The sequence below is a fragment of the Variovorax sp. 54 genome (assembly GCF_002754375.1).
Classification (GTDB): domain Bacteria; phylum Pseudomonadota; class Gammaproteobacteria; order Burkholderiales; family Burkholderiaceae_C; genus Variovorax.
The window spans coordinates 5868404-5922358 of the sequence record NZ_PEFF01000001.1; the positions used below are offsets into that span (position 1 = coordinate 5868404).

Genomic DNA, 53955 nt, shown 5'->3' on the forward strand with positions numbered 1-53955 from the left:
CCGAGCTGCTGGGTCGCCACCCAGCCGAGCTTCGCCTTCGGCACCGTCACGGCATCGGCGGCGGCGGACACCACCGGCACGGTCGGCTTCGCGTGCCAGAACGACACCGGCCAGACCATGTACATGAACTACTGCGTGTACGTCTCCCAGGGCAACGAGATCGCCGGCTATGCCCCGCGCTACATGACCAACTGGAACGGCTCGCAGATGGCCTACAACATCTACGCCGACGCGGCCCGCAGCGGCATCGTCGGCCCGCCGCCGGGCGGCGGCACCTACAGCAGCGCGGCGGGTTCGTTCGTGCTGCCCGCCGGCGGCGGCAACGTCGCGTTGAACATCTCGCTGTATGGCCGCGTGCCGTCCGGGCAGTCGCTGCCGGCGGGCAGCTACCAGGCCAACATCTACAACTCCCAGGTCGTCTGGGGCATGAAGAGCGGCAATGCCCCCGGCAGCTGCACCGCGAGTTCGGCCAAGTACACCGGGGTGACGAATTTCTACACGCAGGTCACGGCCACCTATTCCAGCGCGTGCGCCGTCAGCGTGACCGCCACCGACCTGGACTTCGGCAGCGCCAGCTCGCTGGCGTCCGCGGTCAACGGCGCGGCGGCCATCACGATGGCCTGCCCGCCCAGCACCGCCTGGAAGGTGGGGCTGAGCAATGGCGCGAACGCTACGGGGACACAGCGGCGCATGGCGGGCGGTGCGGGCGACTACATCCAGTACGAGCTGTACCGCGATGCCGCGCGCTCGCTGCGCTGGGGCAATGCCGCCGGCACCGACACGGTCGACGGCAGCGGCAACCCCGGCAGCGCCATCCCGGTCTATGGGCGGGTGCCGGCCCAGACCAATGTGACGCCGGGCAGCTACAGCGACACGATCACCGTCACGGTGACCTACTAGCGCCTGTCAGGCCTCGTTGCGAAGCGGCGCGTGGCGCTTTTCCGCATAGGCCTTCAATGACTGCATGGTCCGGGGAAGCCCCGTGCGAAGTTGCTTGGCAACGCCGGGCCCGAACAGGAAGGCGAGGCCACCGGTGAACCACACGCGGTGCAGTACTTCCGAGCCGCCGTCGACCGGCGACACCGTGTGCTCGAAGTGCATGCGGAACAGGGGAATGTGGCCTTCCACGGTGAACGAGCGGCCTTCGGTGCGCTCCGTGACAGCCATCGGCACGCCCATGCCCTTGCTGGGAACGATCCGGCCCTTGGTTCCCACGGCGAAGGGGCCGTTGAGTCGTGCTTGCTTGGTGTCCGGGTCCCACAGATGCCATCGGTCGACCTCGCTCCAGATGTGGTCGATGACCGTGGGTGGGACTGCGATGTGGATGCGTTCTTCGATGTGCATGAGGAAGGAGGGCCCAGAGTTGGCGCGGAGCCTAATGCAGTGCATCCGCAGAACCCCCGAAACCGCCTGGGCGATGAGGGACATTCCGGCCCCGCTCACCCAGCGCATCACACCGGCGCGTAAGCCCCCGTGCCACCCGGCCAGGCCGTCAGCACCTCGTACCCGTCGGCCGTCACCGCCACCATGTGCTCCCACTGCGCGGACAGCGAGCGGTCCTTCGTCACGACGGTCCACCCGTCTGCGAGCTGCTTCGTTTCGGCGTGGCCTGCATTGAGCATCGGCTCGATCGTGAAGACCATCCCCGGCTCCAGCACGAGGCCCGCCCCGCGCCGCCCGAAGTGCAGCACCTGTGGTTCATCGTGGTAGATGCGGCCGATGCCGTGTCCGCAGTACTCGCGCACCACGCTGAAATGCTCGCGCTGGGCGACCGACTGGATGGCGTGGCCCACATCGCCCAGCGTGGCGCCGGGCTTCACCTGCCGGATGCCGGCGCACAGGGCTTCGTAGGTCGTCTCCACCAGCCGACGGGCCAGCACGCTGGGCTCGCCGACGAAGAACATGCGGCTGGTGTCGCCGAACCAGCCGTCCTTGTTGACGGCGACGTCGATGTTGACGATGTCGCCCTTCTTCAGGATCTTGTCGGGCGAGGGGATGCCGTGGCACACCACCTGGTTGACCGAGGTGAGGATGGTCTTCGGATAGCCCAGGTAGCCCACGTTGGCCGGGATGTTGCCTTGCACCTTCACGATGTGGTCGTGGCAGAGGCGGTCGAGCGCTTCGGTGCTTACGCCCGGCATGACGTGGGGCTCGATCATCGCCAGGACCTCCGCGGCCAGCTGGGCGGCCCGCCGCGCCATCACCAGTTCTTCGGCCGACCGGAGGGGAACGTCGTGTGCCATCGTCAGTGCTGCTTGCCGTTCGCGGGAGCGCGAGGTTTGCCGGGCGGGGCGGCAATGTCCAGGCCGCCCGAAAGCTCGGCCTGGATCAGCAGCTGGCAGACCTCCCGGTAGTCGAGGTCGGGGTGCATCTCGGTCAGCATGCCGACCCGCATCCAGTGCTCTGCCTGCGCATTGATCGACCGGCTGAGGGCGTTGCCCGCCACGCGCAGGTTCTCGTGCATCAGGTCCGAAATTTTGACAATGCCCATGGGCGACCTCTGTATGAAACGTATATGGATTGTATGCGTTTCATATGGTCTGGTGTTTAGAGCGGATTACGCGCTCTTGTCCCGTGCGACCAGCAGGTTGCGGGCTTCCGCCAGCAGCGGCTTCACGGTCTCGAAGGTCGCGGTGCTCGGGTTGATCACGCTGACCCAGTACATCTTTGCGTACACCGGGTGCGGCATCAGCCGGTCGAGCGCGGTGTAGTCGATGCCCGACGGCTCGGCGTCGCCGAACAGCGCGCGAAAGGTCTCCTTGCCCACGCCGATGTTCAGGCGAAACACGCCGGGGCGGTTCAGGTTCGAGGCGCTGTCGAACGCGTTGTCCTTCGTGACGATCGTGGCAAAGGGAAATTTGTTGTCCGCGCCGTGAAAGAAAAAGGTGTTGTCGTCGGCCACTTCGAAATGGCCGCCGCCGAGCGTGTCGATCAGGTGTTGGGTGATGTCGTCTTCGGTCATGGAGATCAATTGGAGGTCAAGGCTTCCAGCGTCGCAGGCCGAGCTCGTCGGCGAGCGCCTGGTAGGCCTTGATGCGCGCCTGCACGTAGTCGTCGAGCGCGGCGCCGGTGAGCGCGAAAGGATAAAGGCCGTGCCGTTCGCGCAGCGCCGCATAGCCCGGCGCGGCCGTGGCCTCGGCGAAGGCGGTGGTCCAGGCGCGCACGGCGGCGTCGGGCACGTTGGCGCTGAGGTACACGCCGCGCACGGTCGGCCAGACGATGTCCACGCCTTGCTCGCGCGCGGTCGGCACGCCGGTTAGCGCACCGCCCAGCCGCGTTTCCGACAGCACTGCGAGCAGGCGCACGGCCGCGCCACCGGCGATGGCCTGCAGCGCCTCGGCGGCGTCGCCCGGGAACGCGTCGACGTGCTTGCCCTGCAGCGCACCCAGCGCGTCGCCGCCACCCTCGAAGGACACGAAGCGCATCGCCTTCGGTGCGCCGCCGGCCGCGCGCACCAGCAGCGCGGCCTTCACCCAGTCCTGGCTGCCGACCGTGCCGCCCGCGCCGAAGACCACGCGCGACGGGTCCTGGCGCAGCACGGCGATCAGGTCCTGCAAGCGTCGGTAGGGCGAGTCGCGGTGCACGGCGACCACGCCGTAGTCGGTGCCGAGCGTGGCGATCCAGCGCACGGCCGAGGGTGGGTGCGGCCCGAAGCGGCCCTGTGCAAGGTTGAGCAGTGAGCCGCTCGAGAACGCGACCAGCGTGCCCGGCCCGCCGAGCTGGCCGCTGGCGATGCGATCGAAGGCGACGGCGCCGATGCCGCCCGGCAGGTAGCGCTGCGCGAGCGGCGTGCGCGCGGGGCGCACGGCCTGCAGCGCGTCGCGTGCGAGCGCGCAGGTCAATGCGAAGCCGCCGCCGGCCTTGGCGGGAATCACGCACTCCGCCGGGCCTTCGGACGCATCGCCGGGCGCCGCTGTCGCATGCAGTGCAGCAGGCGCGAACCACGCGGACAGCGCGCGCAGCGCATGGCGACGGGTGAAGGCGAAAGGGCGTGGCATCGAAGAAGAAGGGCGGGGGTTCACCCCGCAGGCCGGGGCCACCAGATGATGGCATGCAGGCCCGGCCCCGCGCCGCGCGCTTCGAGCCGCAGATCGCCGCGGTGCCGCTGCGCGATGGCGCGCACGATCGCCAGGCCGAGCCCGAAGCCGCCGGCGCCTGCGCGCGTGCCGCGCCGGAAGCGCTGGCCCAAGGTGGCGCGTTCTTCGTCGCTCAGGCCCGGACCGTCGTCCTCCACGTTGAGGCTCCAGCCCGCCGCATCGCCGGCTGCGAAGAGCGTGATGGTGCCGGCCACCGGCGTGTAGGTGATCGCGTTCGCCACGAGGTTGCTCAGCGCCTCGCGCAGCAGGCCCCGGTCGCCCACCGCGTGCAGATCGGGTGAGGGCGCGTGGATGCCCAGGTCGATGCCCAGATCGATGCGCTTGGCGCGCGCCAGCGGCAGCAGGTCGACCGCCACCTCGCGCAGCAATTCGGCGGTGTCGAATTCAGCGGGCTCGACCGCGACGGTGTCGCTGCGGCCCAGCGCCAGCAGCTGCTGCGCGCTGCGCGTGGCGCGGCCGATCTCGGCGCCCAGCGCATCGAGCGCGGCGCGCACCTGCGCGGGGTCGTCTTCGCGCCGCGCGTAGTCGGCCTGCATCTGCAGCGTGGTCAGGTGCGTGCGCAGCTGGTGCGAGGCGTCGTCGAGAAACTGCCGTTGTTGTGCCACCAGTTCCTGCGTGCGCGCCATCTGCTGGTTCACGGCGGCCACCAGCGGGCGCACCTCGGCGGGCAGGTCGGTCTCGGCGATGCGTGTCAGGTCGTCGGGCGAGCGCGCCTGCACCTCGCGTGCGAGCCGCGACAGCGGGCGCAGCGCCGCCGCCAGCGCCAGCGCGGTGCCGCACAGCAGCATCGCAAGAATCAGCCCGTCGCGCAGCGCCGCGCTGCGCACGAAGCGGCTGGTGAACTCCTGGCGCGAGCGCGTGCTCTCGCCGACCTGGATCAGCACGCTGCGCCCGGTGCTGCCGGCCGGCGCGCGGTCGAGGTCGCGCCGGTAGGCCGCGAGCCGCACGGCCTCGCCGAAGTAGGTGGCGTCGTAGAAGGCCGGCACGCCCATCGCGGGCTCGACGGCCGGCGCGGGCAGGTCGGCGCTGCCCAGTTCCACCAGCCCGTCGGAGGTCGCGACACGAAAGAACACCTGCCCGCTGGCCGTGAGCTCGAAGAACTCGAACATCGTGTACGGCAGCTCCACCGACAGCCCGCCCGAGGCCGTGGAGATGTTCGCGTCGATCGACTTGAGCGCGCCGAGCAGCGAGCGGTCGTAGGCGGCGTTGGCCGCGGCCAGTGCGTCGTGCCGCGTCATCCACAGCTCGATGCCTGTCACCAGCAGCAGGGCAGGGAACAGCAGCAGCGCGAGCCGCTGCCATAGGCTGGTGCGGCGCAGGCGATCGGTGAAGCGGCGCAGCGCGCTCACTCAGTCCGCTTCCAAGACGTAGCCGAGACCGCGCAGCGTGACGATGCGCACACCGCTGCCATCCAGCCGCTTGCGCAACCGGTAGACCAACACCTCGACCGCTTCGAGGTGCACTTCGTCATCGTCGGAGAACACGCGGTCGAGGATCTGCTGCTTCGACAGTGGCTCGCCGCTGCGCTGCACCAGCGCGCGCAGCACCGCCTGTTCGCGCGGTGACAGGGCGAGCGCCTCACTGTTCAGCGTGAACTGCCGGCGCGCGCCGTCGTACACCAGCGGGCCGCAAGCCAGGCGCGGATGCTCCACGCCGCGCGCGCGGCGCACCAGCGCATGCAGCCGGGCCTCGAGCTCGGCCAATGCGAAGGGCTTGGCCAGGAAATCGTCGGCGCCCGCGTTGAGCGACGCGACACGTTCGTTCAGCGAATCGCGCGCCGTGAGGATCAGCGCCGGCAGCCGCTGGTCGCGTTCGCGCAGCCGCTGCAGCACCGTGTGGCCGTCCATGCCGGGCAGGCCCAGATCGAGCACCAGCGCGTCGTGGTCGCGCTGCTGCAGCGCCCGATCAGCCAAGCGCCCATCGTCCACCCATTCGACCTGGATGCCCGCATGCTCCAGCGCCTTGCAGAGCCAGGTGCCCAGGGTGTGTTCGTCTTCGGCCAGCAGGATGCGCATGGCGCCGATGCTAGGGCCTGCCTGCCTCAATCAGGCTTGATGTTTGCCCTTGCGATCACCTTCTGCCAGCGGTTCTGCTCGGCGGTAATGAACTGCGCGAACTGCTCCGGCGTGCCGCCCACGGCCTCGGCCGCATCGGCCGTGAGTCGCTGCATCGAATCGGGCGACTTCACGGCCTTCATGGTCTCGGCCGACAGCTTGGCCATCTGCGCGGGCGTGATGCTGGCCGGCGCGAGCATGCCGTACCACTGCGTCATCTCGAAGCCGGGGAAGCCTTGCTCGGCCACGGTCGGCACGTCGGGCAGCTGCGCCAGGCGCTTGGCCGAGCCGGTCGCAATGCAGCGCACCTTGCCCGCCTTGATGAACGGAATGATCGCCGCCGCGCCGATGGCCGAGGCGTCGAGCCGGCCCGAGAGCAGGTCGGTCACCATCGGTCCGGTGCCGCGGTAGGGCACGTGCAGCATGAACACGTCGGCGGTCATCTTCAGGTACTCGAAGGCCAGGTGGCCGGCGCTGCCGTTGCCGGCCGAGCCGTAGCTCAGCTTGCCGGGCTTGCTCTTGGCGTACGCGATGAATTCCTTGAGGTTCTTGGCCGGCACGTCGGGGTGCACCACGTACAGGCTGGGCACCTTGGCCAGCAGGCTCACGGGCTTGAAGTCCTTGTTCGCGTCGTAGGGCAGCTTGGCGAAGATGTAGGGGTTCACGGCCAGCGTGCCGATGTGGCCGAGGATCAGCGTGTGCTGGTCGGTGGCGCGCGCGACTTCGCTCATGGCGATGTTGCCGGCCGCGCCGGGCTTGTTGTCGACGAACACGCTCTGGCCCAGCGTGCGCGACAGCTCGGCGGCGGTGGAGCGGGCGACGATTTCCGAGCTGCCGCCCGGTGCGAAGGGCACGACGAAGCGCACGGACTTGCTGGGCCAGGTGTCCTGCGCCGAGGCCATCGAAGGCAGCAGGCCGCCGAGGGTGAGGGCGCCGCCGGCTTGCAGCCAGTGGCGGCGGCTCAGGGGGGCGGCGTCGTTCAGGAAGAGGTCGGACATGGTGCTTGTCTCCATCGATCTTGTAAGAAAGCCTGCATCGTGCCGGGTGGATGCTGTCGGAATGCTGTCAGTTGGTGAAGTGGGGCCGTTCGCGCCGTGTACCTGTCGTTTCGCGCCAGCCGGCCCGCGTTCCGTCGCAACGCCGTAGTCGGCCGGCGAGGGCGCCGCCACCATCCGCACTCACTGCTCCATCACCGAGCAAGGAGTCCCCAGATGCGCCCCTTTTTCCGCCTGAGCCTGTGGCTCACCGCCGGCCTGCTGCTCTGCAGCCGTGCTGCGGCCTTCGAGGTCGGCTGGCAGCCGTTCAACGTCGCGGGCGCCTCGCCCGTGATCGCCGCGTTGTACTACCCGACGCAGTCCGCGCCTCGCGAGACGGCCATGGGGCCGTTCACGGTCCGCGCGGCGATCCGTGCCGCGCCCGAGGAACGGTTCAAGGGCCTGATCGTGCTGAGCCATGGCCTGGCCGGCACCGAGCTGGGCCATGGCCGCCTCGCCGAAGCGCTGGCGCGGGACGGTTACCTCGTCGCCGCCATTCGCCATGCGGGTGACAACTGGCAGGACTCGTCGCTGCTGCAACGCGGCGCGGCGGCCTATTTCACCGAGCGGCCGCGGCAGGTCTCGCAACTGATCGACGCGCTGCTCACGGACCCGCGCTGGAAGGATCGCATCGCCAGCGACGCCAAGGGCCCGCGCATCGGCGCGCTCGGCCATTCGGCGGGCGGCTACACCGTGCTGGCCCTGGCAGGCGGGCAGGTCGACCTGTCGCAGTCCGCCCGGCATTGCGAGCGTGAGCGCAGCGCCGACCCGGTGTTCTGCGGGGTCGGCAAGGACGTCGCGCCTTCGGCTTCCGCTCCGGCATCGCCGCTGCTGCCTTCGTTGCGCGACCCCCGGGTGCGTGCTGCCGTGCTGATGGCCCCGGTCGGCGTGCCCTTCACTGCCTCGTCGCTGGCGGCCATCCGGGTGCCCGTGCAGATCCATGTGGCGATGCAGGACCGCTTTCTCGTGCCGCGCTTCCACGGCGAATGGATCGCACAGAAGATGCCCCAGGCCGTGCTGCGCCGCGTGCCCAACGCCTCGCACTTCGCGTTCATGGACAAGCCCAGCATGCCGATCGCCACGCCGGGCGGGGACATCCAGGAAGACCCGCCGGGCTTCGACCGCGCGGCTTCCCTGGCGCAACTCGGCCCCGAGCTGGCGGCCTTTTTCAACAAGGCGTGGCCCGCTCCGTAAGCGCGTGGCTCAGATCAGGTTGCGCATCGCCTGCGCCGTCTCGCGCAGCACCGGCAGCACGCGGGCCACCGCGTCTTCCGAGCTCTCGTGCCCCATCGGCATCGTGATGTTGAGCGCGCCCACCAGCGTGCCGTGCCGGTCGCGCAGCGGCACGGCGATGCCGCGCGAGTTCAGGTCGAGCTGTTGTTCCGACAGCGCCCAGCCCTGCGCGCGGATGCGCGCCAGCTCGAGCTTCATGCGCTCCATGCTCGCGATGGTGTGCGAGGTGAACACCGTGAGTTGCCGCATGGCGAGCCACTCGTTCAGCTCGGCGTCGCTGCGCAGCGCCAGCATCAGCATGCCCGAGGCCGTCACCTGCGCCGGCACGCGCGCGCCGAGCACGTAGCCGGTGCTCATGCTGCGGTTGGGGCCGTTGCGGGCGATGTAGACGACCTCGTCGCCGTCCATCACGCTGAGGTACGCGATCTCGTTGGTGCCCGCCGCCACGCGCTGCAGAAAAGGCTGCACCACGCGGGGCAGCCGGGCCGATTCGAGGTACGACTGCCCCAGCCGCAGCACGCGCGGCGTGAGCCAGAACAGCTTGCCGTCGCTCGCCACGTAGCCCATGTGCTGCAGGGTGAGCAGGTAGCGCCGCGCGGCGGTGCGGGTCATGTTCGTGCGCTGGCCGGCCTGGCTGGCCGTGAGGCGCGGGTTGGCGTCGTCGAAGGCTTCGATGATGCTCACGCCGCGCTCCAGCCCGGCGATCCAGTCGCGCTTGTCCAGGCCGGCGGGCGGGGTCGAGTCGTCGGGGCTGGTGCTGTTCATGGGCGGAAGTGTGCCCGCGTCCGGCGTGGCGGCGCGGCCCGAATGGCTAAGTAAAAACCCGCAATTTGATCGATTGACGAACTTAAAAGATCGATCATCGAACGTTTCGCGTCTCGTATGCCAGCAGGCTGCGCGCGAAGGGACTATAAAGCCCGCTGTTCCGCCCCGAAACGAGCGATTGACGAACGGAAGCACGCCCATGAGCCCATTCATCACCGGCAGCACCCAGGCCTACCTCATCCCCGGCGACCCGGTCCGCAATGTGCGGCTGCCGCGCATGTTCAACGCCGCCTTTGCGCGCTACGGCATCGATGCCGTGCTGGTGCCCATGCAGGTGCCGGTGCGCGACTTCGCGGTGTTCATGAAGTCGGCCTTCCTGGCGCGCAACGTGCGCGGCATGGTGATCGCGCCGCCGCACAAGCCGCGCGTGGTCGACCTGCTCGACGGCTGCGGCCTGTTCGGCCGCGTGGCGGGTTCGGTCAACGTGGTGCGTCGCACCGAGGGCGACCAGCTCGAGGGCGACCTGTTCGACGGCGAAGGCCTGATCGGCGCGCTCGACCGCTGCAACGTGCCGTTCCGCGGCAAGCGCGTGCTGATCCTCGGCGCGGGCGTGAGCGCCGCCGCCATCGGCGTGGCGCTGGCCGAAGGCGGCACGGTGAACGGCGCGGAGCACATCGCCTTCTTCGACACCGCCTCCGGCAAGGCCGCGGGCGTGGCCGCCAAGCTCGACGCCTTCTTCGAGGCGACCGTGGTCGCGGTCGACAGCAACGCGCCCGAGGGTTACGACCTCGTCATCAACGCCACGCCGCTCGGCCTGGCCGAAGACGACGCGCTGCCGTTCGACGTGGCGCGCATGGAACCGCACGCGGCGCTGTTCGACATCCTGCTGCGCAACCAGCCCACGCCGCTGGTGCGTGCGGCACGTGCGCGCGGGCTCAATGCGCAGGCCGGCTTCGAGATGCTGGTGCAGCAGATGCCGCATTACTTTCGCTACTTCGGCCACCTCGACGCGGCGGATGCGATGCAGGCCGACGCCGACTTTCTGCGCGAGCTCATCTACCCGCCGGCGATGCACGCCGAGATCGCAACGCCGTTGCGCTACCAGTCTCCGAGCGTGGCCTGAGCCCGCACCTTCTTCCTGAACGCAACGACGCCCATGATCTCCGGCAAGACCACGCTCATCGCCCACATCGGCTATCCCACCGAGGCCTTCAAGGCGCCGATGATCTACAACCCCTGGTTCGACAAGCAGGGCATCGACGCGGTGGTGGTGCCCATGGGCGTGAAGCCCGAGGACTACGCGGCCACGCTGCGGCAGGTGTTCAGGTTCTCGAACCTGCGCGGTGCATTGGTCACGATGCCGCACAAGGTCACGACGATGTCGCTGGTCGACGAGGTCACGCCCACCGCGCGCGTCGCGGGTGCGTGCAACGCCGTGCTCAAGCGGCCCGACTGTTCCTTGCTGGGCGACCAGTTCGACGGCGCTGGCTTCGTGCGCGGCGTGGAGCGCAAGGGGCGCCTGTTCAAGGGCACGCGGGTGCTGGTGTCGGGCACGGGCGGTGTCGGGTCGGCCATTGCGGCGTCGATCGCCGCGGCCGGCGCGGCCGAGCTGATGCTGTTCGACATGAGCGACGCCTCCGCGCAGGCACTGGCCGCGCGGCTGCGCGAGCACTACCCGCAGATGACGGTCACCACAGGATCGAAAGACCCGGCGGGCTTCGACATCGTCGTCAACGCCACGCCGCTGGGCATGAAGGACACCGACCCGCTGCCCTTCGACGTGGACCGCATCGCCCCCGACACCTTCGTCGGCGAGGTCGTCATGAAGACCGAGTACACGCCGCTGCTGCAGGCCGCCAAGGCCAAGGGCTGCCAGGTGCAGGTGGGCACCGACATGCTGTTCGAAATGATCCCGGCCTACCTCGAGTTCTTCGGCTTCGGCACCGCCTCGCCCGAAGAACTGCGCGCCGTCGCGCAACTGAAATACTGACAAACCGGAACACGCATGAGCATTTTTGAAGGCTTCCTTTCCACCTCCGAAACGCTGGGCGCCTTCAGCGACCGCGCCTTCGTCGACGCCATGCTGCGCTTCGAGGCGGCGCTTGCGCGCGCGCAGGCGGCCGAAGGGCTGATTCCCGAGAGCGCCGCGCATTCGATCGTCAGCAGCTGCAAGGTCGAGCTGTTCGACGTGGCCAAGATCGTGCGCGAGAGCGGACGCGCGGGCAGCGTCGCCATCCCGCTGGTGAAGGCACTGCGCGAGGCCGTCGGCTTGTTCAATGCCGAGGCTGTGCCCTTCGTGCACTTCGGCAGCACCAGCCAGGACGTGATCGACAGCGCGATGGCGCTGGTCACGCGCGAAGCCGTTGCGCTCGTCGAGACCGACCTGGCCAAGGCCGCCGATGCACTGCTGCGCCTGGCTGTGCAGCACGCCGAGACGCCGATGCTCGCGCGCACGCTGATGCAGCCGGCCTCGGTCACCAGCTTCGGCTTCAAGTGCGCCGGCTGGGCCGCGCCGCTGGTGCGCAGTCGCACCCGCCTGCGTGCCGCCGCGAAGCACGCGCTGCAGCTGCAGCTCGGCGGCGCCGTCGGCACGCTGGCGCAGATGAAGGGGCAGGGCGCCGCGGTGCGCCAGCGCATGGCCAAGGAACTCGGTCTGGGCGACCCCGGCGCCACGTGGCACACGCAGCGTGACGAATGGGTCGCGCTCGGCTGCGAACTCGGCCTGCTCACGGGCAGCCTGGGCAAGGTCGCGGTCGACATCTCGCTGCTCGGCCAGTACGAAGTGGCCGAGGTCGCCGAGCCCAGCGAGCCCGGGCGCGGCGGCTCGTCGGCGATGCCGCACAAGCGCAACCCCGTGGCCTCGATGGTCGCCATCGCCGCCGCGCACCGCGCGCCGCAGCGCGTGGCCGCCTTGCTCGGCGCGATGCCGCAACAGCACGAGCGCGCGCTCGGCGCCTGGCAGGCAGAACTGGCCGAGTGGCCGCAGCTGCTCATGTCGGCGCACGGCAGCGTGCGCGCCATGGCCGGCGCCTTGCCCGGCCTGCAGGTCGATGCCGCGCGCATGCGCGCCAACATCGACCGGCTGCGTGCCGAACTGCCGCGCGACGCGGCCGACGAATGGTTCGACCCCGCGCTCGCCGTGAACGCGGGGCAAACCGCTGTGGCAGAGGTGAAAGCCCTGCAAGCCCAACTTTCATCCGACAAGGAACTCTCGCAATGACCGCCCCCGACGCCACCCCGAGCAACCCCTACGAAGACGGGCTCGTCAACCGCCGCCGCGTGCTCGGCGACGCCTGGGTCGACAAGTCGCTCGCCAACCGCAACGGCTTCAACGCCGAGTTCCAGGAACTCATCACGCGCCACGCGTGGAACGACATCTGGGGCCGGCCTGCGCTGGGCGACAAGACACGCCGCTTCATGGTGCTGTCGATGATGCTGGGCATCCATGCCTACGAAGAATTCGCCATGCATGTGCGCGCCGCGCTCGACGGCCCGCCCGAGTCGCGCCTGACGCCCGACGAGATCAAGGAAGTGATCATGATGGCCGCCATCTACTGCGGCGTGCCGGTGGCCAACCACGCGTTCGGCATCGCCACGAACATCCTGCGCGAGAAGGGCCTGCTGCCCGCAACGCCCGCAACGCCCGCAACGCCCGCTTCGTCCGCTCCGCCCGCGGCGCAGTGAACGCGCCGGTCGCCCCGAAGAAGGGCCGGTTCGACGTCAGTTTCACCTTGCTGCTGCCGCTGCTGCTGGCCGCGCAACCGGTGGCCACCGACAGCTATCTGCCCGCGCTCCCCGCCATCGCGAAGGAGCTGGGCTCGGCCAGCACCAGCCTCACGCTGTTCGTGCTGGCCTTCGGCTTTGCGCAGCTGCTGTGCGGCCCGCTGGCCGACCGCTTCGGCAGGCGGCCCGTGTTGCTGGCGGGGCTGGCCTGTTATGTGGTCGCGGCTTTCGGCGGTGCCTTCGCGGGCAGCGTGGCGGTGCTTGCGGGCTGGCGCACGCTGCAGGGCTTTTCGATGGCGGCGATTCTTGTCTGTTCGCGCGCCGCGGTGCGCGACCTGTATCCGGCGCACGAAGGCCCGCACGTCATGGCGCGTGGCCTCACGGGCCTGGGCATGGTCGGGCTGGTGGCGCCGCTGTTGGGCGCCTGGCTGGTGCAAGGTGCAGGCTGGCGCTGGGTGATGGTCGTGATGGCGGTCTACGCAGCGGTGCTGTTCGCGCTGTGCTGGCGCTCGTTCGATGAAACGCGCAAGCCCATGACGGGCGAGTCGTCCGCGCCGCGCGGCAGCACGCGCGCCGTGTTCGCGAGCCGCTCGTTCCGCGCCTGGGCCTCGGTGGCGGCGACCACCTATGGCGGGCTGTTCTGCTTCCTGCTGCTCTCGCCGATGGTCTACATCGGCTACCTCGGCTGGTCGCCCGCGAGGTACGGCTGGATTCCGGCCGGCGGCTCGCTGGTCTACATCTTCAGCACCACGATGTGCCGCAGCCTGCTGCGCCGTTTCGGGCCGATGCGCACCGTGCGGCTGGGCGCAGTGCTGAGCATCACGGGCGCCGTGATCCAGGCGCTGGGCTGCTGGCTGATGCCGCACAGCGCGGTGCCGCTGCTGGCGGGCCACGCCGTGTACTGCCTCGGCCACGGCATCCACCAGCCCTGCGGGCAGGCCGGCGCCGTGGGCGACCTGCCGCACCTGGCGGGGCGGGCCGTGTCGTGGTCCGGTTTCGGCATGATGATGGTCGCGTTCTGCGTGGGGCAGGTCGCCGCGCTGTTTGTCGACACCAGTTTCTCGCATGGCGCCTGGCCGATGGTCGTGCCGATGCTGATGGCCGGCGTCGTGCTGCTGGCCATCGCGTTCCTGTGGCTGCCGCGTCTTGCGCAACCTGCTTCTCCATCCTCCCCCTCCTCATCGACGAAGGACTCCACCCCATGACCACTTCCACCCCCCGCCTGAATGTCGTGCGCGAAGGCGAAGGCCCCTTCGTCGTGCTCAGCCATGCGCTCGGCTGCGACCTGCACATGTGGGACGGCGTGGCCGCGCAGCTTGCGCGCGCCCACACGGTGATCCGCTACGACCACCGCAACCACGGCGGCTCCGAGGTGGTGCCCGGCGTGCTGCGCGTGGAAACGCTGGCGCAGGACGCAGCCGACCTCATCGCGCGCGAAACGGGCGGCGAGCCCGTGCATTTCGTCGGCCTGTCGATGGGCGGCATGACCGCGCAGGCACTGGCGGTGCGGCACCCCAAACAGCTGAAGACCGTGGTCATCGCCAATTCGGCTGCGCATTACCCCGACCAGGCGCCGTGGCGCCTGCGCGCGGAAACCGTGGCCGCCAAGGGCGTGGCCGCGATCGCTCCTGGCGCTGTGGCGCGCTGGCTCACGCCGGCCTATGCCGCCACGCCCGAAGGCGCGGTGGCCGCGCGCACCTTGCACGACGCGCTGGTGCGCACCGATGCCCAGGGCTACATCGAGAGCTGCAACGCCGTGGCCGCCATCGACTTCCGCGAGAGCAACCGCCGCATCGCCACGCCCACGCTGGTGATCGGCGGGCTGCAGGACGAGGCCACGCCGATGGCCATGTCCGAAGCCATGGTGGCGCAGATCCCGGGCGCGCGGCTGGCGACCATCGACGCCGCGCACCTGAGCGCGGTGGAGCGGCCGGTCGAGTTCGCGCAGATGCTGATCGATTACTGGCGCAGCCTCTGAAAAAACACCCAGCTCGGACCTCCGGGTTGGCTAGGTGTAACCCCTATTTCGTGCGAATGATGATCGGCAGCGTGCGATCATCGATCAGAAGGGGCTGATTTGCGTTGTGGCGCGCCCGGGCTCTTTCTACAGTCCATCCCATGCACCGCGCCATTGCCACCGTCTCGCTCAGCGGCACCCTCCGTCAGAAGCTCGAAGCCATTGCGGCGGCGGGCTTCGACGGCATCGAGCTGTTCGAAGCCGATTTCGTCAACTTCCGCGGCACCGCCGCCGAGCTGCGCCGCATCGCGTCCGACTTGGGCCTGGCGATCGACCTGTACCAGCCGTTCCGCGATTTCGAAGGCATGCCCGAACCGCAGTTCCAGCGCAGCCTGGAGCGCGCCGAACGCAAGTTCGACCTCATGGAAGCCATGGGCGCACCGATGGTGCTGTGCTGCTCCAACACCTCGCCGCTGTCGGTGAACGACCCGGCGCGTGCCGCGGCCCAGCTGCACGAACTGGCCGAGCGCGCCGCGCGCCGCAACCTGCGCGTGGGTTTCGAGGCGCTGGCCTGGGGCCGCCACACCTCGCGCTACGCGCAGGCCTGGGACATCGTGCAGCGCGCCGACCACCCGCACCTCGGGCTGATCCTGGACAGCTTCCACACGCTGTCGCTGAAGGACGATCCGGCGGGCATCGCCGCCATTCCGGGCGAAAAGATCTTCTTCGTGCAGATGGCCGATGCGCCGTTGTTGTCGATGGACGTGCTGCAGTGGGCGCGCCACCACCGCTCGTTCCCGGGGCAGGGCGACTTCGACGTGACCGGCTTCTTCGAACAGGTGCTGCGCGCGGGCTACACCGGGCCGCTGTCGCTCGAGATCTTCAACGACATCTTTCGCGAGACACCGAACCGCCGCACCGCGGTCGATGCGATGCGCTCGCTGCTGTACCTCGAAAGCGAAACGCGCGAGCGGTTGGCCGCCGGCAACGCGCCTGTGCAACCGCAGCGCGTGGAGCTGTTCAACCCGCCGCCTGCGCCGGTGCTCTCGGGGCTGTCGTTCATCGAGTTCGCGGCCGACGAGGCCTCGGCCGTCACGCTCGGTGCGCTGCTCGGGCAGCTGGGGTGCCGCCGTGTCGGCCGCCACCGCTCCAAGGCCGTCACGCTGTACCGCCAGGGCGGCATCCACTTCATCGTCAACGCGCAGCCCGATTCGTTTGCGCGCCGCCGTTTCGAGGCGCACGGCACCTCGGTGTGCGCACTGGGCGTGCGCTGCGCCGACCCGCTCGCCGCCGTGGGCCGCGCGACCGCCATGCGCTCGCTGCGCCACGACAGCCCGGTCGGGCCCAACGAGCTGCGCGTGCCGGCCATCGTGGCGCCGGGCGGCAACCTGATCCATTTCGTGCCCGAGGCGCTGGGTGCCAACGGGCTGTACGAGACCGACTTCATCCTCGAGGACGCAGGGCCCGGCGACCGCGATGCCGGCCTTACGCGCATCGACCACGTGGCACTGGGCCTGGCGCTCGACCAGCTCGACACCTGGGTGCTGTTCACGCGCGCCGTGCTCGGCCTGGAGCCCGGCGAGAGCCTGGAGCTGGCCGACCCCTTCGGTCTGATTCGCAGCCGCGGCGTGGCCAATGCCGACCGCAGCCTGCGCCTGGTGCTGAACGTGTCGCTGAGCCAGCGCACGCGCACCGCGCGCACGCTGAGCGTGACCGGCGGCGGGGCCGTGCATCACATCGCGCTCGACTGCAACGACATCTTCGACACCGTGGCCCGGCTGCGCGCCAACGGCACGCGCTTCGTGCCGATCTCGGACAACTACTACGACGACCTGGCCACGCGCATCGACGTGGCGCCCGAGCTGCTGGCGCGCATGCGCGAAGCCGGCGTGCTGTTCGACCGCTCGGCGGGCGGCGACTACCTGCACATCTACACCGAGAGCTTCGAAGGCGGCCTCTTCTTCGAGGTCGCGCAGCGCATGGGCGGCTACGACGCCTACGGCGCGCTCAATGCACCTGCGCGCATGGCGTCGCAGGCGCAACAGCAGCAGCCACAGCAGCAACAAGACTGATTTTTTCCCGCACCCGTCACCTCAAGTCATCACCGGAGACAACACATGGCCAACTCATCAGCCAAAGAGCCGCAAGGCAGGCACCAGTCGAAGAAAGCCGCCGCCAGCGGCTGGATCGGCTCGGCGCTGGAGTACTACGACTTCTTCATCTACGCGACCGCCGCGGCGCTGATCTTTCCGCAGATCTTCTTCCCCAAGGGCGACCCGACCACGGCCATCATTGCGTCGCTCGCGACCTACGGCGTGGGCTATGTGGCGCGCCCCATCGGCGCCTTCGTGCTCGGCCACTGGGGCGACACGCACGGGCGCAAGCAGGTGCTGGTGCTGTGCATGTTCCTGATGGGTTTTTCGACCGTGGCCGTGGGCCTGCTGCCGACCTACGACCAGGTCGGCCTGCTGGCCCCCGCGCTGCTGGTGCTGCTGCGCCTGGTGCAGGGCTTTGCGGTGGCCGGCGAAATCTCGGGCGCCAGCTCGATGATTCTGGAGCACGCACCGTTCGGGCGTCGCGGCTTCTTCGCGAGCTTTACCTTGCAGGGCGTGCAGGCCGGCCAGATCCTGGCGGCCGCCGTGTTCCTGCCGCTCGCGCACTACATGCCTGAAGAGGCGTTCAACTCGTGGGGCTGGCGCATTCCGTTCCTGCTGAGCTTCCTCGTGATCGTGGCCGGCTACATCATCCGCCGCGAGGTCGACGAAACGCCGGCCTTTGCCGAAGTCGACAAGAAGGGCGAAGTGGCGAAGTCGCCCATCGTCCAGGCTTTTACCGACAGCTGGGCCGACATGCTGCGCGTGGTCTGCATGGCGCTGATGAACGTGATTCCGGTGGTCGCCACCGTGTTCGGCGCGGCCTACGCGGTGCAGTCCGCCTACGGCATCGGCTTCCAGAAAGACGTGTACCTGTGGATTCCGGTGCTGGGCAACATCCTGGCCGTGCTGGTGATCCCGTTCGTGGGCAACCTGTCGGACCGCATCGGCCGCAAGCCGCCGATCATCGTGGGCGCACTGGCTTCGGGCCTGCTGTCCTTCGTGTACCTGTACGCCATCAGCATCAAGAACGTGCCGCTGGCCATCTGCATGTCGCTCTTGATGTGGGGCATCGTGTACCAGGGCTACAACGCGACCTTCCCGAGCTTCTACCCGGAGCTGTTCCGCACCCGCAACCGCGTGTCGGCCATGGCCATCTCGCAGAACATCGGCACCACCTTCACCGCGCTGCTGCCCGCGCTGTTCGCCGCCGTGGCGCCTCCGGGCTCGACCAACGTGTGGTTCACGGTCGGCGCCATCACCTTCGCGGTGACCGTGCTGGCCGCGCTGGCCGCCATGAGCGCCCGCGAGACCTACCGCGTCCACATGCGCGACCTGGGCGACCCCAATGCCGTGCCCGTCGACAAGGCCGAGTACGACCGCCTGCGCGAAGAGACGATGGCCAGCGCCCGCACGGACCGCGAACGCCGCAAGGCCATCGCCTGAGCCAAGGCAGCGAAGACCCCGCGCGCACCAAGGGTTGTGGCGCCATGAAGAATGGCGCCATGACCGCCCATCTCAAGATCGATTTCGTTTCCGATGTCTCCTGCCCCTGGTGCGCCGTGGGCCTTGGCGCACTCGAGGCTGCCCTGAAACGGGTGGCGCCGGAGGTGTCGGCCGAGCTGCACTTCCAGCCTTTCGAGCTGAACCCGCAGATGCCGCCCGAAGGCCAGGACACCTTCGAGCACCTGAACCAGAAGTACGGCTCGTCGCAGGAGCAGCAGGCGCAGGCCCGCGAGGCGATCCGCCAGCGCGGCGCGGCCGTCGGCTTCGAGTTCAGCCCCGGCGGCCGGCCCCGCGTGTACAACACCTTCAACGCCCACCGGCTGCTGCACTGGGCCGAGCTGGAAGACCCGGCCAAGCAGGTGACGCTGAAGAAGCTGCTGCTGAAGGCCTACTTCACCGACAGCCAGAACCCTTCGGACCCCGAGGTGCTGGTGCGTGCGGCGACCGAGGCGGGGCTCGACGCGGCGCGGGCCCGCGAGATCCTGGCCGGCGACGAGTTCGCGCAGGAAACCCGCGAACGCGAGCGCATGTACACCGACGCCGGCATCCATTCGGTGCCCGCGATCATCATCAACGACCAGCACCTGATCTCCGGCGGCCAGCCGGTCGAGGTGTTCGAGCGCGCGCTGCGGCAGATCGCGGGCGCGGAGCCGAGCAGCGTCGCCACGGCCTGAAAGGGCAGGGCTTCGTTTCGCCTTGCAACGAAGCTGACCTTCAGCTTTACCTGACCGCGGCCTGAGGTCGGTCAACCGCCTACATCGCGCGGCGGTTGATCGGTTCATGATCAGCCGCATGCCGTTGTTCCCGAATCAGCACCGTTCACGCACCCTCGCCGTGGCGCTGGCCGCCGTGCTGTCGCTCACCGCCTGTTCCACCGGCCTGCTGCGCCCCGAAGGCCCGCCGCTCACTGCGCTCGGCCATGCCGCCGACACGCCCGCCGCGCAGCTGCGTTGGCTCGATCGCGTGAGCTGGGGCGCCAACGCCAGCAGCCAGGCCGAGCTGGCGCGCGACGGCCTGCCGCGCTGGATGGGCCGCCAGCTGCGCCCCGCGCCCCGTGCGCTGCCCGCGGCGGCGCAGGCGCAGATCGACGCCATGGCCATTTCGCGCACGCCGCTCGATCAGTTGGTCTTCGCTCTCGATGCCCGGCGCAAGGCCGCGACTGCGCTGCCCGACGACGAAGCGAAGAAGGCTGCGCTCGCGGCCTACCAGCAGGAACTCAACAGCCTTGCACGCGAGGCGCAGCAGCGCTTCCTGCTGCGCGCGCTGTATTCGCCGAACCAACTGCAGGAGCAGATGACCTGGTTCTGGATGAACCACTTCAACGTCAGCATCCGCAAGGACCTGGTGCGCGCGATGGTCGGCGACTACGAAGAAAGCGCCATCCGCCCGCACGCGCTCGGCAAGTTCCGCGACCTGCTGGGCGCCACCGTGCGGCACCCGGCCATGCTGCGCTACCTCGACAACGCGCAGAACGCCGCCAACCGGATCAACGAGAACTACGCGCGCGAACTCATGGAGCTGCACACGCTCGGCGTGGGCGGCGGCTACACGCAGGCCGACGTGCAGGAGCTGGCGCGCGTGCTGACCGGCGTGGGCGTCAGCGTGCAGCCGCCCGACGCGACGCCGCCCGCGGTGCGCCCGGCCGTGCGCGCCGACTATGTGCGCCAGGGCCTGTTCGAGTTCCACCCGAACCGGCATGACTACGGCCCGAAGACCCTGCTGGGCCAGCCCATCCAGGCGCGCGGCCTGGCCGAGACCGACGAGGCGCTCGACCGCCTGGCGCGCGCACCGGCCACCGCGCGCTTCATCTCGCGCAAGCTTGCCGTGTACTTCGTGGCCGACGAGCCGCCGCCCGCGCTGGTCGAGCGCATGGCCGCCACCTTCACGCGCAGCGACGGCGACATCGCCGCCACGTTGCAGACGCTGTTCGAATCGCGCGAGTTCGCGGCCTCGCTGGGCCGCAAGTTCCGCGACCCCGTGCACTACGTGGTGGCGGGCGTGCGCCTGGCCTACGACGAGCGCGTGGTGCTCAACACCACGCCGATGATCGGCTGGATCAACCGCATGGGCGAAACCCTGTACGCCCACGAGACGCCCGACGGCTACCCGCTCAACGAGGCCGCCTGGGCCAGCGCGGGGCAAATGAACACCCGCTTCGAAGTTGCACGCGCCATCGGCACCGGCGGCGCCGTGCTGTTCCGCACCGACGACAAGGCACCGCTCGAAAAGCCGCCGTTTCCGCCGCTGGCCGAATCGCTCGCCGTGCGCGCGCTGCAGCCCGGGCTGAGCGCCGACACGCAGCAGGCGCTCGCGCAGGCGAAGAACCCGCCGGAGTGGAATACCTTCCTGCTCGCATCCCCGGAGCTGATGCGACGGTGATTTGATTTGATTTTTCTCCCTCCCCCGCTGGGGGAGGGCAGGGGTGGGGGCAAGCGGCGTTCGATGAAGCACAGCGATGAATGCCAGCGCCGTCGGGCCCCCATCCCAACCTTCCCCCGGAAGGGGAAGGGGCAAGGCAAGAAGAAAGGATTCCTGTGATGCAACGCCGACACCTGCTGCAACTCTTGGCCGCCGCACCCTTCGCCGGCGCCGCCGCACGCGTGGCCGCCGCGCCCGGTGCCCAGGGCACCAAGCTGCTCGTCGTGTTCCTGCGCGGCGCCTACGACTGCACCAGCCTGCTGGTGCCCACCGGCAACGCCGACTTCTACTACGCCTCGCGCCCCAACATCGCCATTCCCCGGCCCGGCACACCCGACGGCGCGCTGCCGCTCGACGCCGACTGGGGCCTGCACCCCGCGCTCGCGCAGAGCGTGCTGCCGCTGTTCCAGCAGAAGCAGGCCGCCTTCATCGCCTTCGCGGGCACCGACGACCTCACGCGCAGCCACTTCGAGACGCAGGACGCGATCGAGCTCGGCGTGGCGCCCGACACCGCGCGGCGCGACTACCGCTCGGGTTTTCTCAACCGGCTGGCCGGCGTGCTCGGCGCCGGGCCGCTGACCGACGTGTCGCCCATCGCCTTCACCGACCAGCTGCCCATCGTGCTGCGCGGCGACGACGCCAAGGCCGCCAACATGGCGCTCGGGGGCGTGGCGCGGCAGGCCATCGATGCGCGGCAGAGCCAGATCATTGCGTCGATGTACCGCAACACCGCGCTCGCGCAGCCCGTGGCCGAGGGCTTCCAGGTGCGCGACGAGGTGGTGCGCGCCATGCAGGCCGAGATGGACGCCGCCAGCCGCAACGCCATGAGCCCCAAGGGCTTCGAGCAGGTCGCGCGCCGCATGGCGCTGTTGATGCGCGATCGCTTCGACATCGGCTTTGTCGACGTCGGCGGCTGGGACACCCACGTGGGGCAGGGCGCGGCCAAGGGCTACCTCGCGAACCGCTTCGAGGAACTGGGCCGCGGCGTGGCCGGCTTCGCACAGGAGATGGGCGACACCGCCTGGCGCGAAACCGTGGTGGTCGTCGTCAGCGAGTTCGGCCGCACCTTCCGCGAGAACGGCAACCGCGGCACCGACCACGGGCACGGCACCGTGTACTGGGTGCTCGGCGGCGGCCTGGCCGCGCAGGCGGGCGGGCGCATCGTGGGCGAACAGCAGCCGCTGACGCAGGCCACGCTGTTCCAGAACCGCGACTACCCGGTGCTCAACGAGTACCGGGCGGTGCTGGGCGGGTTGTTCCAGCGCATGTACGGGTTGTCGCCGGCGCAGGTGGCGAAGGTGTTTGGCGGTGCGGCGGCGAAGGACTTGCGCCTGGTCTGACGGCCCCGAAGGGGGCGAGCCGCACCGTCTCTTTCACGACCTGTTTTCGAACGTTTCGTCCGCCCCTGCCTCGCACGGCCGCACGGACAAGCGTCGCCGTATTTACTTGTTTTCGGGGATGGTCTCGGCGTACACCACTTACAAAAATAGACATTCAGAAACAGATGGCACTCCAGCCGGAGAGCGGGTTTCCCCAAGGGGCAGTGATGCTTTCCAAGCGAGCGAGTTCTTACGGGCGCTGCGGCGCCATGGCCGGTGTGATCGTGCTGCTGGCGGCCTGCGGCGGCGGTGGTGGAGGCGGCGGTGGCGCAGGCTTCCTGCCGATCGTCGCGCCGGCACAGCAGCAGCCTGAACCAGCCCCTTCACCCGAGCCCGAAGTCCCCGTCGTCGTGACTCACACAGTCGGCGGCAACGTCACCGGCCTCACCGGCAGCCTCGTGCTCCAGAACAATGCGGGCGACGACCTGAAGCTCACGGCCGACGGCAAGTTCCGCTTTGCCACTGCGCTCACCGAAGGCTCGGCCTACGAGGTCAGCGTGCGCACCCAGCCCCTGTGGCAGTTCTGCACCGTGACCAAGGGCAGCGGCAAGGCCTCGGCCGACATCGGCGACGCGGCGGTCGCCTGCTCGGCGGCGGTGGCGCAGGTGTCCACGTTTGCCGGGTCGGGTGCTACCGGCTCGGTCAATGGCAACGGGACCGCCGCATCGTTCTACCTCCCGTACAGCGTGGCCGTCGACAAGAGCGGCGGCCTGCTCGTGTCGGACGTGGGAACCAATCTCGTGCGAAAGATCTCGCCTGCCGGCGATGTCGCGACCTTTGCAGGCAACGCCACAGGTGCCTCGGTGGACGGCAACGGCACAGCTGCATCGTTCCAGAGCCTGGCCGGTCTTGCGCTGGACTCTACGGGCAATGCCTATGTTGCGGAATTCGGCGGCAACCGTATCCGCAAGATCACGCCAGCGGCCGATGTGACCACGCTCGCGGGCAACGGTGCAGCCGGCTCACTCGATGGCAACGGCACCTCCGCCACCTTCTTCTCCCCCGCATCGACGGCCGTGGACGCCGCCGACAACATCTATGTGATCGAACTCGCCGGCGCCGTTGTCCGCAAGGTCACGCCTGCCGGCGACGTCACCACGCTGGCCGGCTCGGGCACTGCAGGCTTCGCCGACGGCACGGGGACTGCGGCGCAGTTTTCGCAGGCATACGGCATTGCGACTGACGCGGCCGGCAACGTCTACGTGGCCGACAGCGGCAACAACCGGATCCGCAAGATCACGCCCGGTGGCGTGGTCACGACGCTGGCCGGTTCAGGCCAGGCCGGCGCGACCGATGGGGCCGGCAACTCGGCGTCTTTCTATGAACCGGGCGGCCTGGCGGTGGGCAGCGACGGCAACGTCTACGTGGCCGACACGGGCAACAGCCTGCTGCGCAGGATCACTCCGGCGGGTGTGGTTTCCACGCTTGCAGGTCGGCCCGGTGTATTGGGTGCGCAAGACGGCATCGGTGCCGCGGCCACGTTCAAGCGGCCTTATGGGGTGACGGTGGACGCCGCCGGCAATCTGTACGTGGCCGACACCTTCGGCAATCTGATCCGCAAGGTCACGCCGGTTCGCGCGCCCTGATCCCGAGGCATCGCGGCAGCGCCGGTGAAGGCCGGGGCCGCCATGCGGCCACAACGCCGCCGAGAATCGCCGCATGCCTCATGCCGTCTCTCTCCTTCGCGCCGCACGCCTGGCGCGCAGCGCCAAGCCCTTTCTTGCCCGTGGCGGTTTCAAGCGCGAGCGCTGTGCGGGTTGCCGCCTGGTGCCCAGCCATTGCATGTGCGCCGTGCGCCCGCCGGTGGCCACGCGCGCGGGGGTGTGCCTGCTCATGGCTGACATCGAACCGCTCAAGCCCACCAACACGGGGTGGCTGGTGGCCGATGTGGTGCCCGACACCTTCGCCTTCGGCTGGGCCCGCACCGAGACCGATCCCGCGCTGCTGGCGCTGTTGAACGACCCGCAATGGCAGCCTTATGTGGTGTTCCCGGGGCAGTACGCGGCGCCCGAGCGCGTGGTGCTCAGCGTCGTTCCTTCGTCGCCTGACCCGGCCGATGGCGGTGCCGCGAAACGCCCGCTTTTCATCCTGTTCGACGCCACCTGGGGCGAGGCACGCAAGATGTTTCGCCGCAGCCCGTACCTTGACCAGTTGCCGGTGCTGAGCCTGCAGCCGGAGCAGATCACGCAGTACAAGCTGCGCAACTCCGGCCGCGACGATCACTTCTGCACCAGCGAGGTGGCCGCGATGTGCATGGACCTGGCCGGCGAGCATGCCGCGCAGCAGACGCTGGATGCGTACCTCGGCGTGTTCACGCACCACTACCTGTGCGCGAAGAACCAGCAGCCTGTGGTGTGGGACGGTGCCGCGCATCAGCGGCTGCGCGAGGTGGCCGCGCTGCGCAATCAGGCAGCCTGAGAAATCCTGCGCCGGCCCGCCTCAGCGCATGTCGAACAGCGCCGCCGCATTGCCCCAGGCGATGCGCTGGGCCACAGCCGGCGGCAGGTCGCCGAGCCAGGTGCGGTAGCCGCGCATGATCTCGTCGTAGGTGCTCCAGCGCTGGTTGACCCAGGTGTCGGAACCGACCATGAAGCGCTCCGGGTACTTGAGGATCAGCGCGCGCCATTCGGGGCACAGGCGCCCGCCTTCGCAGGTCAGGCCCGGGCGGTACGAGAGTTCGCCCATCAGCAGCGGGTAGCGCTCCAGCATCGCCTGCACGCGCTCGACCGGCGTGCCGCCGATACCGGTGTGGGCCCAGATGAGGCGCAGCGATCGGCCCTTCGACGGCGCGTTCGCCATCAGCAGGTCGACGGCCACGTCGTCCACGTGCGCGAGCACCGCGAGCTTTTTCTCTTCGGCGAGTGCGATCAGCTTCTTCGCCACCGGGCCGTTGGCGTTGGCGCTCTCGTACAGATGGAATTCGCCGAGCCCGCGGTAGGGGCCGCTGGCGGTGCCGCGTGCCAGTTCGGTCTGCACCATCTCGTAGATGGTCTCGTCGCGGAACCAGTTGTTGTAGTCCTCGCGGTTGCGGTACAGGCGCACGAAGGGCACGACCGTGACGCCGGTGGCGCGTGTCTCGCGCGCGGCGGCCAGGGTCTGCGTGCCGGCGTTGGGACGCGAGTTCGCGATGATCGCCTTCACCTGGTTGCGCTGCATGCGCGCGAGCGCCTCGGTGGGCGGGAAGGGGCCGGCGGTGCCGTCCCAGGCTTCCTGGTTGTAGTGCAGGTGGGTGTCGAACAGCGGGCCGTCGTAAGGCGCAGCGGCTTGCCCGTGGGCATGGGAGAAGACCAGGGCCGCGCAGGCGGCGAGCAGCGGGGCAGCAATGAGGCGCATGGGGTTCTCGCGGTGATGGCCGGGGAGCCGGATTACATCACCGCTGTGCCGGCACAGCCGCGCCCTTGTCGCCGGGCGCGACGTCGAAGCGATCGCGCAGACCGGCGTCAGCTGCCGGCCGGATGCGTCGTCGTCTTGCGGCTGCCATCCAGCGAATACAGCTGCGGGCGGTCTTCCACCGCGACCGCGACCGTCTCGGGGCCGTGCTCCGCGGCGCGCGGTTGCCGGTACAGCTCGTTCTCGAGCCGCCGGGCACGTTCCGCGTACATGCGGGCGAGGGCGCTGTGATGCTCTGCGGCAGCCTGGTGTTCGATGCGCGCCATCTGGGCCTCTTCGAGCAGTGCCGAGGCACGTTTCAAGTAGGCCGTGTGGGTGGGCCGAAACAAGAAGTCGAACATGATTTCACACTCCTTTCCGCTGCAACAACGGTGCAATCATTGTGAACGAATGGCCTCAAAACGCCATCGCTTCCTGTGGCTGCGACGCATCGAAGAAGCGTTCTGTTTCACTTGAGTCAGACAGAATCGGTGGCAAAGAGAGAGGGTTCGATCACCGATGAGCAATGAGGTTCGTTTTTGTCTGGAATACCGGCTGGCCGCCGACGGTCCCGCGCATGCCGTGCAGACCGCCTGGATGGTCGATTCGCCGGCCACGCGCGCGCAGATCGAGGAGATGATCGCCAACGCGCGCGCGATGAATGCCGTGGAATCGAAGTGGTGGGTGGAGGAGCGCGAAAGCCGCCGTCCACCTCAACCGTGATAGTCCCCCCACGACATCCGCACCATGCCCGGCGGCGTAGGCGCATCGGCTGAGGCCAGCGTCACCGGCGGGTCGTCGTCCACGCGGCTTCTGGCGCGCGAGTCCCAGTCGTCGAGAAAGACCTGCTGGTAGTACTGCGCCACTTCCTCGTTGTGGATGATCAGGCCGGCGTCGCGGTTGCGCAGCACGCCATCGCCCGACCAGTTGGTGCTGCTCACGAGCACGGTCTGGCCGTCCACGATGATTCCCTTGTTGTGGATGCTGCCCTGGACGCGGAACACCTCCTGGTTGCAGCCCGCCTCGACCAGCTTGCGGATGTTCTCGGCCGCGCTGGTGCTGCCCAGGATGATGCGCAGGTCGAGGTCCGGCTCGGTGCTGCGCTGAGCGATCTTGTGCAGCAGCGCGCGAAAGTCGGCATCCTTGTCCGCATCGCTCCAGGTCATGTAGGCGAACTGCAGGTACAGCGAGGTCTGCGCGCTGTCGATGAGCGCATTGATGTGCGGCAGGTAGTTGTCCGGCGTGAGCACGGGTTGGACCTTGACCGTGGTCTTCACCGACGGCAGCCGCGCGGGTTCGACCGGCACGACGGGGCCCGCGAAGGCCACGGCCTGTTCCAGCAGGTGGTCGAGTGGGACGAACACATCGGGCAGCTTGAGTTTTTGCGCTACGTCCAGCGCCGCGTCGGCCGCGCCGTCGGCGTCCTCCTTCGCGGAGGCCGCGAGGTCGTGCTGGATGTATTTCTCGAAGACCTTCGAGAGCACGGCGTCGTTGCAGATCACATGCCACTCGCGGTTGCCCTTGCTGAACATGCCCTTGGCCTGCGCGGGCGTGCCCACGGGGTCGATGTCGGGCTGGCTGCGTTGGCTCCAGTTGCCGCTCGAGAGCCAGAAGGCCTTGTGGTCGCGCACCGCCACTTTCTCGTGGTACGCGCTGGCGAAGCGGCGGCCCTTGCCGCACTGCACGAGCCAGGCCGTCAGGTCGGCCTCCTGCTGCAGCGTGCGCAGCTTCTTGCGGATGACCTGCTCTTCCTTCGTCATGCCGTCGTCCCAGCTCAGCGAGGCCTGGATGCCGCCTTCGCGCACGAGGTCGATGAAGACCTGGGCGATGTGGTCGGCATTGAAGTCGTACATCGCCACCGAGAGCGATCGCGTGGTGCCTTCGAGAAAAGGCCGCAGCACCGGCCACCCGGCGTCGGGGCCGACGTGGCACAGGAAGGGCTGCTTCACGTTGTACGGCTTGTCGATGGGTTGGCCTGCAGGCGGTTTGTAGACGAGGTTGACAGCGGCTTCGGCGAGCGCGTTCACCGTGTCCTCGAAGTCCGCACTGGCGGCCAGTTGCCGCTCCGGGTCGGCCTGCATTACGCAGACACGGTACGGGCCGAGTTGCCGGGGCGCGCGCTCGGCCACGGGCACTTCAGAGAGGGGCCGCTTGCGGTCGACCAGCACGATCACGGCGGGCTCGCGCAGGAACCGGCCGTCGACCAGCGGAAAGCCCGGCTCCGCTGCCACGTAGCCGGGCAGGGCGGTCAGTTGCGCCTGGTGGGCTGCGATCACCGATCGGACCGCCGCGCGCGTGGCATCGTCGAGCACTCTCATGGCGACTCCTTGAGGCAGGGACGTGAGGGCGCTTGCCGGCACGGCATGCGCGAAGGGCGCGATCCCGAGGGGCCGCGTGTCAGGAGATGTTGGGCAGGCGGCGCGACAGCTCGACCGATTCGACGGCCGGGTCGGCTTCGAGCTGCTGGAGCTTGTCGAGCGGAATCTCCGCCGAGAACAGGCCCGGCGCAATGTCGGCGCGCGCGGCGATGTAGTCCGGGCGCTCGGCGCCCTCGCACAGCTTGACCAGCACGACGACGCGCTCGCCCGACACCGGCGCGGGGGCGGCCGAAAAGTCGAGCTTCTTGAGCGAGCGCAGGTCGATGGTCATGAGAGGGCAGATGGGGGCTGGAACACAGATTACACCCCCCGTTCAGGTTCGGCACAACCGCACCGGGAGTGGGGGCCATGGGTGAATCGTCAGATCGCGCCGCTGCCGGCGCGGCCATCGCCGCGCTGCGGGTCCCAGCCGGCGGGCCCCGTGCCGGGTTTGACGCCCGCCTTGAGCCTGGCGCGGATGTCGGCGATGGTCAGCTTCTTTCCCGCTTTGTGGGCCTTGGCCAGCATCAGCGCGACCAGCCCGGTCACTGCCGGCGCCGCCATGCTGGTGCCCGACTTCTTCACCATGCCGTCCTTCGTGCGCGACTGCGCGGCCTTCACCTGCACGCCGGGTGCGCTGACCTCCGGCTTGGGCCGGCCGTCGCGCGTCGGGCCCGCGCTCGAGAAGCTGGCGGCGGGCTCGCCCGTCTTGCGGGCGTCGTAGGCGCCGACCACGATCGACAGCTTGCCCGTCGACAGCGAGCCCAGCAGGTGCGACTTCACGGGGTTGCCGAAGTACGACTGGCCGATGTCCAGGCGCTCGAGCCACGCATGGAACGGCACGTCGTCGGCGGCCAGGGCGTGCAGCCGCACCTTGAACTCGCCGTCGGGCCAGTTGGGCGCCAGCCAGATGCCGATCACGTTGTCCTTGTTGTTCGGGTCGGTGATGCGGCTGCTGAGGAACGCGGCGATCTCGCCGTTGCCCGCGCCGAGTGGAAAGTTTTCTCCCGGTGCCACGCTCGCCAGCACCTCGTTGTCGGGGCCCAGCAGTTCGGCGCGCAGGCGCTGGCTGCCGCCGTACCAGAGCTCGAACTCGCCACCCTTGCCGTTGACCAGGGTCCACGACACATCGAGGTGCCCGTTGCCGGGCACGGTGCCCGCCGTGTGCGTGTTGTCTTCCTGCGAATTGCCGGCCGCCAGGACGATCGCGCGGTTGGGCTTTTGCGACACGAGCGCGTCGAAGCCCTGCTCGACCAGTGAAGTGCCGTCGTGCGGGCCGCCGTTCGTGCCCAGGCTCAGGTTGACGACGCAGGGCCTGTCGCCGGCGCGGTCGAAGATGAACTTCACTGCCTCGAGCATCTGCACCGAATCGCCGAAGGAGCTGAACACCGCGTTGTGCCCGGTCCAGGCGATGTCGCGGGCCGACATCTCGACGAAGATCAGGTCGGCCTTCGGCGCCACGCCGGGTTGCAGTGACCCCCGGCCGTTGCCGCCGGCAATGTCCATCACATGCGTGCCGTGCGAACCAGGGCTGCCCGGGCTGCCCGCGCCGGGGTCGTAGCCGAGCGCCTTGTACGGGTCGGCCTTCTTCAGCGCCTTGTCGATGTCGGCCGCCTCGAAGAGCCGGCCGTAGCCGTAGGGGCTGTTGGCCTTGGCCGGCGCGCCTTGCTGCCACAGCGCCAGCAGGCGCGTCTTGCCGTTGGCCTTGACGAAGTTCTGGTGCGCGAAGTCGCCGCCCGAATCGACCACGCCGATCACCACGCCGCTGCCACCGGCTGTGCTGGCGAGCGCGGGGTTGTCGGCCTGCACGCCCATCGATGCGATCGTGTTGTTCAAGGCCGGCAGCACGGGCTGCGAGGCCTTCATGCTGAGCACGGCCGGATGCTGGCGGATGGCTTCTGCCTTGCCGAGCGGAATGCGGCCCGTGACGAGCACCGTGCCGTCGTCCGCGCTGCCGATGTCGGAGCCCGCATCGACGTCGGGAATGTCCGCCCACTCCGCATGGCTGGTCACGCGCGCCACCACCGGCACCGAGTCGCCGTCGGCGGACGAGATGGGCATGCTCTGCTTGCCCGCGCGGCGGTTCATCACCGCCAGCTGCAGCCGCGGGTCCATCGAGGTTTCCACGTCCATCGGCAGGCGCTGGAGTTGCGCGAGCCCGAAGCTGGACACCGGCGAGAGCCGCGTGCACAGCGCATCGGCCGTGCCGGCGAGCGCGGCGGTCAGGGCAGGGGAGGCTTCGATCGGCAGATGGCTTGCGGCGGGAGTGTCGGCCTGCGCCGATTGCGCCACCATGGCCGCGGCCATCTCGGGCGGAAGGTCGACCCAGCTGTTGAGCAGCTTGATCTGCCCGGTCACATGAAGCCGCACGCTGCCCGACGACAGCGCCGGCGTCAGCACCCCGTGCGGCATCTTGGGGACTTTCGTATCAACGGGCGATTGCTTCTTCGCGGCGACGCGCTTCTTGGCTGGGGCCATCGGTCGAATCTCCTTGCGCACAGGGTGTGGACGAGTACCGCGAGGTGTAGCAGATTGCCATGTCATCTGTCACCCCGACCGGCGAAGCGGGGCGGTCAGAATGGCCGAATGAAAGTGATGTTCAAGCTTCTGCTCGCGTACCTGGTGGCGAGCTTCCTGGCGACGGGCCTTGCGCTGGTTCTTTTTCCGTCGCACGCGCATGTGCCTTCGGTGGTGGTGCTGCTTGCGTTTCCGGTGGTGCCGTGGAGCTTGCTGGCCAACCTCGTGAGCGAGGGCTTCAGGGCCAGGGAGGTGGGGCCGCTGCTGGTGTTCGTGCTGGCGTTTGGCGGGGTGGCCTGGCTGGCGTTTCGTGCGTCATCGAAGGCGACGACGCAGCGATAGCAACGCCGGGCTCACTTCGCGACGATCTCGAAGACATCGCCATTCGTCGGCGTCGCGTTCTCGTGATAGATGTCGTAGAGGTACTGCGCGAGGTCGGTCGGCGTCACGTCGGGCGGAATCGCGAGCTGGGCGAGGCCCAGTTTTCCATCGGCGCCGATCCAGTGGCTGCGCCAGCGGGCATCGACCATCTCGATGCGCAGGGTGCGGCCGAACACGTTGAACAGGTAGCGCATCGTCTGGGCTCCGGGCATGCACGAAAAGGGAGGAGGGGACAGCCACTGTAGCGCCCTCGTCGTATGCACAATGGGCCGAATCGCCCGTCACATCCATCCCAGAGTCCGCATGGCAGACCCCAACGTACGCAAGACCTACGAAGCAGCCGTGGCCGCGCTCGGCCCCGCTGCCGAGCGGATGTTGGCCGATGGCGTAAGTGAAGAGCACGTGGCGCGCTGGATCTTCGCGCAGCGCGACGATCTCAAGCTGCACTACCGCGCGCTGACGCCCTCGGACGAGTTGCAGGCCCTCGAAGCGAGATCGCACAGCCGCTACGGCAACACGCTGGGCCCGTCGATCGAGCAACTGCGAAGCGCGGGAAAGTCGTGGCGGGACATCATCGATTCGGCGGCGCGGCCGGGGAATCACTACCGCCAAGGCGATTGACTGCTACGGGGCGCTGCGCCAGCGGCCGGAGCTCGCGCAGACCTCGGCCGGTTCGCCATTCACCCGGACCTGTTCTTCATCGAGCCGTGACGCGGTGACCGGATCGACATCGAAGCCGACGCCGAGCAGTCGCGCCACCTGCGCGTCTTCGATCGACAGCTCCCAGGTCAGGAACAACTGCGTGAGGTCCTGGCTGTCCGGAAAATCGGCCGCATCGAAGCCATGGTCGCTCCCGCGCGGCACGACGGCGTGGGGCTGGCCCGTGTCGAACAGCAGCGCAGTGCCCCGCGTGAGCGCAATGCGCTGGCCCGTGACGGGGAAATGCACGTCCAGGCCCCTGTCCTCGCTGAGGAAGAGGTTGCAGAAGGCCGCGCCGCCGTACTGCGCGCCGTCGTGGTGGTAGCGGGCGCCGCGGCAGGCCATCAGGGCGACGTCGCTGGCGGGCAGCAGCGTGGCGGGCAGGCCCAGCGTGCCCAGCCAGTCGGACATCGCCTGCACGCACTGTGCGTAGTCGGGCCAGCGCGTGCGCGCGCGGGCCAGGGGCATCGGCTCGACATCGCCGGGTTCGAGCAGCACGTTCGTGGCGATCTCCCGCTGCCAGTCGGTCACGAGGCGCGCCGGGGGCTCGGGCACGTCGAGCAGGGCCGCGTGCACGACGCCGCTCACGCTGCGGCTGCGCAGCGTGTCGCCGTGCCAGAAATAGGAGGTCAGCAGGTCGTGCATGCGGGGGCTTTCAGGGCATGGAGGGTACACGCGCCGGGGCCCGCCGCACCTGGGGGGCAGGCCCGATGCGGCATACTTCCACCCCCTCACAACTCGCCAGAATTCCGCTGAATGGACAAGGAAGTCGACCCCTCCGTGCTCGCCGCCATCGATGAGATGCGGCTCTCCGGACCGCGCCTCACGCCGGTCGAAATCGTCGCCAAGATGGGGGTGTTCGACGCACGCGACAAGCCGTTCGAGCACGCCTGGCTTGCCACGGGCGACAACGTCATCGCCACCATCTGGGGCGAGTACGTGAGCGTGGCGGCCGGTGGCCGCTGGTTCTACCTGGAATCGCTCGACGCCCAGCGCCGCCCCGGTGGCGGCGTGCGCAGCGCCCAGCAGGCGCAGCGCGCCAAGGACCGCCTGGCGCTGCTCAAGCGCACCTTCGACGCCGGCCAGGGCTTTCGGGCCGTGCTGCAGACCAACCGCGTCGCCATCGCCGAGCTCGAGAGCAACAAGAGCGCCAAGGTCTCGACCCGCGTGCGCGACGACGCCGACTGGCACGTTGCGAGCTGGGAACCCGAGCAGCAGCTCGCGGTGCTGGTGCGCGGTCCGCGCGGCTGGGAGCCCACCGAGGCCGACATCACGGCCGCGAAGGCCCGTGGCGGCGTGGCACCCGACGAGGACGCAGCCCCGGCCGGTCCGACCACGACGGACGCCGTCCAGGCCGCGGCCATGGCTTACGTCATGGGCCACTTCAAGGGCTACGGCTACAACGCGGAAGACGTGACGAGCAAGGCGCTGGGCTTCGACATCGAGGTGTCGAACGCCAAGGGCGCGATGCTGCTCAAGGTGGTCGTGAAGGGCACCGCCCCGGCGCTGCCGACCTTTGCGCTCACGCCCGACGAAAGCATGTGCGCCGTGCGCGAGCCGCTGTGGCGCCTGCTGGTGGTGGCCGACGCGGGCACCGCGGCCGCGGCGCACAAGATCTACAAGCCGACCGAAGTGGACCAGGCGCCGGGCTTCCAGCGCAAGGCCTGACCGGCCTCCCGGGGCCTCCCAGGCCACGCCGCGGCCGCACCTGTGCGCCGCGGGCGTTTCCAAATTCTTACAACTGAGCCCCCGGAAACCCGTCGTTTCCAACGGTAAAGTTCCGCCGTCCGGCGCGAACAGTTCGTGCCTTCGCCCCCTCTGTTCGCCCCCTTCATGTCCAACCTCATCGTGCACGGCGGTACGCCCCTTCGCGGCCGCATCATTCCCTCCGCCAACAAGAACGCGGTGCTGCCGGTGCTCTGCGCCACCTTGCTCACCGGCGAACCGCTGCGGCTGCTCGGGGTGCCCGACATCACCGACGTGCGCAAGATCCTCGACATCTTCCGCACGCTGGGCAGCGAGGTCCGCATGGACCACGAGAGCGGCACGCTCGAGCTGCACCACCGCGAAACCGCGTTCGACGCGGCCCGCCACCGGCTGCCCGAGGAAATGCGCTCGTCGATCATGCTGGTGCCGCCGCTGCTGGCGCGTTTCGGCGTGGCGCGGCTGGAAGACAACGTCAAGGGCTGCACGCTGGGCGTGCGCGAGATCGATCCGCACGTCGAGGTGTTCCAGCGCTTCGGCGGCGAGGTCGAGCGTACCGAGGGCTCGCTGCTGGTGTATGCGCCCGGGCGCCTCACGCCCACCGACCACTGGCTCGACTACGCCTCGGTGACGACCACCGAGAACTTCGTGCTGTGCGCGGCTGCCGCGGGCGGCACCTCGACGCTCACCAACGCAGCCTCGGAACCGCACGTGCAGGAGTTCTGCCGCTTCATGGCCATGATCGGCGTGCGCATCGAGGGCATGGGCACCTCGCGGCTCACGGTGCATGGCGGCGGCACGCTGGGCGGCGGCGAGTTTCGCTTCGACGAAGACTTCCACGAGATCACCACCTTCCTGGCGCTGGGCGCGATCACGGGCGGCGACGTCGTGGTGCGCAACACGGCGCCCGGCAACTTTCCGCTGATCGACCGCACCTTCGCCAAGTTCGGCGTGCAGATCGAGCATGCCGACGGCTGGTCGCGCGCCATCCGCACCGGTCCGCTGAAGGTGCAGACACCGTTCACGAGCAACGTGCTCACCAAGGTGGAGGCCGCGCCGTGGCCGTACTTTCCGGTCGACCTGCTGCCGATCTTCATTGCGCTGGGTGTGCGCGCGCAGGGCAACGCGATGTTCTGGAACAAGGTGTACGACGGCGCGCTGGGCTGGACCGGCGAGCTGTCGAAGTTCGGTGCGCACGTGTTCTCGTCCGACCCGCACCGGCTCATCACCTTCGGCGGCCACGCGCTCACGCCGGCGGTGGTCGAGAGCCCCTACATCATCCGCGTGGCGATCGCGCTCTTCATGGTGGCCGCGAGCATCGAGGGCAAGTCCGAGATCCGCAACGCGACACCGATCCGGCGCGCGCACCCGCGCTTCGTGGAGAACCTGCGCAGCCTGGGCGTGCAGGTGGAGTGGACCAGCGAGGAGTAAAGCGGCCGTGATCGTTTCCGTCTCGAACAAGGCCAAGTGGCTGCTGATGCAGCTCGGGCAGCTGGTGCTGATGGTCGGCCTGACCTCGCTGGTGTTCAACTACGCCTACCGCTTCCTGGTCGACCGCACGATCAACACGCCACTGTTCTATGCGGTGACGCTGCTGCTGGCGCTCGTGGTCATCGTCGCGGTGCGGCGCGACTACCTGTTCGTGTCGCGCTACGAGTTCACGCCCGAGGCCATCGTCGTGCGCACGGCGCTTGGTGCCGCCAAGCGCTTCGAGACGCAAGACTTCAAGTTCGTGCCCAGCCTGCACAAGACGATCAGCCTGCCCGAGCCGACGGCCTCGCTGTCCTTCGACGTGCAGAACCGCAAGACGGGCCGCCGCGCCCGCAACTACGCCTGGACCGGCTTCCCGGTGGAAGACTTCCGCGCGGTGTGCCGCCTGTACGGCTACCAGGACGACACCGATTTCAAGCTGATGGACTTCGGCAAGAAGCGCTGAGCCGACGGGCGGCGCGCGTCTCCGTCCACACCACGATCACCAGGCCCGAGAGCACCATCGCCAGCCCGGCAAAGGCAGCCGGCGCTGGGCGCTCGTGCACCACGAGCAGGGCCAGCGCGAATGCCGTGACCGGCTCCGCCAGCGCCAGCGTGACGCCCGACGCCCCAGAGATGTGCCGCAGCGCGTGGCTGAACAGCAGGTACGCCACGCCGGTCGAGACCAGCCCCAGGTAGGCGACGATCGCCCAGTCCGCGGGCGTGGCCGTGAAGGGGCCCGAGAGGCCGAGCGCGGCCGGTATCGCCACGGCCGAGGCCACGCCGAAGACCCAGAGCGTGACCGTCGCTGGCGGTGAGTGGTGCACGAGGCGCTGGCTCACCAGCGTGTAGACCGCATAGCAAAGCCCTGAGGCGAGGCACAGCACGAGCCCGACCGGATCGGCGCGCAGGCCGGTGGCGCTGTCCGGCATCACCATCAGGCTCCCACCACCGATGGCCAGCAGCGTGCCGAGCCACCAGGAGGGTGCGGGCGGCCGGCGCGACACCAGCGACTGCAGCAGGCCCGCCCATGCAGGCCCGCTGCCCACGGCCACCGCAGTGCCGATGGCGATGCCCGTGGCCTTCACGCCCGCGAAGAAGCTCAGGTTGTAGCCGGCCATGCACAGGCCTGCGAGCAGCACCCAGGGCCAAGCGGACGATGGCACGGCCAGCGTCGAATGGTCGCCACCCTGCCGGCGCCACGCGATGAAGGCCGCGAAGAACAGCGTCGCGACCGCCATGCGCAGCGTGCCGATCCAGTAGGGCGAGCTGTGGGCGGACATGAAACTCTGCGCGGTTCCGGTGGTGCCCCACAGGGCGGCGGCGGCCAGCACCATGCAGGCGCCGGCGAGGGATGCGTTCTTCATGCACGCATGCTCGGGCGAAGTGGCGCTCGCAAATGTCGAGAGACTCTCGACCTGCGAAAAGATGCGGCGCGAAGTCAGCGCGTCGCGCGCAGCGCGCGTGCGCCCAGCTGGCGTTCGCGCCGCAATGCAAAGCCCAGGGCGCTCGCCGAGCGGTAGCCCACGCGCAGCGCGGTGGCCTCCAGCGGTGTGCCGCCGCGCAGCAGGCGCTCGGCCGTGTCGAGCCGTTGCGCGCGCAGGTAGGCCTGCGGCGACAAGCCCGTCAGCTCGAGCAGCCGCGCATGAAAGCGCTGCGGGCTCAGGAAGTAGAGCGCCGCCATGCGCGCGGTGTCCCAGGGCTCGTGCAGCGCGCGGGCCAACGCGGTGTCGAGGCGGGCCAGGTCGATGCTGCGGCGCGCGAGGATGGCGGGCGCTTCCAGCACCTTGGCCAGCTGCAGCGCGGCGTTTGACGCGTCGATGCCGTTGCGGCAGGCGGCCGTGACGGCGAAGCGGCGCAGGCGATTGACGCCGGTGCCGTCCGGCGTGTCGATGACCACCATGCGCACGCCGCGCGGCGACATGAAGGTGTGCGCCATGCCGGCCGGAATGACCATGCCGCACGAGCTGTCGGTGAAGGCGGCGCGCCCGCCGATCTCCAGCTCCATGCGGCCATCCAGCGCGTACATGATCTGCGCGTGGTCATGGTCGTGGCCCAGGTACTCGCCGCTGTAGTGGCGGATGCTGCAGCGGGGGGCGAGAGCGAGCGGGCGGCGCATGCGCGCGATTGTGCCGAAGCAGCGGGTCGCGTGGCGATGACCCCGCAGCCACAGCGCCCACCAGCTTCGCCGGAGAATGCCGTCATTCGACACACGGACACAGGAGCGCACCCCGAATGACGACGTTGCAACAGATCCTCGGCACCGACCTTCCATTGATCCAGGCGCCGATGGCCGGTGCGCAAGGCAGTGCGATGGCGATCGCGGTGTGCAACGAAGGCGCGCTGGGGTCGCTGCCGGGCGCGATGCTCAGCCCTGATGCGATGCGCAGCGAACTCGCGGCGATCCGCGCGGGAACCGACAAGCCCTACAACGTCAACTTCTTTTGCCACACGCCACCGGTGCCGAGCGACGAGCGCGAGGCCACGTGGCGCGGCGCGCTCGCGCCGTACTACGCGGAGTTCGGCATCGACCCGGCGGCCATTCCGACCGGGCCGGGGCGCAACCCGTTCAGCGCCGAGGTGGCCGACCTGCTGGCCGAGTTCAAGCCGCCGGTGGTGAGCTTTCATTTCGGACTGCCTTCCGACGCGCTGCTGGCGCAGGTGCGCGGCTGGGGCGCGAAGGTGCTGGCCTCGGCCACCACGGTCGAAGAGGCGCTGTGGCTCGAGGCGAAGGGCGTCGACGCGGTCATTGCGCAGGGGCTCGAGGCCGGCGGGCACCGCGGCCACTTCCTGTCGCACGACCTCACGAAGCAGCTCGGCACTTTCGCGCTGCTGCCGCAGCTGGTGCGCGCACTGAAGGTGCCGGTGATCGCGGCCGGTGGCATCGCGGATGCCGACGGCGTGGCCGCGGCCATGGCGCTGGGCGCGGCCGGCGTGCAGGTCGGCACGGCCTACCTGCTGACGCCCGAGGCCACGACGAGCGCGCTGCACCGCGCGGCGCTGAAGAGCGACGCGGCCCGCCACACGGCGCTCACCAACCTGTTCACCGGCCGGCCGGCGCGCGGCATCGTCAACCGCGTGATGCGCGAGCTGGGGCCCATCGGGCCGGCGCCGGAATTTCCGCTCGCCACTTCGGGTGTCGCGCCGCTGCGCGCGAAGGCCGAGGCGCAGGGCAGCGGCGACTTTTCTCCGCTGTGGTCGGGGCAGAACGCCACCGGCTGCCGCGAGGTGTCGTCCGCAGAGGTCACGCGGACGCTGGCCAAGGGCTTTCGCTGACCCCTGCGGTCAGTGGACGTAGGCGCCGTTCTTCTTCACCAGCACCGGCGCGCCGCGCTTGAGTTCGAACACGTCCTCGACCGAGAAGCGCGCCGTGCCGCCGAAGCAGTCGCGGCTCTGGCCCTGGAGCGCGAAGCGGGTGCCGCTGCGATTCACGGCGAGCGTCTTGATCACGCAGGCATCGCTGGGGTCGCCCAGCGAGGAGGTCCGCGGCGCCGGAAAAACGCGCGTGTGCGTCCGGCCGTTCGCTCGGGTCAGCACGCGCAGCGTGGGGCATCGGGTGTCGGCGGTTGCGGCCTTGGTGGCATCGCAGGTCAGCTCACCGGCTTCCGTATAGCTGTGTTGCGACGCGTAGGCACCCGCATCGAAGCCCACGCAGAGGTTGGGCCGCAGCTGCACCGCGCGCGCGTCGAAAGGGCACACCGGACCTTTTCTGAACTCGGCAGGCTGCGCGGCCATGACCATGGCGCCCGGCAGGATCGTGGCAAGAAGTAAGCTCAAGGCCCGGAGGTGTCGCATGAACAAGAGATGCTTTCGTTTGGTTTCGCTCCAGTCTATCCAGCCGCCCGCACCATGACCGCACTTCACCTGCCGCTTCACTTCCTGCATCACCCCGCGCAGCCCGCTGCGGGCGACCCCTGGCTGCTCGTGCTGATGCACGGCGTGGGCAGCAACGAGCAAGACCTGTTCGGCCTGGCGCGCATGATGCCGCCGCAGTTCCATGTGCTGAGCCTGCGCGCGCCGTACGTGCTGTCGCCCGGTTCCTACGCGTGGTTCGAGTTCCAGGTGCTGGCCGATGGCGGGCGCCGCATCGACGAAGCGCAGGAGCGCGAGAGCCGCTTCCTCATCGGCGAGATGGTCGCGTCGGCGTCGCAGCAGCTGGGCATTCCGCCCGAGCGCGTGGTGGTCGGCGGCTTCAGCCAGGGCGGGATCATGTCGCTGTCGCTGCTGCTCACGCAGCCCGAGAAGCTGCGTGCTGCGCTGGTGTGGCACAGCCGGCTGCTGCCCGAGGTGGTGCCGCACATCGCGCCGCCCGAGGCCTTCGCGGGCAAGGCACTGTGGGTGAGCCATGGCAGCGCCGACAACGTGATTCCGCCGAGCGCCGCGCAGGCCACGCGCGAACTGGCGCGCGGGTTGCCGCTGGCGCTGTCAGGCTCGGACTTTCCGGGCGCGCACGAAATCCGACCGGCCGAGCTGCAGGGCACGCTGGCGTGGCTGCAGGCGCTCAGCGCGCAGCCAACAACCGCGCCATGACCATCGCTTCCATCTCGGCGACCCACGCATCACTCGCGGCGTCGTCGGGCTGCACCAGCAACCGGTAGCGTCGGCCGCCCCAGGCGGCGGTGAGCAGCGCCTGCACGGTGTCGGGCGAGGGCGGCGGCTGCAGGTCGCGGCAGGCGGCGAAGGCCTGCGTCCAGCGCGCGAGCAGCTCGTCGTACACGCGCCGGTGGTGCTTCGGCTCGGCCACGCGGTGTTCGAGCATCAGCATCTCGTGGTCGAACGCGGGCAGCCCGTCGATGCGTGTGTCGCAGGTGAGGCGCACGAGGCGCTGCGTGCGCTCGCGCCAGTCGATGTCTGAAGGCGCGATCACGTCCGCGTCGAGCCGCGCGAGCAGCGCCTCGACGCAGTGGCGCACATAGCCCGAGAGCAGGGCTTCCTTGTCGGGAAAGTAGTCGTAGAAGGTGCCGACCGCGATGCCGGTTTCGAGCGCCACGGCGCGCGTGGTCACGCCCTCCCAGCCCTGCGCGCGCCAAATCCGAACAAAGGCGTCGTAGATCGCCTGCACGGTGAACTTGCTGCGCGCCTGCGTGGGGCGTTTCAGGGGCTTGGAGCGGGGTGCGGCGGGCATGGACCGGGTTTCCGAACCCGCGGCGAAGCGGGCCGTCCTACAGTTTGCGAATGAACAACGCATTCACTTTAACCCGCCTCGAAACGCGCAAGAACGCGCTCGGGACCACCCGCATCGTCACCTCGGAAGACGTCGGCAGCCTGGCCCCGGGCGAGGTGCTGATGCAGATCGAGCGCTTCTCGCTCACCACCAACAACATCACCTACGCGGCCTTCGGCGATGCGGTGATGAAGTACTGGCAGTTCTTCCCCACCGGCGACGCCGACTGGGGCCACATGCCGGCCTGGGGTTTTGCCGACGTGGTGGCGTCGAACGTCGAGGGCGTGGCGGTGGGCGAGCGCTTCTACGGCTACTTTCCGATTGCGAGCCACCTGCGCATGCAGCCGGTGCGCGTGACGCCGCGCGGCTTCTACGACGGCGCGGCGCACCGCAGCGAGCTGGTGTCGGCCTACAACCAGTACATGCGCTGCAGCCACGACGCGGGCTACGTCGCCGCGCTGGAGGACTACCAGATGCTGGTGCGCCCGCTGTTCATCACCTCGTTCATGCTGGCCGACTTCCTGGAAGACAACGCCTTCTTCGGCGCGACGCAGGTGGTGGTGTCGAGCGCGTCGAGCAAGACGGCGTTCGGCACGGCCTTCTGCCTCGGCCGCCGCGAGGGCGTGCAGCTCATTGCGGCCACGTCGCAGGGCAACCGTGCCTTCGTCGAAGCGCTGGGCTGCTACGACCGCACGGTGGCCTACGAGGAGATCGCCACGCTGGCGACCGATGTGCCCACGCTGTACGTCGACTTCGCGGGCCACGACGACCTGCGCGCCACCGTGCACCACCACTTCGGCGACGCGCTGGTGTACGACTGCTACGCGGGCTCGGCGCAGAAGACCGAATTTTTGGGCGACACCAGCGCGTTGCCCGGCCCCACGCCGTTGCTGTACTTCGCGCCCGTGCAGATCCGCAAGCGCAATGCCGACTGGGGCCCGCAGGAGGTCAACCGCCGCTTCAATGAAGCGCAGGGCCGCTTCATCGCCGAACTGAGCCGGCCGGACAACCGCTGGATGACGCTGGCGCAGGGCCGCGGCTTCGCGCATGCGCAGGCCGTGATCGCCGACCTGCACGCGGGCCGCGTCGATCCGCGCGAGGCGCATGTGGTGCGCATCGGTGCGAATGACGCGCTGACCGACTGAACTTCGGCGCGGGTGGGGCGTCACAGGGGGTTACGAGAACGTGGCGATGGTGCGGGCCTTGCGGGGCCATCCTGGTGCACCATTGCCTTTCGTCTCCCCACTGCCATCCCGCAAAAGGAAACCGCCCATGTCCGACGCCGACTCCTCCCGCGACACCCCCGAATTCCGACCCCGCAAGGAAGCGCCGATGGGCACCATCGTCGGCCTCGCGCTGGTCGTGCTGGTGGCGGCGTATTTCGGCTGGCGCTGGTACCAGCAGCAGCAACTGGCGCCGCTGCCGACCGCGCCCGTGGCCGTCGCTCCGAACGACGCGCCCCCCGAGCCGCCCAAGGCCGAGGAACCCAAGGGCCCGCAGAACCCGGTCGAGGCACTGGCTCCGCCCGATGGCGCGCTGCCCGCGCTGGCCAATTCCGATGCGCGCGTGATGAAGGCGCTCACCGAACTGCTGGGCGGCAAGGCCGTGGCGGCCTACCTGCATTCCGAGGGCATGGTGCGGCGCTTCGTTGCCACGGTCGACAACCTGCCGCGCGAGCAGGCACCCGCAAGCAAGTGGCCGGTGCAGCCTGCGCCGCAGCGCTTCATCACCGATGGGCCGCAGCAGGGCGGCGTGCAGACCATCGCGGCGAACAACGCGGCGCGCTACAACGGCATCGTGATGCTGGCCGGGTCGGTCGATCCGGCCAAGGCGGCGGCGGTGTATGCGCGGCTGTACCCGCTGTTCCAGCAGGCGTACGAAGAGCTGGGCTATCCGGGCCGCTACTTCAACGACCGCTTCATCGCCGTGATCGACCATTTGCTGCAGGCGCCCGAGCCGACCGGGCCGGTGCAAGTGAAGCTGGTCGAGGTGAAGGGCGAGATTCCGTCGCAGCGGCCCTGGGTGCGCTACGAGTACGTCGACCCGAAGCTCGAGTCGCTCTCGGCCGGCCAGAAGATCCTGGTGCGCATGGGGCCCGAGAACGAGCGCAAGATGAAGGCCAGCCTGCGCGGGCTGCGCGCGCAGATCGCGACCGGCGAGGTGGCGAAGCAGGCCGGCAAGAAGGCGCCGTAACAGGCGAAAGAAAAAAGAAAAGGGGCGCCGCAAGCCATGCGGCGCCCCTTTTCATTGGTGGCGACCGTGCGCGCTCAGGCCTCTTCGGTTTCCTGGTAGTCGCCCACTGGCACGCAGCTGCAGAACAGGTTGCGGTCGCCGTAGACGTTGTCGACGCGGCCGATCGGCGGCCAGTACTTGGCCTGCTTGAGTTCGGCCAGCGGGAACGCGCCGAGTTCGCGCGAGTAGGGGTGGCTCCACTCGCTGCCGAGCAGGCTCGCGGCGGTGTGCGGCGCGTGCTTGAGCGGGTTGTCGTCCTTCGACCAGACGCCTTCTTCCACGCGGCGGATTTCGCCGCGGATGGCGATCATCGCGTCGACAAAACGGTCGAGCTCGGCCAGCGGTTCGCTTTCGGTCGGCTCGACCATCAGCGTGCCGGGCACGGGGAAGCTCAGCGTGGGCGCGTGGAAGCCGTAGTCGATGAGGCGCTTGGCCACGTCTTCGGCGGTGACGCCGCTGGTGTCCTTGAGCGGGCGCAGGTCGAGGATGCACTCGTGCGCGACGTGGCCGTTGGGGCTCGCGTACAGCGTGGGGTAGTGGTCCTTCAGGCGCGCGCTGATGTAGTTGGCGCTGAGGATGGCCGTTTCGGTCGCGGCCTGCAGGCCCTTGGCGCCCATCATGCGGCAGTACATCCAGCTGATCGGCAGCACGGCCGCATTGCCCAGCGGCGCGGCCGACACGGCGCCCACGCCGTTCGAAGGCACGCCGGCCGTGGCATGGCCCGGCAGGTAGGGCACGAGGTCTTCGACCACGCAGACCGGGCCGACGCCCGGGCCGCCGCCGCCGTGCGGAATGCAGAAGGTCTTGTGCAGGTTCAGGTGGCTCACGTCGCCGCCGAACTCGCCCGGCGCGGCCACGCCGACCAGTGCGTTCATGTTGGCGCCGTCCACGTACACGCGGCCGCCATGCTCGTGCACGAGCTCGCACAGTTCCTTCACGCGGGTCTCGAACACGCCGTGCGTGCTCGGGTAGGTGATCATCACGGCGGCCAGGTGGGCGCTGTGCTTTTCGCAGGCGCGCTTGAGGTCGTCCATGTCGACGTTGCCTTGCGCGTCGCAGGCCGTCACCACCACCTGCAGGCCCACCATCTGGGCGCTGGCCGGGTTGGTGCCGTGCGCCGACGAGGGAATCAGGCAGATGTTGCGGTGGCCCTGGCCCTTGGCTTCATGGAAGGACTTGATGGCCAGCAGGCCCGCGTACTCGCCCTGCGAGCCCGCGTTGGGCTGCAGGCTGATGCCCGCATAGCCGGTGGCCTCGCACAGCCAGGCGCGCAGCTGCGCGTCGAGTTGGGCGTAGCCCTGCAGCTGGTCGGCGGGCGCGAAGGGGTGGATGTTCGCGAACTCGGGCCAGGTGATGGGGATCATCTCGCTGGTCGCGTTGAGCTTCATGGTGCAGCTGCCCAGCGGGATCATGCTGCGGTCGAGTGCGAGGTCCTTGTCCGAGAGGCTGCGGATGTAGCGCAGCATCGCGGTTTCGCTCTTGTGGGTGTTGAACACCGGGTGCGTGAGGAAGGCGCTGGTGCGGCGCAGGTCGTCGGGAATCAGCGGCGTGGTGCTTTCGACCAGTTCGTCGAAGCGCGGCATCGCGGTGCCGGCGGGCACGAACAGCGCCCACAGGGTTTCGATGTCGGCGCGCGTCGTGGTTTCGTCCAGCGAGATGCCCAGGTGCTGTTGCAGGCGCTGGCGCAGGTTGACGCCGCCGGCCTGCGCGCGCTCGATGATCGCGGCGGTGTCGTCGCCGGTGCGGATCGTGAGCGAGTCGAAGGCGGTGGTGTTCACCGGCTCGCGGCCCATCTGCGACAGGCCCTTGGCGAGGATGGCGGTGAGCACGGCCACGCGCTGTGCGATGCGCGTGAGGCCGTCGGGGCCGTGGTACACGGCGTACATGCTGGCGACCACGGCCGGCAGCACCTGCGCGGTGCAGATGTTCGACGTCGCCTTCTCGCGGCGGATGTGCTGCTCGCGCGTCTGCAGCGCGAGGCGGTAGGCGGGCTGGCCGTGCGTGTCGACGCTCACGCCGACGAGGCGGCCGGGCAGCGAGCGCTTGAACGAATCACGGCAGGCCAGGTAGGCGGCGTGCGGGCCGCCGTTGCACAGCGGCATGCCGAAGCGCTGCGTGGTGCCGCAGACGATGTCGGCGTCGAATTCGCCGGGGGCGACCAGCAGCGTCAGCGCCAGCAGGTCGGCCGCGACGATGAAGGCGGCGTCGCACTGGTGCGCGTGGCCCGCGAGCGGGCGCAGGTCGTGCACGTGGCCGGTGGTGGCCGGGTACTGCGCGAGCACGCCGAAGAACTCGCCGCTCACCATCAGGTGCGGCAGCGTTTCCGACACGGTGCTCACCTTGACTTCGATGCCCAGCGGCGCGGCGCGGGTCTTGATGACCTCGATGGTCTGCGGGTGGCAGTCACCCGACACCAGGAACACGTTGCTCTTGCTTTTCACGCTGCGCTTGGCGAGCGTCATGGCCTCGGCGGCGGCCGTGGCCTCGTCGAGCATCGACGCGTTGGCGATGGCCATGCCCGTGAGGTCGCACACCATCGTCTGGAAGTTGAGCAGGGCTTCCATGCGGCCCTGCGAGATCTCGGCCTGGTAGGGCGTGTAGGCGGTGTACCAGGCGGGGTTCTCGAGGATGTTGCGCAGGATCACGCCCGGCGTGTGCGTGCCGTAATAGCCTTGGCCGATGAAGCTCTTGAACACCTTGTTCTTCGACGCCAGCGTCTTCAGCTCGGCCAGCGCGTCGGCCTCGGTGACGGGCGCGGGCAGGCGCATCGGCCGGGCGCGGCGGATGGCCGCCGGCACGATGCCGTCGATGAGCTCCGCGCGCGTTTCAGAGCCGATCACCGGCAGCATGCGCGCCTCGTCCGCTGCATCGATGCCGATGTGGCGGGCGAGGAATTCTTCGGCGTTCTCCAGGGCTTGCAAAGAGGGAAGGGCGGGAATCGGCATGGCGGTGAGGGCTCGGGGGGAAGAAGGAACGAAGGTGGCTGAAGACTCAGCGGATCAGGACTCGGCGGCGAACTTGTCGTAGCTGGCGGCGTCGAGCAGGGCGTCGAGCTGCGCGGGCTCGCTCAGCTTGACCTTGAAGAACCAGCCGGAGGCCAGCGGGTCGCTGTTGGCCAGCGAGGGGTCGGCGCGCAGCGCTTCGTTCACTTCGGTGATCTCGCCCGACACGGGCATGAACACATCGGCGGCGGCCTTCACCGACTCGACCACACCGGCGACTTCGCCCTGTGCGAAGGTCTTGCCGACCTCAGGCAGGTCGACGAACACCACGTCGCCCAGCGCGTCCTGCGCATGCACGGTGATGCCCACGGTGGCGGCGCCGCCTTCGGCCGCCACCCATTCGTGGTCCTTGGTGTATTTGATGCTCATGAAAAAACTCCTCGTGGAAAAAATTGAATCGGGGTGCAGAGCCTAGCCGGGTCTGCGGTGTTCAGTGGCGCTCAGCCGCGGTAGTAGCGCGTCGGCACGAAAGGCATCGTCGACACCTCCATCGGCACCGGCTTGCCGCGCACGATGGCCTGCACGCGCGTGCCGGGCTCGGCAAAGGCGGCGGCCACGTAGCCCATGGCCACGCAGCGGTCGGCCGTGGGGCCGAGCAGGCCGCTGGTGACGGTGCCGATGTCATGGCCTTCGAGCGACTGCAGCAGCGTGCCGTCGCGCACCGGAATGCGTTCCAGCGCCACCAGGCCGACGCGCTTGCGCGTGAGCGTCTCGTGGTCGGTGTGGCCGGCCGCGCCCGAGGCAACGGCCGCCAGCTGGGCCAGCACCTTGGCCGCGCCCGGAAAGCCGCCTTCGCGCGCGCCACCCGCGCGGCGCACCTTCTGGATCGCCCAGTTGAGCGAAGCTTCGACCGGCGTGGTGGTGGTGTCGATGTCGTTGCCGTACAGGCACAGGCCGGCTTCGAGCCGCAGCGAGTTGCGCGCGCCCAGGCCGACAGGCTTCACTTCGGGCTGCGCGAGCAGCAGGCGGGCGAGGGCGTCGGCGTCCTGGCCGGCCACCGAGATCTCGAAGCCGTCTTCGCCGGTGTAGCCGCTGCGGGTGACGAAGGCGGCAATGCCGCCGATCTGCACCGCGCCGCCCGTCATGAACACGAAGCGCTCGATGCCGGGCGACAGCCGCGCCAACGTGGCCGCGGCCTGCGGGCCCTGCAGCGCGAGCAGGGCGTGGTCGGGCAGGGGCTGCACTTCGCAGCGCGCGCCGATCTTGTCCTGGATGTGGGCGATGTCGGCCACCTTGCAGGCGCCGTTCACGATCACGAAGATCGAGCCATGGCCTTCGTTGAAGAACATCAGGTCGTCGAGGATGCCGCCTTCGTCGTTCAGCAGCAGGCCGTAGCGCTGCTTGCCGGCGGGCAGGTCGACCACGTCGACGGGCATCAGGGTTTCGAAGGCGGCGGCGGCGTCGGGGCCGACGAGACGCAGCTGGCCCATGTGCGAGATGTCGAACAGGCCGGCCGCATCGCGCGTGTGCTTGTGCTCGGCCATGAGGCCCGCGGGGTACTGGACCGGCATGGAGTAGCCGGCGAAAGGCACCATGCGCGCGCCGAGCTCCACGTGGAGGTCGTACAGCGGTGTCTTGAGAAGTTGGGCGTCGGAGGAAGCGGAAGAAGCGGCCACGGGGCACTCCAAAGGGGCAGTCGAAATCCATGGCTGCAACGCCATGGGCCACCCCTGCTGTCCGCTTTACCTGAGAGATTCGCCCCACGATCGGGGTTTGCTCCTTCGGTGGGCCGCATGCAATGCCACGGCCTCTCTCCAGCAAGGAAACGCCGGTGGTTGCCGGCGTTTTGTCAGTCCTTTTGCCTGAGCGTTCGGGGAACCCCTGCGCCTTCGGCGGCCCCGTCGCGCGGGGCTCTCTCCTGACCCGGCGAGTGTAGTGGATCGCGGGGCCGGGGCTGGCAGCTCAGTGCACGGTTTCGGCGGGCGGCAGCAGCTTGTCGATCCGCTCGCGCAGCGAGTCGGCGCGCTCGGGGCCGGCGGCCTTCTCGATCTCGGAGAGCATGAGCGCGGCGATGGTCAGCATGGCCTCGCGGTCGCGCGCTTCGCGCAGGGCGTCGCGCATCTGGTTGGCGAAGCGCGGGTCGCGGCGCACGAACATGCGCTCGCAGATGTCGAACAGGAACATGCGCGTGGTGGCCAGCGAGCGCTTGCCGTCGAAGCTGTCGGCCGACGTGGCGACCTGGATCGGCTCGGCGGCGGGGACGGGCGTGGGGGCTGGCGCGGGTTGCACGGCGGCCGGCCGCGCATCCTGCAGGTAGCCCCGCTGCATCAGCCCCTGGATCGCCTGCTCGGCCTCGACGCGGCTCGGGAACAGCGGGCTGAAGTCGGTCAGCGAACGCCGGCCGTCGGCCATGAGCAGCAGCGCGCGCTCACGCTGGCTGAGCGTGCGCTGCCCGGCCTGGAGTTCGTCGCGTGCCTTCTCGGTCTTGGTGGGGAACATGGCGGCCACAGCTTTCGGAGGTCGAAGGCTGCAGCATCGTTGCAAGTGGTGACACCTTCGTGAACCATTTGCCTTACAGGGGAATGGCGTTGCGGATCAGTTGCCCGCGCTGCTTTCCTTGCGGATCAGCCAGCGCGTGCCCACGCGCTGCAGTTCGAGCGTCTTGCGGTCGGTTTCGGTCAGCGCATCGGCACGGTAGACCTGCCGGAACTGCGCGCTGGCCGACGTGCCCTGGATGCTGATCACCAGCCCCTCGATGCCCACGCTGATGCGCGACTTGCCCGTGATGCGGGTGCGCCGGTCGGCCTCCCAGCGCTCGCGGGTCTGGCCGCGCGCGGGGGTGAAGTCGGGCGCGTAGGCGGCGAGGTAGCGCTCCACATCGCGGGCGGACCAGGCGGCGGCCCAGGCGCGCACGGCAGATTCCACTTCGGCAAGGCTGGTGGCGGGGTTGGTGGAGATAACGGGTGCTGCCGCAGACGAGGGCACAGGCGCAGCGGCCGGCGTGGCCGCGAAACCGGCGGTGGCCAGCAAGCCGGCGGCGGCGAGGCTGCAACCTTGGGCGGCGATTCGATGCATGGCGTCCTTTTCCTTCTTCGGGTCTGTCAGGCTCGACGTCGAAGCTTGCGTCGATTCTGGCAGTGAAAGAGGGGGCGCGTGGCGTTGAATCGCCCACGGATTTCAGTGGGCTGTTGTTCAGGGCGCGAGGTCGAACTCAGGCCGCCGCAGCCTCACCCGCCATCACCTGCACCGTCCGGTTGCGCAGCCGCAAGGCCAGCACGGTCGCGACGCACAGCACGCACAACACCACCGTGAGCGTCACGCCGAGCCCGCGTGCATCCGACAGCAGGCCGAACAGCGGCGACACCAACCCGCCGACCGAGAGCGCGAGGCCGAGCGTGATGCCGCTGGCGGTGGCCGGGTTGCGCGGCAGGTAGTCCTGCGCGAGCGTCACCTGCGCGGCGAAGGGCAGGAACATGCTCATGCCGAGCCACGCGGTGCAGGCCAGCGCCGCGCCGGGCGTGGCGGCGAGCACGAGGCCCGCCATCGCCGGCAGCGCGAGCAGGTAGCCGCAGCGGATCGTGCCCATGCGCCCGATGCGGTCGCCGAGCCAGCCGCCGGCCAGCGTGCCGACTGCCCCTGCCGCGGTGAAGGCGGTGAGCGCCGCGGCGCCCTGGAAGGTGGTGCCGTGCAGGTCGCGCGTGATGCGCAGCGAGAGCATCGACAGCACCGTGACGTACGGGATCGACCAGCCCACGATGGTTGCAACCAGCAGGCTGAACGCGCGCCAGTCGTTGTGCGGTTTCAGCACCTGGGCGCGGGCTTGCGCGGCGCGCGCCGCCGCGGCTGCCGCGTTGCTGGCGACGGCACCGCGCCGCGCGTTCACCGTGATCCACACCACGCCCATCGCCACCGCGGGAATGCCGAGCAGGTAGCTGCGCGACAGGCTGCCACCGCCCACCACCGTGGCCGCCAGCACGGGCGCGAACGAGGCGCCGATGGTGCCGCCCACCGAAAACACGCTCATCGCCTTCTGCGAGGCGCCGCCGGCCGCGCGCGCGGCCACGGTGGCGGGCGGGTGGTAGGCCGCGATGCCCAGCCCGCACAGCGCGACCGCGATCCAGGTCAGCAGGTAGCTCTGGCTCAGGCCCGCCAGCACCACGCCCAGCGCCGCCACCAGGAAGCCCACGGGCACCAGCCAGGCGCGCGGGTGGCGGTCGGCGTACAGGCCGAACAGCGGCTGCACCACGCTCGACAGCCCGGTGGCCGCCAGCATCAGGCCGCTCACGGCCGTGTAGCTGTAGCCGCGCTCCAGCACCATGAAGGGCAGCAGCGCGGGCACGAGGCCCTGGTAGAGGTCGTTGACGGCATGGGTGCCGGTGAGCAGCCCGAGTCGGCGCGTGTTCATGCGATGGCTTCTTTCTTCGATGTCCGGTTTAAGAAAAAGGGAGGAAAAGCCATCGTAGGAAGACACGGAAAGATGTTCTCGCTACGAATGTGCAAACATCGTCGTGAAATGGACAAACTGAATCTGCGCCCCGACGAAGGCGAATCGACCCCGCGCGCCGTGGCCGTGCTCGCCACCGATCCGGCGGGCGATGCCTTCATTCCGCCGCATGCGCACCGCCGCGGCCAGCTCATCCATGCGATTTCGGGCGTGATGATGGTCAGCGCGGCGGCTGGCAGCTGGGTGGTGCCACCGGGGCGCGGCGTCTGGGGGCCGCCCGGCATGACGCACCAGATCCGCATGGCGGGCGAGGTGCAGATGCGCACGGTTTTCGTCGAGCCCGGCACGCGCGCCGACCTGGGCACCGACTGCCGCGTGATCCATGTGGGGGCGCTGTTGCGCGAGTTGATTGTGGCGGCCGTGTCGCTGCCGCTGGACTACGCGCCGGGCGGGCGCGACGAGCGCGTGATGGAGCTGATCCTCGACGAGATCGAGGCCGCGCCCGCACTGTCGCTGCACGTGCCGATGCCGCGCCACGCGCGGCTGGCCGCGCTGTGCGAGGCGCTGATCCGCGACCCCGCGCAGCCCGCCACGCTCGACGGCTGGGCCGCGCGGCTGCACATGAACGCGCGCACGCTGGCGCGGCTGTTCGAGCGCGAGACCGGCATGACCTTCGGCGCGTGGTGCCGGCAGGCGCGGCTGCTGCTGAGCCTGCCGCAGCTGGCCGCGGGCGCGTCGATCCTGGAGGTGGCGCTGGCGCACGGCTACGAGAGCCCGAGCGCCTTCACCGCGATGTTCCGCCGCACGCTCGGCATGCCGCCGAGCCAGTACCTGCAGCAGGAACCGAAGCGCTGAAACGACACGGCGGGCGGCCCGCGAAGGCCGCCCGCTGTGTGCGGGTTGGCGTGGTGCGCGGCGCTACTTGCTGTAGACCAGGTCGCGCAGCGACAGCGAGACCCAGGGCACGTAGGTGATGATCATCAGGCAGGCCAGGATCACCAGCACGAACGGGATCAGGTGCCTCACGATCCGGTCGAGCGAGATGCGCGCCACCGTACAGGCCGCGAACAGGTTCACGCCGAAGGGCGGAGTGATCATGCCCAGCGCCAGGTTCACCACCATGATCAGGCCGAAGTGCACCGGGTCGATGCCGAAGTGCACCGCCACCGGCGCCAGGATCGGCGCCAGCACGATGATGGCCGCGCTGGTCTCGATGAACATGCCGATCACGAACAGCGCCGCGTTCACGCCCAGCAGGAACATCGCGGGCGACTTCAGCACTTCCTGCAGCCAGTGGCCGATGGCGTCGGGCACGCCGGCGCGCGTGATCAGGAACGCGAACAGGCCCGCGTTGGCGATGATGAACATGATCACCGCCGACGACAGCACCGACTTGCGCAGGATCGCGAACAGGTCGGTGATCTTGATCTCGCGGTAGATCACCATGCCCACGACGAGCGCGTAGAACACCGCCACCGCCGAGGCTTCGGTCGGCGTGAAGATGCCGCCGTAGATGCCGCCCAGAATGATCACCGGCATCAGCAGTGCCCAGCCGGCCTGCCACAGCGCACGCCCGAAGGGCATGCGGCCTTCACCGTCGGTCTTGCCCCAGCCCTTCCACTTGCAGTAGACCCACACGAACAGCATGAGCGCCAGGCTGATCAGGATGCCGGGGCCGAAGCCCGCGATGAACAGCTCGCCGATCGACACCTCGGCGCTCACGCCGTACAGGATCATCGGGATCGACGGCGGAATGATCACGCCCAGCTCGGCGCTCGTGGCCTGCAGCGCCGCCGCGTACGACGTGGGGTAGCCGTGCTTGATGAGCGCCGGGATCAGGATGGCGCCGATCGCGAAGGTGGTGGCCACCGACGAGCCCGACACCGCCGCGAAGATCATGCAGGTGAGCACGCAGGTCATCGGCAGGCCGCCCTGCACGCCGCCCACGATGCTCTTGGCGAACTCGACCAGCCGGCGCGAGATGCCGCCGGTTTCCATCAGGTTGCCGGCCAGGATGAAGAACGGAATGGCCGCCAGCGGAAACTTGTTGATCGAATTGAACATCTCCTTCACGGAGATCAGCATGTTGGCGTTGGTGACCTGGATGCCCAGGATCGACGCCAGACCGATGGACACGGCCACCGAAACCGACAGTGCAAAACACAGCACCATCGTTGCAACCATCACGACGCTCATTGCGCGGTCTCCAGTTCGAGCCGCTTGGGATCGAGAAAATTGCCGGCAATGCCGAACAGACAGAACACGGAACCGACGGGCATGGCCAGGTAGGCCCAGACCATCGACAGGCTTTCGAGGCCGGCCATCGACTGCACGCGCCCGCGCATGGCGTAGTCCCAGCCCCACCACAGGATGACCAGCATCAGCGACAGCGCGGCCAGTGCCACCACGGCGTCGAGCACGCGGCGCACGCGCGGCGAACTCCAGCGGTAGAGCACGTCGACGCTGACCATCGCACCCTGGCGGAAGGCCATCGGGATGCCCAGGAACACCATCCAGATCAGGCTCACGCGGATCAGGATCTCGCTCCACTCGGCGGGTTGTTCCAGCACGAAGCGGGTGACGATCTGGAACACGCCCAGCGCCGAGGCGATCACCAGCATCAGGCAGGCGGCGACCATCGACACGCCGGTGGTCCAGCGCTCGATGGCGAGGAATTTAGCTTTCATACACAACAGCTCGCATGGTTCGGTTTCTTCGGTTTCTTCGGGTTCTCAACGAAAAAAGCCCGCCAGACCAGGCTGGGCGGGCATCGACGCTGTCAGCAGGACAGCCGCCGGGTCATCACTTGTAGTTGCGGATCTTGTCGAGGTTGGCCTTGCCGAAGTCCTTTTCGAACTGGGCGTTCACCGGTGCCAGCGCCGCCACGAACTTGGCCTTGTCGACGTTGTCGATCACGGTCATGCCCTTGGCGCGCAGGTCGGCCACGCCCTTGGCGTCGTCTTCGTCCACGCGCGCGCGGTTGGCCTTGGCGCCTTCCTTGGCCGCGTCGAGGAAGGCCTGCTTGTCGGCCGCGCTCAGCTTGTCGAAGGTGCCCTTGTTCATCACGAAGATGCAGGGCGAGTAGACGTGGCCGGTCAGCGAGAGGTGCTTTTGCACCTGGTCGAACTTGGCCGAGATGATCACCGGCAGCGGGTTCTCCTGGCCGTCGACCGTGCCTTGCTGCAGCGCCGTGAACACTTCGGGGAAGGCCATCGGCGTGGTCACGATGCCGAAACCCTTGTAGGCGGCGATGTGCACCGGGTTTTCCATCGTGCGCATCTTCAGGCCCTTGAGGTCTTCAGGGACCTTCACGTCGCGCTTGCTGTTGGTCATGTGGCGGAAGCCGTTCTCGGCCCACGCCAGCGCCTTGAAGCCCTTGGCATCGAACTTGGTCAGCATTTCCTGGCCGATGGGGCCGTCCAGCACGGCGCGTGCATGGGCCTTGTCGCGGAACAGGAAGGGCACGTCGAGGATCTTGGTCTCGGGCACGAAGTTGGGGATCGGGCCGGTCGACGAGAAGGCCAGTTCCTGGGTGCCCAGCTGCACCGCCTCGATCGACTCGCGTTCGCCGCCGAGTGCGCCGTTGTAGAAGGTCTGGACCTTGTAGCGGCCGCCCGTGCGCTTTTCGACTTCCTTGGCGAAGGTGTCGATGGCCACGCCCTGGTGCGAGTTCTGCGCCACGGAAATGCTGATCTTCATGGTCGTCTGCGCAAAAGCGGCGCAGGCCATGCCCATGCCCAGCACCAAGCCTGCGGCCAGTCGGGTCAACTTCATTTGTCTGTCTCCTCGGTTGGAAAAAAGGATGCGTGAAACGGGCCTGAGACCGGTTTCATGCAAAAGAAATGACTATGCCCGAATAACCAGTTTCACCGCGTCGGGACTTTCACGGACGTAGGCACGAATCACCGCGTCGAAGTTCTCGTCGGCCGCCAGGCCCAGGCCCCGCGCGCGGGGCGTGTCGAAGCGGCCCGGCCAGGTCTTCACGATGCGGCCGATGGTGGCGTCGGGCGTGCGGTCGAGCAGGTCGGTGGCGGCCCGGCCGGCCACGCGTTCGAGTGCGGCGGCCATCTCGCCCACGGTGGTGGCCAGCGACGGCAGGTTGAGCGCGGTGCGCGGGCCCCATTCGGCATCGCTGGCTTCGGCGGCGCGCACGATGCCTTCGATGGTGCGGGCCGGCGAGGCGATGGCCACGGGTGTCTCGTCGGGCACCGGGCAGGCCGCGCGCAGCCCGGCCAGCGGCTCGCGGATCATGCCGCTGAAGAAGCCCGAGGCCGCACCGTTCGGTTGGCCGGGGCGCACGCTCACCGTCATGAGGCGCACGCTGCGCCCCTGCACGAAGCCCTTGCGCGTGTAGTCGGCCACCAGCTGCTCGCCGATGAATTTCTGGATGCCGTAGCTGGTCTGCGGCGTGGGCAGC

56 protein-coding genes and 2 riboswitches (2 of these 58 only partly in view) are annotated in these 53955 nt (G+C 69.1%); of the genes, 26 read left to right on the forward strand and 30 right to left on the reverse strand.

Annotated elements, in window-relative coordinates; translation table 11 throughout:
- Nucleotides 1-900, forward strand: the 3' portion of a protein-coding gene (locus CLU95_RS26885; RefSeq protein ID WP_099796412.1) for a Csu type fimbrial protein. 72 nt of this gene lie to the left of the window's left edge; only the last 900 of its 972 coding nucleotides appear in the window; the start codon falls outside the window, past its left edge; its stop codon occupies nucleotides 898-900.
- Nucleotides 901-906: 6 nt separating this feature from the next.
- Here CLU95_RS26885 and CLU95_RS26890 read toward each other — a convergent pair whose 3' ends face one another.
- The 8 genes from CLU95_RS26890 to CLU95_RS26925 form a co-directional block, all read right to left on the reverse strand.
- Nucleotides 907-1344 carry an SRPBCC family protein gene (locus CLU95_RS26890; protein ID WP_099796413.1) on the reverse strand — a complete coding sequence of 146 codons (438 nt, stop codon included), beginning with the start codon at nucleotides 1342-1344 and terminating at the stop codon, nucleotides 907-909.
- A gap of 107 nt (nucleotides 1345-1451) precedes the next feature.
- Entirely contained in the window at nucleotides 1452-2243 is a 792-nt protein-coding gene (gene map / locus CLU95_RS26895; RefSeq protein WP_099796414.1) for a type I methionyl aminopeptidase, read from the reverse strand.
- 2 nt (nucleotides 2244-2245) lie between these two features.
- Nucleotides 2246-2491, reverse strand: coding sequence for a ParD-like family protein (locus CLU95_RS26900; RefSeq protein ID WP_099796415.1), 246 nt, complete (start codon nucleotides 2489-2491; stop codon nucleotides 2246-2248).
- A 66-nt stretch (nucleotides 2492-2557) separates the two neighbouring features.
- The gene (locus CLU95_RS26905) at nucleotides 2558-2962 is read right to left on the reverse strand and encodes a DUF6194 family protein (protein WP_099796416.1); all 405 of its coding nucleotides are present in this window, start codon (nucleotides 2960-2962) and stop codon (nucleotides 2558-2560) included.
- A gap of 16 nt (nucleotides 2963-2978) precedes the next feature.
- Complete coding sequence (locus CLU95_RS26910; RefSeq protein ID WP_099796417.1) at nucleotides 2979-3998, reverse strand: tripartite tricarboxylate transporter substrate-binding protein; 1020 nt, start codon at nucleotides 3996-3998, stop codon at nucleotides 2979-2981.
- A gap of 20 nt (nucleotides 3999-4018) precedes the next feature.
- A complete protein-coding gene (locus tag CLU95_RS26915) occupies nucleotides 4019-5446 on the reverse strand; it encodes a sensor histidine kinase (RefSeq protein ID WP_257214741.1) in 1428 nt (475 codons plus the stop codon).
- Nucleotides 5447-6112, reverse strand: coding sequence for a response regulator (locus tag CLU95_RS26920; RefSeq protein ID WP_099796418.1), 666 nt, complete (start codon nucleotides 6110-6112; stop codon nucleotides 5447-5449).
- Nucleotides 6113-6138: 26 nt separating this feature from the next.
- Nucleotides 6139-7149 (reverse strand): Bug family tripartite tricarboxylate transporter substrate binding protein, encoded by a 1011-nt coding sequence (locus CLU95_RS26925; protein WP_099796419.1) that lies wholly within the window; start codon nucleotides 7147-7149, stop codon nucleotides 6139-6141.
- Nucleotides 7150-7362: 213 nt separating this feature from the next.
- Here CLU95_RS26925 and CLU95_RS26930 point away from each other — a divergent pair, with 213 nt between their 5' ends.
- Nucleotides 7363-8379 (forward strand): alpha/beta hydrolase family protein, encoded by a 1017-nt coding sequence (locus tag CLU95_RS26930; protein WP_099796420.1) that lies wholly within the window; start codon nucleotides 7363-7365, stop codon nucleotides 8377-8379.
- 9 nt (nucleotides 8380-8388) lie between these two features.
- Here CLU95_RS26930 and CLU95_RS26935 read toward each other — a convergent pair whose 3' ends face one another.
- Nucleotides 8389-9183: an IclR family transcriptional regulator domain-containing protein gene (locus CLU95_RS26935; RefSeq protein WP_099796421.1), complete on the reverse strand. Its 795-nt coding sequence runs from the start codon at nucleotides 9181-9183 to the stop codon at nucleotides 8389-8391.
- A gap of 199 nt (nucleotides 9184-9382) precedes the next feature.
- Between CLU95_RS26935 and CLU95_RS26940 the strand changes: the two genes are divergently transcribed.
- The 13 genes from CLU95_RS26940 (at nucleotide 9383) to CLU95_RS27000 (ending at nucleotide 24677) form a co-directional block, all read left to right on the forward strand.
- Nucleotides 9383-10306 (forward strand): shikimate dehydrogenase family protein, encoded by a 924-nt coding sequence (locus CLU95_RS26940; RefSeq protein WP_099796422.1) that lies wholly within the window; start codon nucleotides 9383-9385, stop codon nucleotides 10304-10306.
- A gap of 33 nt (nucleotides 10307-10339) precedes the next feature.
- Nucleotides 10340-11173 carry a shikimate dehydrogenase family protein gene (locus tag CLU95_RS26945; protein ID WP_099796423.1) on the forward strand — a complete coding sequence of 278 codons (834 nt, stop codon included), beginning with the start codon at nucleotides 10340-10342 and terminating at the stop codon, nucleotides 11171-11173.
- 15 nt (nucleotides 11174-11188) lie between these two features.
- On the forward strand, nucleotides 11189-12403 hold the full coding sequence (pcaB, locus tag CLU95_RS26950; RefSeq protein ID WP_099796424.1) for a 3-carboxy-cis,cis-muconate cycloisomerase: 1215 nt from the start codon (nucleotides 11189-11191) through the stop codon (nucleotides 12401-12403).
- On the forward strand, nucleotides 12400-12867 hold the full coding sequence (locus CLU95_RS26955; RefSeq protein ID WP_099796425.1) for a carboxymuconolactone decarboxylase family protein: 468 nt from the start codon (nucleotides 12400-12402) through the stop codon (nucleotides 12865-12867). Before pcaB ends, CLU95_RS26955 begins: the two co-directional genes overlap by 4 nt.
- Entirely contained in the window at nucleotides 12864-14111 is a 1248-nt protein-coding gene (locus tag CLU95_RS26960; protein WP_099796426.1) for a multidrug effflux MFS transporter, read from the forward strand. The genes CLU95_RS26955 and CLU95_RS26960 overlap by 4 nt, the downstream gene beginning before the upstream one ends.
- Complete coding sequence (locus CLU95_RS26965; protein WP_099796427.1) at nucleotides 14108-14884, forward strand: alpha/beta fold hydrolase; 777 nt, start codon at nucleotides 14108-14110, stop codon at nucleotides 14882-14884. The genes CLU95_RS26960 and CLU95_RS26965 overlap by 4 nt, the downstream gene beginning before the upstream one ends.
- Before the next feature lie 140 nt (nucleotides 14885-15024).
- On the forward strand, nucleotides 15025-16935 hold the full coding sequence (locus tag CLU95_RS26970) for a bifunctional sugar phosphate isomerase/epimerase/4-hydroxyphenylpyruvate dioxygenase family protein (protein WP_099796428.1): 1911 nt from the start codon (nucleotides 15025-15027) through the stop codon (nucleotides 16933-16935).
- A gap of 45 nt (nucleotides 16936-16980) precedes the next feature.
- Nucleotides 16981-18402: an MFS transporter gene (locus CLU95_RS26975; protein ID WP_099796429.1), complete on the forward strand. Its 1422-nt coding sequence runs from the start codon at nucleotides 16981-16983 to the stop codon at nucleotides 18400-18402.
- A gap of 59 nt (nucleotides 18403-18461) precedes the next feature.
- Nucleotides 18462-19136: a DsbA family oxidoreductase gene (locus CLU95_RS26980; protein WP_099797494.1), complete on the forward strand. Its 675-nt coding sequence runs from the start codon at nucleotides 18462-18464 to the stop codon at nucleotides 19134-19136.
- A gap of 106 nt (nucleotides 19137-19242) precedes the next feature.
- Nucleotides 19243-20841 carry a DUF1800 domain-containing protein gene (locus tag CLU95_RS26985; protein WP_257214742.1) on the forward strand — a complete coding sequence of 533 codons (1599 nt, stop codon included), beginning with the start codon at nucleotides 19243-19245 and terminating at the stop codon, nucleotides 20839-20841.
- A 158-nt stretch (nucleotides 20842-20999) separates the two neighbouring features.
- Nucleotides 21000-22220 (forward strand): DUF1501 domain-containing protein, encoded by a 1221-nt coding sequence (locus tag CLU95_RS26990; RefSeq protein ID WP_099796430.1) that lies wholly within the window; start codon nucleotides 21000-21002, stop codon nucleotides 22218-22220.
- Nucleotides 22221-22426: 206 nt separating this feature from the next.
- The gene (locus tag CLU95_RS26995; protein WP_180288680.1) at nucleotides 22427-23845 is read left to right on the forward strand and encodes an NHL repeat-containing protein; all 1419 of its coding nucleotides are present in this window, start codon (nucleotides 22427-22429) and stop codon (nucleotides 23843-23845) included.
- 73 nt (nucleotides 23846-23918) lie between these two features.
- On the forward strand, nucleotides 23919-24677 hold the full coding sequence (locus CLU95_RS27000) for a tRNA-uridine aminocarboxypropyltransferase (RefSeq protein WP_099796432.1): 759 nt from the start codon (nucleotides 23919-23921) through the stop codon (nucleotides 24675-24677).
- 21 nt (nucleotides 24678-24698) lie between these two features.
- Here the strand turns inward: CLU95_RS27000 and CLU95_RS27005 are convergent, their stop codons facing one another.
- Together CLU95_RS27005 and CLU95_RS27010 are read right to left on the reverse strand one after the other, a co-directional pair.
- Nucleotides 24699-25592: an amidohydrolase family protein gene (locus tag CLU95_RS27005; RefSeq protein ID WP_099796433.1), complete on the reverse strand. Its 894-nt coding sequence runs from the start codon at nucleotides 25590-25592 to the stop codon at nucleotides 24699-24701.
- A gap of 107 nt (nucleotides 25593-25699) precedes the next feature.
- Nucleotides 25700-25990, reverse strand: a complete 291-nt coding sequence (locus CLU95_RS27010; RefSeq protein WP_257214743.1) for a hypothetical protein — start codon at nucleotides 25988-25990, stop codon at nucleotides 25700-25702.
- A gap of 157 nt (nucleotides 25991-26147) precedes the next feature.
- Here CLU95_RS27010 and CLU95_RS27015 point away from each other — a divergent pair, with 157 nt between their 5' ends.
- On the forward strand, nucleotides 26148-26351 hold the full coding sequence (locus tag CLU95_RS27015) for a hypothetical protein (protein WP_099796434.1): 204 nt from the start codon (nucleotides 26148-26150) through the stop codon (nucleotides 26349-26351).
- Here the strand turns inward: CLU95_RS27015 and CLU95_RS27020 are convergent.
- The 3 genes from CLU95_RS27020 to CLU95_RS27030 all read right to left on the reverse strand — a co-directional run bounded on the left by CLU95_RS27020 (nucleotide 26342) and on the right by CLU95_RS27030 (nucleotide 30463).
- Nucleotides 26342-27946, reverse strand: coding sequence for a phospholipase D-like domain-containing protein (locus CLU95_RS27020; RefSeq protein ID WP_099796435.1), 1605 nt, complete (start codon nucleotides 27944-27946; stop codon nucleotides 26342-26344). The two genes, CLU95_RS27015 and CLU95_RS27020, sit on opposite strands and share 10 nt — an antisense overlap.
- A 79-nt stretch (nucleotides 27947-28025) precedes the next feature.
- Nucleotides 28026-28277: a hypothetical protein gene (locus CLU95_RS27025; protein WP_099796436.1), complete on the reverse strand. Its 252-nt coding sequence runs from the start codon at nucleotides 28275-28277 to the stop codon at nucleotides 28026-28028.
- An 89-nt stretch (nucleotides 28278-28366) separates the two neighbouring features.
- Entirely contained in the window at nucleotides 28367-30463 is a 2097-nt protein-coding gene (locus CLU95_RS27030) for a S8 family serine peptidase (protein ID WP_180288681.1), read from the reverse strand.
- Nucleotides 30464-30580: 117 nt separating this feature from the next.
- On the opposite strand from CLU95_RS27030, the gene CLU95_RS27035 reads away from it, so the two are divergent.
- Nucleotides 30581-30844: a hypothetical protein gene (locus tag CLU95_RS27035; protein WP_099796438.1), complete on the forward strand. Its 264-nt coding sequence runs from the start codon at nucleotides 30581-30583 to the stop codon at nucleotides 30842-30844.
- 11 nt (nucleotides 30845-30855) lie between these two features.
- Here CLU95_RS27035 and CLU95_RS27040 read toward each other — a convergent pair whose 3' ends face one another.
- Complete coding sequence (locus CLU95_RS27040) at nucleotides 30856-31077, reverse strand: DUF7661 family protein (RefSeq protein WP_099796439.1); 222 nt, start codon at nucleotides 31075-31077, stop codon at nucleotides 30856-30858.
- Nucleotides 31078-31186: 109 nt separating this feature from the next.
- On the opposite strand from CLU95_RS27040, the gene CLU95_RS27045 reads away from it, so the two are divergent.
- Nucleotides 31187-31504 (forward strand): hemagglutinin, encoded by a 318-nt coding sequence (locus tag CLU95_RS27045; RefSeq protein WP_099796440.1) that lies wholly within the window; start codon nucleotides 31187-31189, stop codon nucleotides 31502-31504.
- Nucleotides 31505-31507: 3 nt separating this feature from the next.
- Here the strand turns inward: CLU95_RS27045 and CLU95_RS27050 are convergent, their stop codons facing one another.
- Nucleotides 31508-32227 carry a hypothetical protein gene (locus CLU95_RS27050; RefSeq protein ID WP_099796441.1) on the reverse strand — a complete coding sequence of 240 codons (720 nt, stop codon included), beginning with the start codon at nucleotides 32225-32227 and terminating at the stop codon, nucleotides 31508-31510.
- Nucleotides 32228-32338: 111 nt separating this feature from the next.
- Here CLU95_RS27050 and CLU95_RS27055 point away from each other — a divergent pair, with 111 nt between their 5' ends.
- The 3 genes from CLU95_RS27055 (at nucleotide 32339) to CLU95_RS27065 (ending at nucleotide 35222) form a co-directional block, all read left to right on the forward strand.
- Complete coding sequence (locus tag CLU95_RS27055) at nucleotides 32339-33250, forward strand: protein NO VEIN domain-containing protein (RefSeq protein ID WP_099796442.1); 912 nt, start codon at nucleotides 32339-32341, stop codon at nucleotides 33248-33250.
- A 165-nt stretch (nucleotides 33251-33415) separates the two neighbouring features.
- On the forward strand, nucleotides 33416-34717 hold the full coding sequence (locus CLU95_RS27060; protein ID WP_099796443.1) for a UDP-N-acetylglucosamine 1-carboxyvinyltransferase: 1302 nt from the start codon (nucleotides 33416-33418) through the stop codon (nucleotides 34715-34717).
- A gap of 7 nt (nucleotides 34718-34724) precedes the next feature.
- A complete protein-coding gene (locus tag CLU95_RS27065) occupies nucleotides 34725-35222 on the forward strand; it encodes a hypothetical protein (RefSeq protein ID WP_257214744.1) in 498 nt (165 codons plus the stop codon).
- Here the strand turns inward: CLU95_RS27065 and CLU95_RS27070 are convergent.
- Nucleotides 35191-36123 carry a DMT family transporter gene (locus CLU95_RS27070; protein ID WP_099796444.1) on the reverse strand — a complete coding sequence of 311 codons (933 nt, stop codon included), beginning with the start codon at nucleotides 36121-36123 and terminating at the stop codon, nucleotides 35191-35193. The genes CLU95_RS27065 and CLU95_RS27070 overlap by 32 nt on opposite strands.
- Nucleotides 36124-36197: 74 nt before the next feature.
- Nucleotides 36198-36875, reverse strand: coding sequence for a helix-turn-helix domain-containing protein (locus CLU95_RS27075; protein ID WP_099796445.1), 678 nt, complete (start codon nucleotides 36873-36875; stop codon nucleotides 36198-36200).
- Nucleotides 36876-36991: 116 nt separating this feature from the next.
- Here CLU95_RS27075 and CLU95_RS27080 point away from each other — a divergent pair, with 116 nt between their 5' ends.
- The gene (locus tag CLU95_RS27080) at nucleotides 36992-38032 is read left to right on the forward strand and encodes an NAD(P)H-dependent flavin oxidoreductase (RefSeq protein ID WP_099796446.1); all 1041 of its coding nucleotides are present in this window, start codon (nucleotides 36992-36994) and stop codon (nucleotides 38030-38032) included.
- 9 nt (nucleotides 38033-38041) lie between these two features.
- Here the strand turns inward: CLU95_RS27080 and CLU95_RS27085 are convergent, their stop codons facing one another.
- Complete coding sequence (locus tag CLU95_RS27085; RefSeq protein ID WP_143606063.1) at nucleotides 38042-38533, reverse strand: hypothetical protein; 492 nt, start codon at nucleotides 38531-38533, stop codon at nucleotides 38042-38044.
- Nucleotides 38534-38605: 72 nt separating this feature from the next.
- Here CLU95_RS27085 and CLU95_RS27090 point away from each other — a divergent pair, with 72 nt between their 5' ends.
- Complete coding sequence (locus tag CLU95_RS27090) at nucleotides 38606-39286, forward strand: alpha/beta hydrolase (protein ID WP_099796448.1); 681 nt, start codon at nucleotides 38606-38608, stop codon at nucleotides 39284-39286.
- Here the strand turns inward: CLU95_RS27090 and CLU95_RS27095 are convergent.
- Nucleotides 39258-39881 (reverse strand): TetR/AcrR family transcriptional regulator, encoded by a 624-nt coding sequence (locus tag CLU95_RS27095; RefSeq protein ID WP_099796449.1) that lies wholly within the window; start codon nucleotides 39879-39881, stop codon nucleotides 39258-39260. The two genes, CLU95_RS27090 and CLU95_RS27095, sit on opposite strands and share 29 nt — an antisense overlap.
- 50 nt (nucleotides 39882-39931) lie before the next feature.
- Here CLU95_RS27095 and CLU95_RS27100 point away from each other — a divergent pair, with 50 nt between their 5' ends.
- Both CLU95_RS27100 and CLU95_RS27105 read left to right on the forward strand, forming a co-directional pair.
- The gene (locus tag CLU95_RS27100; RefSeq protein ID WP_099796450.1) at nucleotides 39932-41065 is read left to right on the forward strand and encodes a DUF2855 family protein; all 1134 of its coding nucleotides are present in this window, start codon (nucleotides 39932-39934) and stop codon (nucleotides 41063-41065) included.
- A gap of 127 nt (nucleotides 41066-41192) precedes the next feature.
- A complete protein-coding gene (locus CLU95_RS27105) occupies nucleotides 41193-42113 on the forward strand; it encodes a DUF3014 domain-containing protein (protein ID WP_099796451.1) in 921 nt (306 codons plus the stop codon).
- A gap of 74 nt (nucleotides 42114-42187) precedes the next feature.
- Here the strand turns inward: CLU95_RS27105 and gcvP are convergent, their stop codons facing one another.
- From gcvP to CLU95_RS27135, 6 genes are all read right to left on the reverse strand, one after another.
- Entirely contained in the window at nucleotides 42188-45097 is a 2910-nt protein-coding gene (gcvP, locus tag CLU95_RS27110; protein ID WP_099796452.1) for an aminomethyl-transferring glycine dehydrogenase, read from the reverse strand.
- A 54-nt stretch (nucleotides 45098-45151) separates the two neighbouring features.
- On the reverse strand, nucleotides 45152-45523 hold the full coding sequence (gene gcvH, locus CLU95_RS27115) for a glycine cleavage system protein GcvH (RefSeq protein WP_099796453.1): 372 nt from the start codon (nucleotides 45521-45523) through the stop codon (nucleotides 45152-45154).
- 71 nt (nucleotides 45524-45594) lie between these two features.
- A complete protein-coding gene (gene gcvT / locus CLU95_RS27120) occupies nucleotides 45595-46770 on the reverse strand; it encodes a glycine cleavage system aminomethyltransferase GcvT (RefSeq protein ID WP_099796454.1) in 1176 nt (391 codons plus the stop codon).
- Nucleotides 46771-46817: 47 nt separating this feature from the next.
- A riboswitch (glycine riboswitch) is annotated at nucleotides 46818-46922 on the reverse strand.
- Between the two features lie 20 nt (nucleotides 46923-46942).
- Nucleotides 46943-47017, reverse strand: a riboswitch (glycine riboswitch).
- 39 nt (nucleotides 47018-47056) lie between these two features.
- Complete coding sequence (locus tag CLU95_RS27125) at nucleotides 47057-47593, reverse strand: hypothetical protein (protein WP_099796455.1); 537 nt, start codon at nucleotides 47591-47593, stop codon at nucleotides 47057-47059.
- A gap of 96 nt (nucleotides 47594-47689) precedes the next feature.
- Nucleotides 47690-48169, reverse strand: a complete 480-nt coding sequence (locus CLU95_RS27130) for a L,D-transpeptidase Cds6 family protein (RefSeq protein WP_099796456.1) — start codon at nucleotides 48167-48169, stop codon at nucleotides 47690-47692.
- A gap of 136 nt (nucleotides 48170-48305) precedes the next feature.
- Entirely contained in the window at nucleotides 48306-49499 is a 1194-nt protein-coding gene (locus tag CLU95_RS27135) for an MFS transporter (RefSeq protein ID WP_099796457.1), read from the reverse strand.
- Nucleotides 49500-49607: 108 nt separating this feature from the next.
- On the opposite strand from CLU95_RS27135, the gene CLU95_RS27140 reads away from it, so the two are divergent.
- The gene (locus tag CLU95_RS27140) at nucleotides 49608-50393 is read left to right on the forward strand and encodes an AraC family transcriptional regulator (RefSeq protein WP_099796458.1); all 786 of its coding nucleotides are present in this window, start codon (nucleotides 49608-49610) and stop codon (nucleotides 50391-50393) included.
- A 63-nt stretch (nucleotides 50394-50456) separates the two neighbouring features.
- Here CLU95_RS27140 and CLU95_RS27145 read toward each other — a convergent pair whose 3' ends face one another.
- The 4 genes from CLU95_RS27145 to denD all read right to left on the reverse strand — a co-directional run.
- The gene (locus tag CLU95_RS27145) at nucleotides 50457-51734 is read right to left on the reverse strand and encodes a TRAP transporter large permease (RefSeq protein WP_099796459.1); all 1278 of its coding nucleotides are present in this window, start codon (nucleotides 51732-51734) and stop codon (nucleotides 50457-50459) included.
- Nucleotides 51731-52225, reverse strand: a complete 495-nt coding sequence (locus CLU95_RS27150) for a TRAP transporter small permease (RefSeq protein ID WP_099796460.1) — start codon at nucleotides 52223-52225, stop codon at nucleotides 51731-51733. The genes CLU95_RS27145 and CLU95_RS27150 overlap by 4 nt, the downstream gene beginning before the upstream one ends.
- Nucleotides 52226-52340: 115 nt before the next feature.
- Nucleotides 52341-53312, reverse strand: a complete 972-nt coding sequence (locus CLU95_RS27155) for a TRAP transporter substrate-binding protein (RefSeq protein WP_099796461.1) — start codon at nucleotides 53310-53312, stop codon at nucleotides 52341-52343.
- Nucleotides 53313-53384: 72 nt separating this feature from the next.
- Nucleotides 53385-53955, reverse strand: the 3' portion of a protein-coding gene (denD, locus tag CLU95_RS27160; protein ID WP_099796462.1) for a D-erythronate dehydrogenase. It continues 446 nt past the right edge of the window; the window shows 571 of its 1017 coding nt (coding positions 447-1017); its start codon lies beyond the right edge, outside the window — the gene reads right to left on this strand; the stop codon is at nucleotides 53385-53387.

What these genes read in the sequence shown, in the direction of transcription:
- CLU95_RS27095 (WP_099796449.1), bottom strand. Translation starts at nt 39,881, where the DNA reads ATGCCCGCCGCACCCCGCTCCAAGCCCCTGAAACGCCCCACGCAGGCG.
- CLU95_RS27100 (WP_099796450.1), top strand. Translation starts at nt 39,932, where the DNA reads ATGAACAACGCATTCACTTTAACCCGCCTCGAAACGCGCAAGAACGCG.
- CLU95_RS26925 (WP_099796419.1), bottom strand. Translation starts at nt 7,149, where the DNA reads ATGTCCGACCTCTTCCTGAACGACGCCGCCCCCCTGAGCCGCCGCCAC.
- CLU95_RS26985 (WP_257214742.1), top strand. Translation starts at nt 19,243, where the DNA reads ATGATCAGCCGCATGCCGTTGTTCCCGAATCAGCACCGTTCACGCACC.
- CLU95_RS27030 (WP_180288681.1), bottom strand. Translation starts at nt 30,463, where the DNA reads ATGGCCCCAGCCAAGAAGCGCGTCGCCGCGAAGAAGCAATCGCCCGTT.
- CLU95_RS26995 (WP_180288680.1), top strand. Translation starts at nt 22,427, where the DNA reads ATGCTTTCCAAGCGAGCGAGTTCTTACGGGCGCTGCGGCGCCATGGCC.
- CLU95_RS27010 (WP_257214743.1), bottom strand. Translation starts at nt 25,990, where the DNA reads ATGTTCGACTTCTTGTTTCGGCCCACCCACACGGCCTACTTGAAACGT.
- CLU95_RS27080 (WP_099796446.1), top strand. Translation starts at nt 36,992, where the DNA reads ATGACGACGTTGCAACAGATCCTCGGCACCGACCTTCCATTGATCCAG.
- CLU95_RS26955 (WP_099796425.1), top strand. Translation starts at nt 12,400, where the DNA reads ATGACCGCCCCCGACGCCACCCCGAGCAACCCCTACGAAGACGGGCTC.
- CLU95_RS27090 (WP_099796448.1), top strand. Translation starts at nt 38,606, where the DNA reads ATGACCGCACTTCACCTGCCGCTTCACTTCCTGCATCACCCCGCGCAG.
- CLU95_RS27050 (WP_099796441.1), bottom strand. Translation starts at nt 32,227, where the DNA reads ATGCACGACCTGCTGACCTCCTATTTCTGGCACGGCGACACGCTGCGC.
- pcaB (WP_099796424.1), top strand. Translation starts at nt 11,189, where the DNA reads ATGAGCATTTTTGAAGGCTTCCTTTCCACCTCCGAAACGCTGGGCGCC.
- CLU95_RS27145 (WP_099796459.1), bottom strand. Translation starts at nt 51,734, where the DNA reads ATGAGCGTCGTGATGGTTGCAACGATGGTGCTGTGTTTTGCACTGTCG.
- gcvP (WP_099796452.1), bottom strand. Translation starts at nt 45,097, where the DNA reads ATGCCGATTCCCGCCCTTCCCTCTTTGCAAGCCCTGGAGAACGCCGAA.
- CLU95_RS27155 (WP_099796461.1), bottom strand. Translation starts at nt 53,312, where the DNA reads ATGAAGTTGACCCGACTGGCCGCAGGCTTGGTGCTGGGCATGGGCATG.
- CLU95_RS26945 (WP_099796423.1), top strand. Translation starts at nt 10,340, where the DNA reads ATGATCTCCGGCAAGACCACGCTCATCGCCCACATCGGCTATCCCACC.
- CLU95_RS27105 (WP_099796451.1), top strand. Translation starts at nt 41,193, where the DNA reads ATGTCCGACGCCGACTCCTCCCGCGACACCCCCGAATTCCGACCCCGC.
- CLU95_RS27005 (WP_099796433.1), bottom strand. Translation starts at nt 25,592, where the DNA reads ATGCGCCTCATTGCTGCCCCGCTGCTCGCCGCCTGCGCGGCCCTGGTC.
- CLU95_RS27140 (WP_099796458.1), top strand. Translation starts at nt 49,608, where the DNA reads ATGGACAAACTGAATCTGCGCCCCGACGAAGGCGAATCGACCCCGCGC.
- CLU95_RS27045 (WP_099796440.1), top strand. Translation starts at nt 31,187, where the DNA reads ATGGCAGACCCCAACGTACGCAAGACCTACGAAGCAGCCGTGGCCGCG.
- CLU95_RS26940 (WP_099796422.1), top strand. Translation starts at nt 9,383, where the DNA reads ATGAGCCCATTCATCACCGGCAGCACCCAGGCCTACCTCATCCCCGGC.
- CLU95_RS27150 (WP_099796460.1), bottom strand. Translation starts at nt 52,225, where the DNA reads ATGAAAGCTAAATTCCTCGCCATCGAGCGCTGGACCACCGGCGTGTCG.
- CLU95_RS26900 (WP_099796415.1), bottom strand. Translation starts at nt 2,491, where the DNA reads ATGGGCATTGTCAAAATTTCGGACCTGATGCACGAGAACCTGCGCGTG.
- CLU95_RS27025 (WP_099796436.1), bottom strand. Translation starts at nt 28,277, where the DNA reads ATGACCATCGACCTGCGCTCGCTCAAGAAGCTCGACTTTTCGGCCGCC.
- CLU95_RS27060 (WP_099796443.1), top strand. Translation starts at nt 33,416, where the DNA reads ATGTCCAACCTCATCGTGCACGGCGGTACGCCCCTTCGCGGCCGCATC.
- CLU95_RS27070 (WP_099796444.1), bottom strand. Translation starts at nt 36,123, where the DNA reads ATGAAGAACGCATCCCTCGCCGGCGCCTGCATGGTGCTGGCCGCCGCC.
- CLU95_RS26920 (WP_099796418.1), bottom strand. Translation starts at nt 6,112, where the DNA reads ATGCGCATCCTGCTGGCCGAAGACGAACACACCCTGGGCACCTGGCTC.
- CLU95_RS27000 (WP_099796432.1), top strand. Translation starts at nt 23,919, where the DNA reads ATGCCTCATGCCGTCTCTCTCCTTCGCGCCGCACGCCTGGCGCGCAGC.
- CLU95_RS27055 (WP_099796442.1), top strand. Translation starts at nt 32,339, where the DNA reads ATGGACAAGGAAGTCGACCCCTCCGTGCTCGCCGCCATCGATGAGATG.
- CLU95_RS26905 (WP_099796416.1), bottom strand. Translation starts at nt 2,962, where the DNA reads ATGACCGAAGACGACATCACCCAACACCTGATCGACACGCTCGGCGGC.
- CLU95_RS27135 (WP_099796457.1), bottom strand. Translation starts at nt 49,499, where the DNA reads ATGAACACGCGCCGACTCGGGCTGCTCACCGGCACCCATGCCGTCAAC.
- CLU95_RS27035 (WP_099796438.1), top strand. Translation starts at nt 30,581, where the DNA reads ATGTTCAAGCTTCTGCTCGCGTACCTGGTGGCGAGCTTCCTGGCGACG.
- CLU95_RS27075 (WP_099796445.1), bottom strand. Translation starts at nt 36,875, where the DNA reads ATGCGCCGCCCGCTCGCTCTCGCCCCCCGCTGCAGCATCCGCCACTAC.
- CLU95_RS26965 (WP_099796427.1), top strand. Translation starts at nt 14,108, where the DNA reads ATGACCACTTCCACCCCCCGCCTGAATGTCGTGCGCGAAGGCGAAGGC.
- map (WP_099796414.1), bottom strand. Translation starts at nt 2,243, where the DNA reads ATGGCACACGACGTTCCCCTCCGGTCGGCCGAAGAACTGGTGATGGCG.
- gcvH (WP_099796453.1), bottom strand. Translation starts at nt 45,523, where the DNA reads ATGAGCATCAAATACACCAAGGACCACGAATGGGTGGCGGCCGAAGGC.
- CLU95_RS27015 (WP_099796434.1), top strand. Translation starts at nt 26,148, where the DNA reads ATGAGCAATGAGGTTCGTTTTTGTCTGGAATACCGGCTGGCCGCCGAC.
- CLU95_RS27020 (WP_099796435.1), bottom strand. Translation starts at nt 27,946, where the DNA reads ATGAGAGTGCTCGACGATGCCACGCGCGCGGCGGTCCGATCGGTGATC.
- CLU95_RS26890 (WP_099796413.1), bottom strand. Translation starts at nt 1,344, where the DNA reads ATGCACATCGAAGAACGCATCCACATCGCAGTCCCACCCACGGTCATC.
- CLU95_RS26970 (WP_099796428.1), top strand. Translation starts at nt 15,025, where the DNA reads ATGCACCGCGCCATTGCCACCGTCTCGCTCAGCGGCACCCTCCGTCAG.
- CLU95_RS27040 (WP_099796439.1), bottom strand. Translation starts at nt 31,077, where the DNA reads ATGCGCTACCTGTTCAACGTGTTCGGCCGCACCCTGCGCATCGAGATG.
- CLU95_RS26930 (WP_099796420.1), top strand. Translation starts at nt 7,363, where the DNA reads ATGCGCCCCTTTTTCCGCCTGAGCCTGTGGCTCACCGCCGGCCTGCTG.
- CLU95_RS26990 (WP_099796430.1), top strand. Translation starts at nt 21,000, where the DNA reads ATGCAACGCCGACACCTGCTGCAACTCTTGGCCGCCGCACCCTTCGCC.
- CLU95_RS26975 (WP_099796429.1), top strand. Translation starts at nt 16,981, where the DNA reads ATGGCCAACTCATCAGCCAAAGAGCCGCAAGGCAGGCACCAGTCGAAG.
- CLU95_RS27125 (WP_099796455.1), bottom strand. Translation starts at nt 47,593, where the DNA reads ATGTTCCCCACCAAGACCGAGAAGGCACGCGACGAACTCCAGGCCGGG.
- CLU95_RS26935 (WP_099796421.1), bottom strand. Translation starts at nt 9,183, where the DNA reads ATGAACAGCACCAGCCCCGACGACTCGACCCCGCCCGCCGGCCTGGAC.
- CLU95_RS27130 (WP_099796456.1), bottom strand. Translation starts at nt 48,169, where the DNA reads ATGCATCGAATCGCCGCCCAAGGTTGCAGCCTCGCCGCCGCCGGCTTG.
- CLU95_RS26980 (WP_099797494.1), top strand. Translation starts at nt 18,462, where the DNA reads ATGACCGCCCATCTCAAGATCGATTTCGTTTCCGATGTCTCCTGCCCC.
- CLU95_RS26910 (WP_099796417.1), bottom strand. Translation starts at nt 3,998, where the DNA reads ATGCCACGCCCTTTCGCCTTCACCCGTCGCCATGCGCTGCGCGCGCTG.